51 protein-coding genes and 2 pseudogenes (2 of these 53 cut by a window edge) are annotated in these 57,671 nt (G+C 73.0%); 19 read left to right on the top strand and 34 right to left on the bottom strand.

The annotated features are described in order from the left end of the window. On the top strand, positions 1-886 hold the 3' portion of the coding sequence (locus FF36_RS09880) for a hypothetical protein (protein WP_044884713.1). Its footprint begins 32 nt before the window's first position; 886 of the gene's 918 nt are visible here — the last part of the coding sequence; its start codon lies off the left edge, out of view; it ends in the stop codon at positions 884-886. Between the two features lie 46 nt (positions 887-932). Here the strand turns inward: FF36_RS09880 and glgA are convergent, their stop codons facing one another. The 14 genes from glgA to FF36_RS09950 form a co-directional block, all read right to left on the bottom strand. Continuing rightward, positions 933-2,132, bottom strand: a complete 1,200-nt coding sequence (glgA, locus tag FF36_RS09885) for a glycogen synthase (protein ID WP_044884714.1) — start codon at positions 2,130-2,132, stop codon at positions 933-935. Between the two features lie 107 nt (positions 2,133-2,239). Further along, positions 2,240-3,478, bottom strand: coding sequence for a glucose-1-phosphate adenylyltransferase (glgC, locus tag FF36_RS09890; RefSeq protein WP_044884715.1), 1,239 nt, complete (start codon positions 3,476-3,478; stop codon positions 2,240-2,242). Between the two features lie 321 nt (positions 3,479-3,799). Next, entirely contained in the window at positions 3,800-4,096 is a 297-nt protein-coding gene (locus FF36_RS09895) for a helix-turn-helix domain-containing protein (RefSeq protein ID WP_044884773.1), read from the bottom strand. Then, positions 4,089-4,364: a type II toxin-antitoxin system RelE/ParE family toxin gene (locus FF36_RS09900; protein WP_242422413.1), complete on the bottom strand. Its 276-nt coding sequence runs from the start codon at positions 4,362-4,364 to the stop codon at positions 4,089-4,091. Before FF36_RS09900 ends, FF36_RS09895 begins: the two co-directional genes overlap by 8 nt. A gap of 236 nt (positions 4,365-4,600) precedes the next feature. Then, complete coding sequence (locus FF36_RS09905; protein ID WP_052681034.1) at positions 4,601-4,906, bottom strand: XRE family transcriptional regulator; 306 nt, start codon at positions 4,904-4,906, stop codon at positions 4,601-4,603. Positions 4,907-5,363: 457 nt separating this feature from the next. Further along, complete coding sequence (locus tag FF36_RS09910) at positions 5,364-5,990, bottom strand: uridine kinase family protein (protein ID WP_044884716.1); 627 nt, start codon at positions 5,988-5,990, stop codon at positions 5,364-5,366. A gap of 196 nt (positions 5,991-6,186) precedes the next feature. Beyond that, positions 6,187-6,630, bottom strand: coding sequence for a metal-sulfur cluster assembly factor (locus tag FF36_RS09915; protein WP_044884717.1), 444 nt, complete (start codon positions 6,628-6,630; stop codon positions 6,187-6,189). Then, a complete protein-coding gene (gene sufU / locus FF36_RS09920) occupies positions 6,627-7,169 on the bottom strand; it encodes a Fe-S cluster assembly sulfur transfer protein SufU (protein ID WP_044884718.1) in 543 nt (180 codons plus the stop codon). The genes FF36_RS09915 and sufU overlap by 4 nt, the downstream gene beginning before the upstream one ends. Beyond that, the gene (locus tag FF36_RS09925) at positions 7,166-8,488 is read right to left on the bottom strand and encodes a cysteine desulfurase (protein ID WP_044884719.1); all 1,323 of its coding nucleotides are present in this window, start codon (positions 8,486-8,488) and stop codon (positions 7,166-7,168) included. The genes sufU and FF36_RS09925 overlap by 4 nt, the downstream gene beginning before the upstream one ends. Beyond that, entirely contained in the window at positions 8,485-9,276 is a 792-nt protein-coding gene (gene sufC, locus FF36_RS09930) for a Fe-S cluster assembly ATPase SufC (protein ID WP_173667301.1), read from the bottom strand. The genes FF36_RS09925 and sufC overlap by 4 nt, the downstream gene beginning before the upstream one ends. A gap of 8 nt (positions 9,277-9,284) precedes the next feature. Continuing rightward, entirely contained in the window at positions 9,285-9,656 is a 372-nt protein-coding gene (locus tag FF36_RS09935) for a non-heme iron oxygenase ferredoxin subunit (RefSeq protein ID WP_044884721.1), read from the bottom strand. Further along, on the bottom strand, positions 9,653-10,870 hold the full coding sequence (gene sufD / locus FF36_RS09940; RefSeq protein WP_044884722.1) for a Fe-S cluster assembly protein SufD: 1,218 nt from the start codon (positions 10,868-10,870) through the stop codon (positions 9,653-9,655). Before sufD ends, FF36_RS09935 begins: the two co-directional genes overlap by 4 nt. Further along, a complete protein-coding gene (gene sufB / locus FF36_RS09945; RefSeq protein WP_044884723.1) occupies positions 10,870-12,282 on the bottom strand; it encodes a Fe-S cluster assembly protein SufB in 1,413 nt (470 codons plus the stop codon). The genes sufD and sufB overlap by 1 nt, the downstream gene beginning before the upstream one ends. Next, the gene (locus FF36_RS09950) at positions 12,279-13,127 is read right to left on the bottom strand and encodes a helix-turn-helix transcriptional regulator (protein ID WP_044884724.1); all 849 of its coding nucleotides are present in this window, start codon (positions 13,125-13,127) and stop codon (positions 12,279-12,281) included. The genes sufB and FF36_RS09950 overlap by 4 nt, the downstream gene beginning before the upstream one ends. 294 nt (positions 13,128-13,421) lie before the next feature. Here FF36_RS09950 and FF36_RS09955 point away from each other — a divergent pair, with 294 nt between their 5' ends. The 10 genes and pseudogenes from FF36_RS09955 to FF36_RS40730 all read left to right on the top strand — a co-directional run bounded on the left by FF36_RS09955 (position 13,422) and on the right by FF36_RS40730 (position 22,623). After that, positions 13,422-14,126 carry a hypothetical protein gene (locus FF36_RS09955; RefSeq protein ID WP_044884725.1) on the top strand — a complete coding sequence of 235 codons (705 nt, stop codon included), beginning with the start codon at positions 13,422-13,424 and terminating at the stop codon, positions 14,124-14,126. 183 nt (positions 14,127-14,309) lie between these two features. After that, on the top strand, positions 14,310-15,863 hold the full coding sequence (gene glpK, locus FF36_RS09960; protein ID WP_044884776.1) for a glycerol kinase GlpK: 1,554 nt from the start codon (positions 14,310-14,312) through the stop codon (positions 15,861-15,863). Between the two features lie 278 nt (positions 15,864-16,141). Continuing rightward, positions 16,142-16,681, top strand: a complete 540-nt coding sequence (locus FF36_RS09965) for a transcriptional regulator (RefSeq protein WP_044884777.1) — start codon at positions 16,142-16,144, stop codon at positions 16,679-16,681. Between the two features lie 80 nt (positions 16,682-16,761). Further along, entirely contained in the window at positions 16,762-17,865 is a 1,104-nt protein-coding gene (locus tag FF36_RS09970) for an ABC transporter ATP-binding protein (protein ID WP_044884726.1), read from the top strand. Beyond that, complete coding sequence (locus tag FF36_RS09975) at positions 17,862-18,695, top strand: ABC transporter permease (RefSeq protein WP_044884727.1); 834 nt, start codon at positions 17,862-17,864, stop codon at positions 18,693-18,695. The genes FF36_RS09970 and FF36_RS09975 overlap by 4 nt, the downstream gene beginning before the upstream one ends. A 144-nt stretch (positions 18,696-18,839) precedes the next feature. Beyond that, a complete protein-coding gene (locus tag FF36_RS09980; RefSeq protein ID WP_044884728.1) occupies positions 18,840-19,943 on the top strand; it encodes a COX15/CtaA family protein in 1,104 nt (367 codons plus the stop codon). A gap of 133 nt (positions 19,944-20,076) precedes the next feature. Next, positions 20,077-20,508, top strand: coding sequence for a PPOX class F420-dependent oxidoreductase (locus FF36_RS09985; protein WP_044884729.1), 432 nt, complete (start codon positions 20,077-20,079; stop codon positions 20,506-20,508). A gap of 237 nt (positions 20,509-20,745) precedes the next feature. Continuing rightward, positions 20,746-21,092, top strand: a pseudogene (locus tag FF36_RS37600) (toll/interleukin-1 receptor domain-containing protein); the annotation flags it as partial. A 143-nt stretch (positions 21,093-21,235) separates the two neighbouring features. Beyond that, positions 21,236-22,450 carry an FxSxx-COOH system tetratricopeptide repeat protein gene (gene fxsT, locus FF36_RS37605; RefSeq protein ID WP_052681031.1) on the top strand — a complete coding sequence of 405 codons (1,215 nt, stop codon included), beginning with the start codon at positions 21,236-21,238 and terminating at the stop codon, positions 22,448-22,450. Beyond that, complete coding sequence (locus FF36_RS40730; RefSeq protein WP_422615083.1) at positions 22,447-22,623, top strand: tetratricopeptide repeat protein; 177 nt, start codon at positions 22,447-22,449, stop codon at positions 22,621-22,623. The genes fxsT and FF36_RS40730 overlap by 4 nt, the downstream gene beginning before the upstream one ends. Positions 22,624-22,922: 299 nt before the next feature. Here the strand turns inward: FF36_RS40730 and FF36_RS37610 are convergent. Both FF36_RS37610 and FF36_RS37615 read right to left on the bottom strand, forming a co-directional pair. After that, positions 22,923-23,299: UbiA family prenyltransferase (locus tag FF36_RS37610; protein ID WP_242422415.1), on the bottom strand; the 377-nt coding region annotated here is incomplete at its 5' end. A 1-nt stretch (position 23,300) separates the two neighbouring features. Beyond that, positions 23,301-23,792: pseudogene (locus tag FF36_RS37615) on the bottom strand (heme o synthase); the annotation flags it as partial. A 1,242-nt stretch (positions 23,793-25,034) separates the two neighbouring features. Here FF36_RS37615 and tal point away from each other — a divergent pair. The 4 genes from tal to pgl all read left to right on the top strand — a co-directional run bounded on the left by tal (position 25,035) and on the right by pgl (position 30,003). Beyond that, on the top strand, positions 25,035-26,150 hold the full coding sequence (gene tal, locus FF36_RS10000) for a transaldolase (protein ID WP_044884730.1): 1,116 nt from the start codon (positions 25,035-25,037) through the stop codon (positions 26,148-26,150). 154 nt (positions 26,151-26,304) lie between these two features. Beyond that, positions 26,305-27,837 (top strand): glucose-6-phosphate dehydrogenase, encoded by a 1,533-nt coding sequence (zwf, locus tag FF36_RS10005; protein WP_044884731.1) that lies wholly within the window; start codon positions 26,305-26,307, stop codon positions 27,835-27,837. A 109-nt stretch (positions 27,838-27,946) separates the two neighbouring features. Further along, a complete protein-coding gene (locus FF36_RS10010) occupies positions 27,947-29,206 on the top strand; it encodes a glucose-6-phosphate dehydrogenase assembly protein OpcA (RefSeq protein ID WP_044884732.1) in 1,260 nt (419 codons plus the stop codon). Further along, positions 29,203-30,003: a 6-phosphogluconolactonase gene (gene pgl / locus FF36_RS10015; protein ID WP_044884733.1), complete on the top strand. Its 801-nt coding sequence runs from the start codon at positions 29,203-29,205 to the stop codon at positions 30,001-30,003. Before FF36_RS10010 ends, pgl begins: the two co-directional genes overlap by 4 nt. Before the next feature lie 86 nt (positions 30,004-30,089). Here pgl and FF36_RS10020 read toward each other — a convergent pair whose 3' ends face one another. The 12 genes from FF36_RS10020 to uvrC all read right to left on the bottom strand — a co-directional run bounded on the left by FF36_RS10020 (position 30,090) and on the right by uvrC (position 45,015). Next, a complete protein-coding gene (locus FF36_RS10020) occupies positions 30,090-30,479 on the bottom strand; it encodes an SHOCT domain-containing protein (protein WP_044884734.1) in 390 nt (129 codons plus the stop codon). Between the two features lie 205 nt (positions 30,480-30,684). After that, positions 30,685-32,277, bottom strand: a complete 1,593-nt coding sequence (locus tag FF36_RS10025; RefSeq protein WP_044884735.1) for a serine/threonine-protein kinase — start codon at positions 32,275-32,277, stop codon at positions 30,685-30,687. 140 nt (positions 32,278-32,417) lie between these two features. Continuing rightward, on the bottom strand, positions 32,418-32,753 hold the full coding sequence (locus tag FF36_RS10030; protein WP_009399449.1) for an RNA polymerase-binding protein RbpA: 336 nt from the start codon (positions 32,751-32,753) through the stop codon (positions 32,418-32,420). A gap of 245 nt (positions 32,754-32,998) precedes the next feature. Further along, entirely contained in the window at positions 32,999-34,813 is a 1,815-nt protein-coding gene (locus tag FF36_RS10035) for an ABC transporter substrate-binding protein (RefSeq protein WP_044884736.1), read from the bottom strand. Continuing rightward, positions 34,810-35,040, bottom strand: a complete 231-nt coding sequence (gene secG / locus FF36_RS10040; protein ID WP_044884737.1) for a preprotein translocase subunit SecG — start codon at positions 35,038-35,040, stop codon at positions 34,810-34,812. The genes FF36_RS10035 and secG overlap by 4 nt, the downstream gene beginning before the upstream one ends. A 590-nt stretch (positions 35,041-35,630) precedes the next feature. After that, positions 35,631-36,482 carry a triose-phosphate isomerase gene (gene tpiA, locus FF36_RS10045; protein ID WP_255354306.1) on the bottom strand — a complete coding sequence of 284 codons (852 nt, stop codon included), beginning with the start codon at positions 36,480-36,482 and terminating at the stop codon, positions 35,631-35,633. Positions 36,483-36,497: 15 nt separating this feature from the next. After that, a complete protein-coding gene (locus FF36_RS10050) occupies positions 36,498-37,700 on the bottom strand; it encodes a phosphoglycerate kinase (RefSeq protein ID WP_044884739.1) in 1,203 nt (400 codons plus the stop codon). A gap of 241 nt (positions 37,701-37,941) precedes the next feature. Continuing rightward, positions 37,942-38,949, bottom strand: coding sequence for a type I glyceraldehyde-3-phosphate dehydrogenase (gene gap / locus FF36_RS10055; RefSeq protein ID WP_044884740.1), 1,008 nt, complete (start codon positions 38,947-38,949; stop codon positions 37,942-37,944). A 501-nt stretch (positions 38,950-39,450) separates the two neighbouring features. Beyond that, positions 39,451-40,437 (bottom strand): DNA-binding protein WhiA, encoded by a 987-nt coding sequence (whiA, locus tag FF36_RS10060; protein ID WP_044884780.1) that lies wholly within the window; start codon positions 40,435-40,437, stop codon positions 39,451-39,453. A gap of 5 nt (positions 40,438-40,442) precedes the next feature. Continuing rightward, complete coding sequence (locus FF36_RS10065; RefSeq protein WP_110431432.1) at positions 40,443-41,618, bottom strand: gluconeogenesis factor YvcK family protein; 1,176 nt, start codon at positions 41,616-41,618, stop codon at positions 40,443-40,445. Between the two features lie 98 nt (positions 41,619-41,716). Further along, positions 41,717-42,586 carry an RNase adapter RapZ gene (rapZ, locus tag FF36_RS10070; protein WP_009399441.1) on the bottom strand — a complete coding sequence of 290 codons (870 nt, stop codon included), beginning with the start codon at positions 42,584-42,586 and terminating at the stop codon, positions 41,717-41,719. Beyond that, positions 42,583-45,015: an excinuclease ABC subunit UvrC gene (gene uvrC / locus FF36_RS10075; RefSeq protein ID WP_044884741.1), complete on the bottom strand. Its 2,433-nt coding sequence runs from the start codon at positions 45,013-45,015 to the stop codon at positions 42,583-42,585. Before uvrC ends, rapZ begins: the two co-directional genes overlap by 4 nt. A gap of 250 nt (positions 45,016-45,265) precedes the next feature. On the opposite strand from uvrC, the gene FF36_RS10080 reads away from it, so the two are divergent. Further along, entirely contained in the window at positions 45,266-45,679 is a 414-nt protein-coding gene (locus FF36_RS10080) for an SsgA family sporulation/cell division regulator (protein ID WP_044884742.1), read from the top strand. Between the two features lie 100 nt (positions 45,680-45,779). On the opposite strand, the gene uvrA is transcribed toward FF36_RS10080, so the two are convergent. After that, positions 45,780-48,710: an excinuclease ABC subunit UvrA gene (uvrA, locus tag FF36_RS10085; protein ID WP_044884743.1), complete on the bottom strand. Its 2,931-nt coding sequence runs from the start codon at positions 48,708-48,710 to the stop codon at positions 45,780-45,782. Between the two features lie 319 nt (positions 48,711-49,029). Here uvrA and FF36_RS10090 point away from each other — a divergent pair, with 319 nt between their 5' ends. After that, positions 49,030-49,728, top strand: coding sequence for an MBL fold metallo-hydrolase (locus tag FF36_RS10090; protein ID WP_044884744.1), 699 nt, complete (start codon positions 49,030-49,032; stop codon positions 49,726-49,728). Positions 49,729-49,784: 56 nt separating this feature from the next. On the opposite strand, the gene FF36_RS10095 is transcribed toward FF36_RS10090, so the two are convergent. The 3 genes from FF36_RS10095 to FF36_RS10105 all read right to left on the bottom strand — a co-directional run bounded on the left by FF36_RS10095 (position 49,785) and on the right by FF36_RS10105 (position 52,164). After that, positions 49,785-50,195 carry a dihydrofolate reductase family protein gene (locus tag FF36_RS10095; RefSeq protein ID WP_236706002.1) on the bottom strand — a complete coding sequence of 137 codons (411 nt, stop codon included), beginning with the start codon at positions 50,193-50,195 and terminating at the stop codon, positions 49,785-49,787. 78 nt (positions 50,196-50,273) lie between these two features. After that, the gene (locus FF36_RS10100; RefSeq protein WP_044884745.1) at positions 50,274-50,927 is read right to left on the bottom strand and encodes an alpha/beta hydrolase family protein; all 654 of its coding nucleotides are present in this window, start codon (positions 50,925-50,927) and stop codon (positions 50,274-50,276) included. A 178-nt stretch (positions 50,928-51,105) separates the two neighbouring features. Next, positions 51,106-52,164: a glycosyltransferase family 2 protein gene (locus tag FF36_RS10105; RefSeq protein ID WP_044884783.1), complete on the bottom strand. Its 1,059-nt coding sequence runs from the start codon at positions 52,162-52,164 to the stop codon at positions 51,106-51,108. A gap of 611 nt (positions 52,165-52,775) precedes the next feature. On the opposite strand from FF36_RS10105, the gene FF36_RS10110 reads away from it, so the two are divergent. Next, positions 52,776-53,513, top strand: a complete 738-nt coding sequence (locus FF36_RS10110) for a helix-turn-helix transcriptional regulator (protein ID WP_044884746.1) — start codon at positions 52,776-52,778, stop codon at positions 53,511-53,513. Positions 53,514-53,590: 77 nt separating this feature from the next. Here FF36_RS10110 and FF36_RS10115 read toward each other — a convergent pair whose 3' ends face one another. Continuing rightward, positions 53,591-54,649 (bottom strand): TerC family protein, encoded by a 1,059-nt coding sequence (locus tag FF36_RS10115; protein ID WP_044884747.1) that lies wholly within the window; start codon positions 54,647-54,649, stop codon positions 53,591-53,593. Between the two features lie 304 nt (positions 54,650-54,953). After that, a complete protein-coding gene (locus FF36_RS10120; protein ID WP_044884748.1) occupies positions 54,954-56,324 on the bottom strand; it encodes a zinc metalloprotease in 1,371 nt (456 codons plus the stop codon). A gap of 177 nt (positions 56,325-56,501) precedes the next feature. Between FF36_RS10120 and FF36_RS10125 the strand changes: the two genes are divergently transcribed. Next, on the top strand, positions 56,502-57,671 hold the 5' portion of the coding sequence (locus tag FF36_RS10125; RefSeq protein WP_044884749.1) for a PucR family transcriptional regulator. Its footprint extends 387 nt past the window's final position; only the first 1,170 of its 1,557 coding nucleotides appear in the window; it begins with the start codon at positions 56,502-56,504; its stop codon lies off the right edge, out of view.

The following is a 57,671-nucleotide window of genomic DNA, read 5'->3' on the forward strand; positions in this document are numbered from 1 at the left end:
GCTCCTCCGGCTCGACCCCGCCCTGCCCGACTGGGTCCAGACGGAGCTGCTCGGCGGTGAGGACGCGCCGGCGTTCGATCACGCCCGGTTGCATGACCCCCATGTGCGTCCGCAGACCTTTCTCGCCGACGCGATGGTGCTGTACTGCGACTCGGAGGACACCCCGGTACGGGGCACCGTCTACGAGGTTCAGCGCGGCCGTGACCCGCGCAAGCTGGGGTCGTGGAAGCTGTATGTCGGACATCTGGAGACCGAGTTCCGGGTGACGGCTTCGCTGGTGGTGTTCGTGCCGGATCCGGCGGTCGCCCGCTGGTACCGCGACCAGATCGCCGCGGACACCCACAGCGGGGCGCGGTTGTCTCCGCGGATGTTCACCGCCGACGATGTTCCGCTGCTCCCGGACGTCGAGCAGGCGACGGCGCGGCCGGCGTCCGCGCTGTTCGCGGCGACGTGCCATCTCGACGACGCCGACATCGACGTGATGTTCCCGGCACTGCTCGCGGCGCTGGACGCACTGGAACCCGAGAAGAAGATCTTTTACGATGATGTGACCGTGGGTCGGCTGCCCCAGGCGGCCCGCGACCGATGGGAGGCTTTCCTCATGACGACTGCCGTCGGACGGCGTTACCACTACGAACGCTACAACGAGATCGACGCACGCGGAGAGGCTCGCGGAGAAGCCCGTGGCGAGGCTCGCGGCGAGGCTCGCGGCGAGGCGAAGGCGGTACTGCTCGTGCTGGACAGCCGCGGGGTCCCCGTGCCCGAGGCGATTCGCCAGCGGATCCTGGAGTGCGTCGACATCGACCTGCTGGATCTGTGGCTACGGCGCGCAGCCACGGCGGACACCGTCGACGACGTCATCCGCGGCCACACCGGCCAGGCCTGAGGGATCCCGCCGGGCGGGCCGGTGCCCCGTGGCGTCGTTCGGCCAGCTAGCGGCTGGCCACGGAGTCGTACAGGGCCGCGGTGCGCTCGGCGACGGCCGCCCAGCCGAACTCGCCGACCGCCCGCTCCCGCCCAGCGCGGCCCATCGCCGCGGCCCGCGCCGGGTCGGCGAGCACGGTGTTGACGGCGTCGGCGAGCGCCTTCGGCTCGTCGGGCGGCACGAGCAGCCCGGTGACGCCGTCGTCGACGACCTCCGGGATGCCGCCGACGCGGGAGGCGACGACGGCGGTGCCGCAGGCCATCGCCTCCAGGTTGACGATGCCCAGCGGCTCGTACACCGACGGGCAGACGAACACGGTGGCGTGGCTGAGGAGCTGGATGACCTCGGGCTTGGTCAGCATCCCGTTCAGCCAGACGACGCCGCCGCGCTCGACGCGCAGCCCGTCGACCAGGGCGGTGGTCTCCGCGAGCAGCTCCGGGGTGTCCGGGGCGCCGGCACAGAGCACGAGCTGCGCCCGCGGGTCGATCGCCGACGCGGCGCGCAGCAGCACCGGCAGCCCCTTCTGCCGGGCGATCCGCCCCACGAAGATCACCGTGGGCCGCTCCGGGTCGACCCCGTGCCGTTCCAGCACGTCGGTTGCCGGGTCGGGCCGGTACTCGTCGGTGTCGATGCCGTTGCGGATCACGTGCACCCGCGCCGGGTCGACCGCCGGGTAGGCGTCGAGGATGTCGGCACGCATCCCGGCGCTCACCGCGACCACCGCCGCCGCGGACTCGATGGCGATCCGCTCGGACCACGACGACAGCCGGTAGCCGCCGCCGAGCTGCTCGGCCTTCCACGGCCGGCGCGGCTCCAGCGAGTGCGACGTCATCACGTGCGGGACGCCGCCGAGCAGGGCGGCGAGGTGGCCGCCGAGGTTGGTGTACCAGGTGTGGGAGTGGATCACGTCCGCGCCGACGGCCGCCGCGGCCATCGACAGGTCCATCGACAGGGTGCGCAGCACGTCGTCGGTGCCGGCGAGCGCCGCCCAGCTCGGGTGGGCGCGCACCGCGGCGACGCCCGGCCCGCCGGACGCCTCCACCACGGCCCGGTCGCCGCCGGCGGCCGCCTCCCGATGCCCGCCGGCCTCCCGGTGCACGGTGAGGTCGACCAGCCGGGCGAGCTCGCGGGCCAGGTACTCGACGTGCACACCCGCCCCGCCATAGACGTCCGGGGGAAACTCGCGGGTGAGCAGCGCGACGCGCATGGACTGTCTCTCCATCGACGGGTTGGTGGTGTTGCAGGGGCCGGTGGTGCTGGTGCGGTGGTGCTGGTGCNGTGGTGCGGGGGCGCGCCGGAGCGGGCGGCGGGGAGTCAGTCGGTGACGGTGACGCCCTTGCCGACCACGGTGATGCCGCGTTCGCTGACGGTGTAGCCGCGGGCGCGGTCGCGGTCCTTGTCGACGCCGACCTGAGCGCCCGGCGGGACGTGGACGTTCTTGTCGAGGATCGCGTCGCGGACGACGGCGCCGCGCCCGACGACGGCGTTGTCGAGGACGACCGCGCGGTCGACCTCGGCCCAGGAGTTGACCCGCACGCCTGGCGAGAGCACAGAGGAACGCACGGTGCCCCCGGAGACGATCACGCCGTTGCTGACGATGCTGTTGATCGCCATGCCGGTACGCCGCGGATCGTCGTGGACGAACTTGGCCGGCGGCAGCGACGGCACGCTGGTCAGGATCGGCCACTCGCGGTTGTACAGGTTGAACACCGGGTCGAGCGCGCACAGGTCCATCTGCGCGTCGAAGTAGGAGTCGAGCGTGCCGACGTCACGCCAGTAGCCGCGGTCCCGGTCGGTCGTGCCGGGCACGACGTTGTCGCTGAAGTCGTAGACGGCCGCGGCCCGCTGCGAGACGAGCATCGGGATGATGTCGCCGCCCATGTCGTGCGGGCTGTCCTCGTCGGCGGCGTCCTTCCGCAGCGCCTCGATGAGCACGTCGGTGGAGAAGACGTAGTTGCCCATGGACGCGAACGTCTCCTCGGGGCTGTCCGGCAGGCCGGGCGGGTCGGCGGGCTTCTCCAGGAACGCCTCGATGGTCCGACCGTCCCGGCCGGTCTGGATCACCCCGAACGACCGGCCGTCCGCGCGCGGCACCCGCAGCCCGGCGACGGTCACCCCGGCACCGGACTCGAGATGCTGGGCGACCATCTGCCGGGGATCCATCCGGTAGACGTGATCGGCGCCGAAGACGACGACGATGTCCGGATTGTCGTCGTGGACGAGGTTCAGCGACTGGTGGATCGCGTCGGCGCTGCCGGCGAACCACCGCGGGCCGAGGCGCTGCTGCGCCGGCACCGGGGTGACGTAGTTCCCCACCAGGTTGCTCATCCGCCACGTCGTGGTGATGTGCCGGTCGAGGCTGTGGCTCTTGTACTGAGTAAGCACGGCGATCCGCAGATAGCCGGCGTTCACGAGGTTGGACAACACGAAGTCGATCAGCCGGTACAACCCACCGAAGGGAACGGCGGGCTTGGCCCGGTCAGCCGTCAGCGGCGCCAGCCGCCGTCCGGCCCCCCCGGCCAGCACCAGGCCGAGGACCCGCGGGCTCGGCACAGACTTGCTCCCGTCTCATGGCGTGGTCTGCGGGGCGATCCGCGGGCCGATACGCCCTGTCCCCCAGCGGGTTTCCCACCAGACCCGAGGTCCCGACCGACACGCCGAGCCGCACCGAGCACGAAGGGAGATTCCGCTGAATGAGAGCCACTGCCGGGAAGGACCGATGACGCCGCCGATCGCCTGTTGCGACCCTACAAGCTGGGCCTGGAAGGCTCGGAACCGCCGCCGGACGACTGCCCCGAACGGGGTCGTCCCCGGCCTCGAACCGGCCCGGTCGGGCCACGCCGATCGACCGAGCCACGCGACCGCCCACGTCTCCTAAGCCGCGGGGCGAGGGATGACGCGGACGTCGAGGTCGGCATCGAGAGCCTCGGCGAGCCGTTCCAGCACCGGCAGTGTCGGTACGGTGCCACCGGCCTCGAACCGTGCCACCGCCGACTGCGTCATGCCCGCCGCAGCGGCCAGCTCGGCCTGGCTCCAGGCGCGCCGCTGGCGCAGCTCCCGCACCGACCGGCCCAGCTCGAACGCCAGCCTGGCCGACTGGTAAGCATCCCGCGCACCCAGCTCGCCCATCCGCCGTTCCCGCAGCTGCGCCCAGTCCGACCGTTCAGCCATCGCCGCCATCCCTCGCATCCTCGTCTGCCGTGTGCTCGGCGGCCAGGCACCGCGCCAGCGCACGCCTCGCTCGGGACACCCCGGCGGCCTCTCGCATCCGCGTCTTGGCGAACACCGTCAGCAGCACCATCCGCCTGCCCGACGCTATCCAGTAGGTCACCCGGACAGCCCGACCTTCCAGATGGAACCGCAGCTCCCGCAGCTTGCCGTCGAGCTGCCGTGTGTACGGCTCACCCAGCAACGGCCCCTGCGCAGCGAGCAGGTCCACCTAGAAGGCGGCCGTCGCAAACTGCGCGGTCGGCAACCGCTCCAGCCAGTCCCGGACCTCCGGTTCCAGCTCGACGGTACCCCAGTTCATAGCGTTGACGCTATATTCGATCGACGGCGATCCAGGCGGCAGGACCGAGGCAGGCACCACCCGGACCACGCACGCCATAGTCCGCCAGCGGGAAAGGTGGGATGCCCGCCCGGTTAAAAGCGGCCGGGGCGTCGGCCGCCCGGCCGTCAGCTCAGGACGACCCGGCGATCACCGAAGTCGGCGATGATCTCGACTTTCCCGCCGAGGGCTTCCACGTAGGCCCGGATGGTCGACAGCCCAGCACGATCGAGAGCTCCCCGCTCAAGATCGGACACAGGGGGCTGCCTGACGTGCATCCGCTCCGCGAGCTCGACCTGCGTGAGTCCCTGCTCCTCGCGGATCTCCCGCAGCCGGTAGGCACGCACCTCGGCATCGATCCGGGCCCGGTGCTCGGCAACCCTGTCCTCGCGAGGCGGTCGCCTGGACCGCGTCTCGTTCCAGGTGGACGCCACGGCCCCGCCTCCTGTCGATTCAGTCGCCATGATCATCATGTAGCCAGTCGTCGTACCGGTCGTCGGCAACTTTGATGTTGCGGAACACCTTGATCGCCACGCGGTTCCGCGGAACACCTGGCCGGGGCCAGGGGCCCCGGCCGGGGCCGAGGGGCTGGCTTGGCGAGGTGGGCCAGGTTCACGACCCTCGCCTCGCTCGGCGGCCGCGGAGACGGCATGAGTCGGCTCTTGAGATGGACCCAAGGCTGCGAAGTCGCGTGGCCACGCAGGCGGCGACCGACGTGCGTAATGAAGACGCGTGCGGGCCTACCCGCAGAAACAGCAATTTCCGTCAGGCGTTGACCGACATGTCGTCGGCGCGGCCCGCGGTGTGTACGGCACTGCTAGTGTCGGCCAGAGAGGACTCAACTTCGCTGTTGAGGCGACTTCGCTGTTGAGACGAGACGCCGTGAGCTGTTTAAACCCCGGCGACGCGGAACACCGTTTCTACGTCGTCGACGACCGAGCTGTCGACGACCATCTGGGCGAAGCGATCCGGCCGTTGTAGCGCCATATACTCATTCTCGGCCGGCATCCATTCGTTGACCCATTGATCACGCGACTCCTCCCCGTCGCGTTGTAGACCGCGAGCGAGGCGTAGTGCTGGTTCTGCCTGACAGAACACGGTGAAAGTGTAACAAGCGCGTAGCTTCCGCTCGAGACAGTAGACGCCCTCGACAATGAGGGATGCACCGGCGGGGACCTGAATCCATCCGGCAAGATCGTCCTTGATCCAGTCATAGCGCTGATAGCGCAGTGCGGCGCCGGCCGCACCTGGAATGGCGACCTGGTCGGCGAGCCGAGGCAGATCGAACAGTGGGCCAACGGCGCCCCGCCGTTCAGTCCGCCGACTGGAGGGCAGGTAGAAGTCGTCGACATGCACGACGTGCGCGGAAGGGATGGCAGCCGCCAGCTGACCGGCCAGCGTGCTCTTGCCGGCGGCGCCTGGGCCGTCGATCCCGACGAGGACCCTCGGACGAGCCGCAGCGGCACATATGATGCGCTCGGCCAGAACAGCGATATCCACGGTGTCGGCTGCGGTCATGGTGATTCCAGCCCAGGCTCACATCGAGATGGCGATATTCAGCGAAGCCGGGGGCTGAACGTCAATCCGTTCACCGGCATTTATTCGGCCGCCCAGGGCCGTGCAGGCGCTGCGGCGAAACCCGGATGATCGGGGCGGCGGCCCGGTCTGGCCGGAGGACGATCCCGGCCAGACCGGCGGCGGCTCGCTGGGCGGGTCAGACGTTGAAGCCGAGGGCGCGCAGCTGCTCGCGGCCGTCGTCAGTGATCTTGTCAGGGCCCCACGGGGGCATCCAGACCCAGTTGATCGTCACGCCGGCGACGAGGCCGTCCGGGCCGTCGACGAGCGCGGAGCGGGTCTGGTCCTCGATGACGTCGGTCAGCGGGCAGGCCGCCGAGGTCAGCGTCATGTCGAGGGTGACGGTGTTGTCGTCGGCGACGTGGATGCCGTAGACGAGCCCGAGGTCGACGACGTTGATGCCGAGCTCGGGGTCGACGACGTCGCGCATCGCCTCCTCGATGTCGGCGAACTCGGCGAGTTCCAGGCCCGCGGCCCGCTCCGCGACGGTGGCTGGCGCGGGCGTCTCGGTGCCGCCGGTCGGCTGCGCCGGGGCGTCGCTCGCCGCCGTCTCGTCACGGGTGTCGGTTACCACTTCGCTCATGGCTTCTCCTGCTCGGGTACGTCCAGGGCGGGGCCGGCGCCGGCACCGGCGGCGGGCGTCAGCGACGGGGCCGCGAGGCCGGGGGTGGGCGCGGCGGCGGCGGCCGGGTCGACGGCCTTGGCGGTCGCGTCCTTCCAGGCCATCCAGGACAGCAGGGCGCACTTGACCCGCGCCGGGTACTTGGAGACGCCGGCGAACGCGACGGCGTCCTCCAGCACGTCCTCGTTGCCCTCCGCGGTGCCCCGCGACTGCATCAGCGCGAGGAACTCGCGTTCGAGCTCCAGCGCCTCGTCGACCTTCTTGCCGATGACCAGGTCGCTCATGACGCTCGCCGAGGCCTGGCTGATCGAGCAGCCCTCGCTCTCGTAGGAGACGTCCTCGACGACCCCGTCGGAGACCTTCACCCGCAGGGTGACCTCGTCGCCGCAGGTCGGGTTGACGTGGTGCACCTCGGCGTCGAACGGGTCGCGCAGGCCGCGGTGCAGCGGATTGCGGTAGTGGTCCAGGATGATCTCCTGGTACATGGAATCGAGCTTCACCTCGAGAAGAACCTCCGAACCCCGTGCAGACCTTCCACCAGCGCGTCGACCTCGCCGGTCGTCGTGTACAGGTGGAACGACGCCCGGGTCGTGGCCGGCACGCCGAAACGCAGGCAGACCGGCCGGGCGCAGTGGTGGCCGACGCGCACGGCGATGCCGCGCTCGTCGAGGAGCTGGCCGACGTCGTGCGGGTGAATCGCCCGGCCGGCGTCGTCGTGCAGGACGAAGGAGATCGCCCCGCCGCGGTCGGTGCCGGTCGGCGGGCCGATGATCCGGGTGCCGGGCACGGTGGCGAGCGCGTCGAGGGCGTACGCGGTGACGGCGTGCTCGTGCGCGGCGATCGCCGGCATGCCCAGCGCCGTCAGATAGTCGACGGCGGCGCCGAGCCCGACGACCTGGCTGATCATCGGGGTGCCGGCCTCGAAGCGGTGCGGCGGGGCCGCGTAGGTCGACCCCTCCATCGTGACGATCTCGATCATCTCGCCGCCGCCGAGGAAGGGCGGCATGACCTCCAGGAGCTCGTAGCGCCCCCAGAGCACCCCGACGCCGGTCGGCGCGCACATCTTGTGGCCGGTGAAGGCCAGGAAGTCCACGCCGAGCTCGGCGACGTCGATCGGCATGTGCGGCACCGACTGGGAGCCGTCGAGGACGGTGAGCGCGCCGACCTCGCGGGCCCGGGCGACGATCCGCGCCACCGGGTTGACCGTGCCGAGGATGTTCGACTGGTGGACCATCGAGACGACCTTCGCCCGGTCGGTGATGACCGCGTCGAGGTTGTCGAGGTTCAGCCGGCCGTCGTCGGTCAGGCCGATCCAGCGCAGAGTGGCGCCGGTGCGCCGGGCGAGCATCTGCCAGGGCACCAGGTTGGAGTGGTGCTCCATCTCGGTCACGACGATCTCGTCGCCGGGGCCGAGCCGGAACCGCTCCGCCTCCCCGCCGGTGGTCTCCGCGTTGCTCATCGCGTAGGCGACGAGGTTGAGCGCCTCGGTGGAGTTCTTCGTGAAGACGACCTCGCGCCGGTCGGTCGCGCCGATGAAGGCGGCGACCTTGTCCCGCGTCGCCTCGTACAGGCCGGTGGCCTCCTCGGCGAGCACGTGGATGCCACGGTGCACGTTGGCGTTGTGCAGCTCGTAGTAGGCGCGCTCGGCGTCCAGGACGGCCAGCGGCTTCTGCGAGGTGGCGGCGCTGTCGAGGTAGACCAGCGGCAGGTCGTCGTGCACCGTGCGGGCCAGGATCGGGAAGTCCTTGCGGACCTGCTCGACGTCGAAGCCTGTGGCGCCCGGTGTGCCGCCGGCGATCAGCGACTCGGTGAGCGTCATGACACCGCCCCCGCTCCCGCCGGCGCCGCGGCCCCGCCGCCCTTGACGTAACGGTCGTAGCCGGAGTCCTCCAGCACGGCGGCGAGCTCCGGGCCGCCCTCGTCGACGATCCGCCCGGCCGCCATCACGTGCACGAACTCGGGCTTGATGTAGCGCAGGATGCGGGTGTAGTGGGTGATGAGCAGGATGCCCGTCTCCCCCTTGGCCCGCACGGCCTCGATGCCGCCGGAGACGATGCGCAGCGCGTCGACGTCGAGGCCGGAGTCGGTCTCGTCGAGCACGGCGATCTTCGGCTTGAGCAGCGCCATCTGGAGGATCTCGTGGCGCTTCTTCTCACCACCGGAGAAGCCCTCGTTGACGCCGCGCTCGGCGAACGACGGGTCCATCTCCAGGGCCTCCATGGAGGCCTTGACCTCCTTGACCCAGGTCCGCAGCTTCGGCGCCTCGCCGCGCACGGCCGTGGCCGAGGAGCGCAGGAAGTTCGACACCGACACCCCGGGGATCTCCACCGGGTACTGCATCGCCAGGAAGATCCCGGCGCGGGCGCGGGCGTCGACGCCCAGCGCGAGGACGTCCTCACCGTCGAGCGTGATGCTGCCGTCGGTCACGGTGTACTTGGGGTGGCCCGCGATCGAGTACGACAGCGTCGACTTGCCCGAGCCGTTCGGACCCATGATCGCGTGCGTCTCGCCCGTGCGGACGGTCAGGTCGACGCCGCGCAGGATCTCGCGCGGGCCCTCCTCCGTCTCGACCGAGACGTGCAGGTTACGAATCTCCAAGGTCGACACCGCTGCCGTCACCCTCGTTCCAGGTTCGAATGTGCGACGTCGACGAGCACGTCGTCGCCGTCGATGGTCACTGCGTAGGTGGGCACCGGGTCGATCGCCGGCAGGGTCAGCGCCTTGCCGCTGGCCAGGTCGAACTGGGACCCGTGCAGCCAGCACTCGATCTTGCCGTCCTCGACCTCGCCCTGCGAGAGCTGTACGTCGGCGTGCGAGCACTCGTCGCGCACCGCGTAGACGCGCTCCCCGGCGCGCACGACGCACACCGGCACGCCCTCGATCTCGGTGCCGAGCGCCGTGTCGTCCTTCAGGTCGGCCAGCGCGCAGACCCGGTGCCAGCGAGGCACGGCCGCGGAGTCGGCGGCGGAGTCTGCGGCGGCGCTCATGCGCCCACCGTCTCGGCCCCGGCCGGCGTCGCGGGCTCGTCCTCGGCCGGCGTCTCGCCCAGCCGGGCCGCGACCGACGCCATGATCCGGTCACGCAGGTCGGCGACCTCGATGCGGTCGATGACCTCGGCGAAGAAGCCGTGCACGACGAGCCGGCGGGCCTCGGCCGGCGGGATGCCGCGGGACTGCAGGTAGAACAGGGCCTCGTCGTCGAAGCGGCCGGTGGCGCTGGCGTGGCCGGCCCCGACGACCTCCCCGGTGAGGATCTCCAGGTTGGGCACCGAGTCGGCGCGGGCGCCGTCGGTGAGCACCAGGTTGCGGTTGAGCTCGTAGGTGTCGGTGTCGACCGCGTCGGCGTTGATGACGACGTCGCCGATCCACACCGAGTGCGCCCCGTCGCCGCGCAGAGCGCCCTTGTAGGTCACCCGGCTGCGGCACGACCGCGGGGTGTGCGTGACGAGCAACCGGTGCTCCTGGTGCTGGCCGGCGTCGGTGAAGAACACGCCGTTGAGCTCGGCGTCGCCACCCGGGCCGCGGTAGTCGACGGTCGGGCTGAGCCGGACCAGGTCGCCGCCGAGGGTGACGGTGAACGAGCGCAGCTTCGCGTCGCGGCCGATCGAGTAGGCGTGCGCACCGACGTGCACCGCGCCCGCGTCCCAGTCCTGCAGGGACACGAAGGTCAGCGAGGCGCCGTGGCCGACGTGGACCTCGACGTTGCCGGCGTAGGTGGCGCTGCCGGTGTGGTCGAGCACGACGGTGGCCGACGCGAACGGGCCGATCTCGACGAGCAGGTGACCGTAGGCGACCCCGGCGGCGGTGCCGGCCGCGGCCCGGGGGCTCTCGCCGTGCAGGTGCACGACCACGGGCTCGGCCGTGGCGGCCTCGGCCGGGATGGTGATGGCCGTGGCACCGCCCGCCCGGGCCAGCGCGAACGCGGCGACCCGGTCGGCGGGCGTGTACGACCGGCCGATCCGCGGGTCGGCGGCGTCGAGCTGCTCCACGGCGATCCCGGCCGGCGCGGAGACGGTCACGGAGACCTTCCCGTCGGCGTCCGGGCCGGTGAGCAGGCCGCGCAGCCGGCGCAGCGGAGTGAACCGCCACGCCTCCTCGCGGCCGGTGGGCACGTCGTGGTCGAGCGGGTTGCGCGATCGCACCGGGCGGGGCACGGCTCCGGAGGCCATCGGGGGGCGCCCGGTGGCATCGATGACGACCATCAGCCGACCGCACCTTCCATCTGCAGCTCGATGAGCCGGTTCAGTTCGAGGGCGTACTCCATCGGCAGTTCGCGGGCGATGGGCTCGACGAAGCCGCGCACGATCATCGCCATCGCCTCCTCCTCCGACAGGCCGCGGCTCATCAGGTAGAAGAGCTGGTCCGCGCCGACCTTGGAGACGCTGGCCTCGTGGCCGATGGAGGCGTCGTCCTCGCGCACGTCGACGTAGGGGTAGGTGTCCGAGCGGCTGACGGTGTCGACGAGCAGCGCGTCGCACTTGACCGTCGACCTCGACGCCGCGGAGCCCTCGTTGATCTGCACGAGGCCGCGGTAGGAGGTGCGGCCGCCGCCGCGGGCCACCGACTTCGAGATGATCGTCGACGACGTGCGGGGCGCGGCGTGCACCATCTTGGCGCCGGCGTCCTGGTGCTGGCCGGCACCGGCGAAGGCGATCGAGAGGACCTCGCCCTTGGCGTGCTCGCCGAGCAGCCACACGGCCGGGTACTTCATCGTCACCTTGGAGCCGATGTTGCCGTCGACCCACTCCATGGTGGCGCCCTCGTGGCAGGCGGCCCGCTTGGTGACCAGGTTGTAGACGTTGTTCGACCAGTTCTGGATGGTCGTGTACCGGCAGCGCGCGTTCTTCTTCACGATGATCTCGACGACCGCCGAGTGCAGCGAGTCCGAGGAGTAGACCGGCGCGGTGCAGCCCTCGACGTAGTGCACGTAGGCACCCTCGTCGACGATGATCAAGGTCCGCTCGAACTGGCCCATGTTCTCGGTGTTGATCCGGAAGTAGGCCTGCAGCGGGATCTCCACCTGCACGCCCGGCGGCACGTAGATGAACGACCCACCCGACCACACGGACGTGTTCAGCGCGGCGAACTTGTTGTCGCCGACCGGGATCACCGAGCCGAAGTACTCCTGGAACAGCTCCGGGTGCTCACGCAGGCCGGAGTCGGTGTCCAGGAAGATGACGCCCTGCTCCTCGAGGTCCTCACGGATCTTGTGGTAGACGACCTCGGACTCGTACTGCGCGGCGACACCCGAGACGAGGCGCTGCTTCTCCGCCTCCGGGATACCGAGCTTGTCGTAGGTCGCCTTGATGTCCTCGGGCAGGTCCTCCCACTCGGCGGCCTGCTTCTCCGTCGAGCGGACAAAGTACTTGATGTTGTCGAAGTCGATGCCGGAGAGGTCTGCGCCCCAGGTCGGCATCGGCTTGCGCTCGAACAGCCGCAGCCCCTTCAGGCGTAGGTCGGTCATCCACGACGGCTCGGACTTCTTCGCCGAGATGCCGCGGACGACCGCCTCGGAAAGGCCGCGCTGGACGTCGTCGGCGTAGGCGTCGGTGTCAGCCCAGCCGAACTTGTAGGAACCAAGGCCTTCGAGGGCGGTCTCGGCAGAGGTTGTCATAGGGCGGAACCCTCCGAAGACGGGGACGGTGGACAGGTCGGGGGCGCGGGTGCGGGGTCCCGGTCGGACACGGGCGGCTGCGACCCGCCTACGCGGAACCCGCCTTCGCGGGACCCGCCAGCACGGAACCCGCCAGCACGGGACACGTCCTGGTCGGACGGACCATGCGGATCGGGTCCCGGCGCCGCGCCCACGGGAATGTGCGTCGTGCAGACGCCGTCGCCGTGGGCGATCGTCGCCAGGCGCTGCACGTGGGTGTCGAGGACCCGGGCGAGCGCCGCGGTCTCGGCGTCGCACAGCGCGGGGAAGCGCTCCGCGACGAACTGGACCGGGCAGTGGTGCTGGCAGATCTGCAGGCCGGTCGGCAGCTCCGAGACGCTGGCCGTGTAGCCGGCGGCCGTCATCGCCTCGGCCAGCGCCGCCGGCCGATCGGCCGGCTCCGCCGCGACGACCGCGGAGCGCACCCGACGCTCCAGGTCGGAGGCCCGGCCCTCGGCGAACTGGCTCACGGCCGAGGGCCCGACGACCTCCGCGAGGAACCTCAGCGCGCCGGCCGCGAGATCGGAGTACGCCGTCGGGCCGGCGCGGTGGCCGGCCTCGGTGAGGGCGTAGCGCTTGGCCGGACGGCCGCGGCCCCGCGGCTCGCGGGACCGGCTCTCGGTCGGGGTGATGATGCCGTCCCCGACCATGGCGTCCAGGTGCCGGCGGATGCCCGCCGGGGACACGCCGAGCTGCCGGGACAGCTCGGCCGCGGTGGCCGACCCGCCCTCCAGCAGCAGACGCACGACCCGGTCGCGGGTGCGGCCGTCGGCCGTCCCGCCCGAGGCATCGTGGTCGTTTTTCACAACGCTAGTGTGCCCTATTTACGGGACGAGGTCGAACCGAGGGCCCCCGATCAGGTCCACCCCGAGGCGATCTCCGTCACAGGACCTTCCGTCGCAGGGCCTTCCGTCACGAGCTGTGCCGTCCCGAGCCGTGCCGGTGCCGGTCGCACTCCGGCTCCGCACAACATCTACCCACGGCTGATAGGCGGTCGGCCACCGCTGGCGGCGTGATGCCAGACTTGCGGCACCACCGGGCGGGTCGTCCCTGCGGACGCCCATCCCCCGGCGGACCTCGGACGGGGAGGCGGCGGACGGATGCGGGCTCGACCACGGTGCGGCGCGATCGGGCGGACCCTGCTCGGGCTCGGCCTGCTGCTCGCGCTCGGCGCGGCCGCGGCCTGCGGCGGCGGGGGCGAGAAGACCAACGGCCTGGAGAAGCTGCCGGCCGCCGAGGTCGGCTCCCGCGCGCTCACGGCGCTGCGCTCCGCCCCCGGAGTGCACGTGGTGGGCAGCGAGGAGGATCCCAGCTCCGACTCCCCCGGCCGCTACGACCTGGTGATGTCCGCCACGACGACCCGGGGCACCATCGAGGAGTACGGCCAGCGGACCCAGCTCGTCAAAATCAACAACGACACCTACGTCCGCCGCGGCCGCTCCTTCTACACGGCGACGGGCGACGGCGACGCCGCGGACCTGCTCGCCGACCGGTGGGTCCGGCTCGCGCCCGCCGACGCCGCCAAGTACAGCTACTTCACCCTCGGCAAGCTCAGCGACTCCCTGGGCAGCTACCTCGTCGGGCTCACCGGCGACGTGCGGCGGGAGAAGGTCGGCGACGCCCGGACGGTGCGGGCCGCGGCCCCCGACGGCACGGCCTTCGTCGTCGCGAACACCGGCCCCACCTACCCCCTGCGGATCACCGTCGCGGGCAGCTCCACCAACCAGATGACCTTCGACGACTTCGGGCCGACCGCCGCCGTCACCCCGCCCGGCTCCGCCGTCGACCTGTCCAGCCTCGGCTGACCGCCGCCCCGGCAGACCACCCGCCTGCACTGACCGCCGTCTGCGCTGACCACCCGCCTCGGCTGACCACCCGCCTCGGCTGACCGTCGTCCGCGCCGCCCGGCGTCCGGGCATGGCGCCATGCCCGATCCCGCGGATTGCGGCAAGATCGGCGGGACGGCGCACACAGGGCGGGAGGCGACGATGGGCACACCGGCGCGGGGCAGCGTGGTCGCCGCGGTCGACCAGGGCACCACCGGGACCACCGTCTGCCTGCTCGACCGGGACGGGACGGTCGTCGGGCGCGGCTACACCGAGATCCACCCCCGGTTCCCCCGGCCCGGCTGGGTCGAGCAGGACCCCGACGAGCTGTGGCGCAGCGTCGTCGACACCGTCGCCGCGGCGCTGGTCGACGCCGGTCGCCGCCCCGCGGACCTGGCCGCGCTGGGCATCACCAACCAGCGGGAGACCACCGTGCTGTGGGAGCGGTCCTCCTCCGCCCCGGTCGGTCCGGCGATCGTCTGGCAGGACCGGCGCACGGCCGCGCGCTGCGAGCGCCTGGCCGCCGACGGGCACGCGGGCGTGGTCGGCGCCCGCACCGGCCTGGTCCTCGACCCGTACTTCTCCGCCACGAAGATCGGCTGGATCCTGGACCGGGACCCGGTGCTGCGCCGGCGGGCCGGCCGCGGCGAGATCGCCTTCGGCACCGTCGACTCCTGGCTGGTGTGGAAGCTGACCGCCGGCGCCGTCCACGTCACCGACGTCACCAACGCGTCCCGGACGCTGCTGCTCGACCTCGCCGCCGCGGCCTGGGCTCCCGACATGCTGGACCTGTTCGGCGTGCCCGCCGAGGTGCTGCCCGAGGTGGTGCCGAGCTCCCGGGTCTACGCCGAGACCGACCCGGACGCCTTCCTCGGCGTGCGGATCCCGGTCGCCGCCGCCGTCGGCGACCAGCAGGCCGCCCTGTTCGCCCAGGGCTGCGTCGAGGCGGGGCAGGCCAAGAACACCTACGGCACCGGCTCGTTCGTCCTGGTCAACACCGGGACGGCGGTGCCGCCGCCGCAGTCGTCGCTGCTGCGGACCATCGCCTACCAGCTCGACGGCGAGCCCGTGCGCTACGCCCTGGAGGGCGCGATCCTGTCCACCGGCGCGGCCGTCGGCTGGCTGCGCGACTCCCTCGGGGTCATCCGGGACGCCGCCGAGACGGCGCACCTCGCCGCGTCGCTGTCCGGCAACGACGGCGTCTACTTCGTCCCGGCGCTGACCGGCCTCGGCGCGCCGCACTGGGATCCACGCGCCCGCGGCACCCTGCTGGGGATCACCCGCGGCACCGGCCGGGCGCACCTGGCCCGCGCGGTGCTGGAGGGGATCGCCTACCGGACCCGCGACGTCGTCGAGGCGATGGCCACCGCCGGCTTCGCCGTGCGGGAGCTGCGCGCGGACGGCGGGGCCGCGCGCAACCCGTGGCTCATGCAGTTCCAGGCCGACATGCTCGGCGTCGACGTCGACGTGCCCGACAACATCGAGACCACGGCGCTTGGCTCGGCGTACCTGGCGGGCCTGGCCACCGGCTTCTTCACCGACCCCGCCGCGCTGGCCACGCACCGGCGCAGCGAGCGGCGCTACCACCCGGCGATGCCGGCCGCCCGGCGCGACCGTGCCTACCGCCGGTGGCGCTCCGCCGTCGACCGCGCCCGCGGCTGGGCCGACGACCTCGACGACACCGACGACCTCGACGACCCCGACGCACCTCGCTGACCTGCTTCAGCGATCGACAAACGGGCGCAGGGCCGGCCGCCGCGCCGCCGGTTTCACCCCCGACTGCCATCACGACAAGGGGCGCAAGTCGGTCACCTAGCGCCACTTCTACGGCGGTGCGGCCCCGAGATCTGCTGCACCCCGCATTCACGGGAGCACGCCAGGGCCACATTCCCTCGCGCCTTCTTGGTCGAACCGGCTGTCAGGCGCACCGATGCCTGACAGGCTGTCACTGGGGGCGGTTGGCGTCTCCTGTCGACCTGACCCGGACGGAGACCGTGACCGAGGCGGACTACGCCCTGGAGCTCGGGCGCCGGCTTCGCGCGGCGCGCAACCGGCGTGGCATGTCGCTGCTGGATGTCCAGGAGCGCACCCACGGCCGGTGGACCGCGGGAACTCTGGGGGCCTACGAACGAGGCTCCCGCACCCTGCGGGTGCACCGGCTCGTCGAGCTCGCCGAGTTGTACGACGTTCCCGCGACCCTGCTGGTCCCGCCGGCAGCCGACCGCCGTGACGTCGACCACCTTCCCCCACTCGTCATCGATCTGCGCCGACTGCGCAAACTGCCGCCGACCCGGACCGGCCCGCTGCGACGCTGGATCGCGATCGTGCAGGTCCTGCGCTCGGACAGCTCCCGCGACATCCTGCGGCTACGCCGCTCCGACCTGCAGTCCCTGTCGCGCCTGTACAGCACGACGCCGTCGATGCTCTATGAACGGCTCGGCGCCTGGGGCGCGTTGGTGGAGCCGGGCGAGCCGGTGGCGGTCGGCGCACGGCGCCGCGTCCTGCCCATCCGGCCGCCGCAGCAGCGAAGTTGAGGGTGTCCGACCGGCGGGTCGGCTCCGAGGNGGCAGGNACCGACCCCCCTTCCCCCCGGTCGGATCCGTAGGATCGCCAGGTGGCCGAGATCCTGGCAGTCAGCGTCAATGGCCTCGTGAAGACCTACTCCGCGCGATCCATTCCCTCCCGGTCCGGGACCGCGCGCGGCGAGGGCTCCCGGGGCCCCGGTCGACGTGGCCGCCGCAGCTCCGCCGCGCCGGCTCTGCGGCCCGCGCCGTTCGCCGAGGTCTCGACGACGCCCGCCACGCTCGCGGCGTCGGCGGGGCGGGCAGCCTCCCCCGATGGCCGGATCCGCGCGGTCGACGGCTTGTCGCTGGGCGTCCCGGTCGGCTCGGTGACGGCGCTGCTGGGCCCCAACGGCGCCGGCAAGACGACGACGGTGGAGATCTGCGAGGGCTTCCGCCGGGCCGACGCGGGCGAGGTCCGCATCCTGGGCCGTGACCCGATCGTGGACGCGGTCGCCCTGCGGCCCCGGGTCGGCGTGATGCTCCAGGCCGGCGGGATGTACCCGGGCGCCCGGGCCGGGGAGATGCTGCGGCTGGTCGCCGCGCACCATCGCCACCCGCTCGATCCCGCGGCGCTGCTGGACCGGCTCGGTCTGACCGACTCCGCCGGCACCCCGTTCCGCCGGCTGTCCGGCGGCCAGCAGCAGCGGCTGTCGCTGGCGATGGCCGTGGTCGGCCGCCCCGAGCTGGTGTTCCTCGACGAGCCGACGGCCGGGCTGGACGTCGCGGGTCGGCGCACCACCTGGGAGCTCATCGAGGAGCTGCGCACGGCCGGCGTCACCGTCGTGCTCACCACCCACGCGATGGACGAGGCCGAGCGCCTCGCCGACCAGGTGATCATCATCAACCGCGGTCGGGTCGTGGCCGTCGGCTCGCCCGCGGAGCTCACCCGCGGCGGCGCCGAGGGCCAGTTGCGCTTCCGTGCCCCCACCGGCCTGGAGCTCGGCAAGCTGCTGCTCGCGCTGCCGGACGGCACCACCGCCCACGAGGGACCGACCGGGCACTACCTGGTTCAGGGCACGGTCGACCCGCAGCTGCTCGCCGCGGTGACCGCCTGGTGCGCCGGCAACGGCGTGCTCGCGGAGGATCTCCGGGTGGAGCAACGAACGCTGGAGGACGTCTTCGTGGAGCTGACCGGTTCGGAGCTGGGCTCATGACCGCCACCGACGCCGCCGGGCCCGGCACCCGGGGACCCGCTGGCCGGGGCCGCGCCGGCCTGCTCGACCTGCGCCCGGCGCCGGCGGCGGCCACCCGCGCCCGGATGTTCGCCGCGCAGACCCGACTCGAACTGATCCTCACCCTGCGCCGCGGCGAGTCCGTGCTGCTGACCATGATCATACCGGTCGGCCTGCTCGCCTTCTTCACCGCCGTGGACGTGCTCCCGAGCGACACCGAGAAGTCGGTGGACTTCCTCGTCCCCGGGGTGCTGGCGCTCGCGGTGATGTCGACCGCGTTCACCGGCCAGGCGATCGCCACCGGCTTCGAACGCTCCTACGGGGTGCTCAAGCGCCTCGGCGCGACGCCCCTGCCCCGCTCGATCCTGCTCGCCGGCAAGACCGCGGCGGTGCTCGCCGTCGAGGTCATCCAGCTCGTCCTGCTGGTCGCGGTCGGCTTCGCGCTCGGCTGGGATCCCAGCGGCGGGGCGGGCGCCGTGCCGTCCGTGCTGGCGCTGCTCGTGCTCGGCACGGCCGCCTTCTCCGGGCTCGGTCTGCTCATGGCCGGCACCCTGCGCGCCGAGGCGACGCTTGCCGCTGCCAACGGCGTCTACCTGCTGTTGCTGCTGATCGGCGGGGTGGTCTTCCCGCTGTCGAAGCTGCCCGGCTGGCTGCGGGCGATCGCCGAGGTGCTGCCCACCGCCGCACTGTCGGACGGGCTGCGCGACGTCCTCGCCGACGGTTCCGGCCCCGGGGTCCGCAACCTGGTCGTGCTCGCGGTGTGGGCCGTGGTGACCCTGGGCCTGGCCGCCCGCACCTTCCGCTGGGAATAACCGACCGCCGCGCATGACCCGGCCGCCGCGCATGACCCGGCCGCCGCGCATAACCGACTGCCGGGAATGACCCGATCCCCGCGTATGACCCGACCGGGCGGCCCGGCGTCCGACCGGCGAGTCGTGGGCGCACCGGGCGTTACTATGGCACCCGTGCCAGCTTCTACAACGCGTCGGAGATTGCCGCTCGTCAGCCGGCGCGCGTTCCAGGTCGTCACCGCGCTCAACGTCTTCGCGCTGTCCCTGATCGTGGTCAGCGGCGGAGTCGTCCGGCTCAGCGGCTCCGGCCTGGGCTGCCCGACGTGGCCGCAGTGCGGCGACGGCTCGTTCACGCCGCACTCCGAGTACGCCCTGCACGGCGCGATCGAGTTCGGCAACCGGGTCGTCGGGCTGGTCGTCGGGCTGGTGGTGCTCATCACCCCGATCATGGCGCTGCGCCTGCGCGACGGCCGCCGCCGGGACCTGACCCTGCTGTCGTTCGGCCTGTGGCTGGGCTACCTCGGCCAGGCGGTGCTGGGCGGCATCACGGTCCTGACGAAGCTGAACCCGACGACCGTCGCCGGCCACTTCCTGCTGTCCATGGTGCTGCTGTGGAACGCCGTCGTCCTCGACCGCCGCGCCCGCCAGGGCGCCGGCGCGGTGACCCCGGCGGTCGCCCCCGCGCTGCTGTGGCTGGCCCGGCTGCTCGTCGTCGTCTCGGCCGGCGTCCTCGTCCTCGGCACGGTGGTGACCGGGACCGGCCCGCACAGCGGCGACAGCGAGCACCCCGCCCGCTTCGGCTTCGACATCGTCAACGTCTCCCAGCTCCACGCCGACGGCGCGATGCTGCTGACCGGCCTGGTCGCGGCGATGGCGTTCGCGGTGCGGGTCACCGCCGCCCCCGTGGCCGCCCGACGCGACTCGCTCGTCCTGATCGCCGTGGTCGTCGCGCAGGCCGGCATCGGCTTCGCCCAGTACTTCCTCGGCGTCCCCTCCGGCCTCGTCGCCCTGCACATGACCGGCGCCACCATCATGTGGGTCGTCGCGCTGCGCCTGTGGCTCTCCATGGTCACCCGCCCGGCCCTGGCGACCGCCGGCGCGGCGACACCGACCGACATGGCGACACCGACCGACGCGGCCCCGGCATTCGTGGCGCCGGCCTCGCCGGCCCAGGTCGCCGCGCCCGTGCCCGGAGCAGGGGCCCAGCCCGCTCCGGCAGAGGCCCCAGGGACGCCGGGCCGCCAGCCCGTCGGCGCGCCCCGCCCCTGACCGAGGACCGCACCGGGTACTGACCGGCCGACCGAACGCGCCTGGTACTGACCGGCCGACGGAGCGCGCCCCGACCGTGTGGGGCCCGCGCCGTCAGGAATAGGGGGCGGACGGGCGGAGGTTGGGCACGCACATGACCATCACGCCCTTCGACCCGCGGGTGCTGCTCGCGGAGAGTCGACTCGGTGTCCTTGCCACGATCAAGGCCGACGGCCGTCCTCAGCTTTCTCCCGTCCAGCCCTACTTCGACCGTGAGGCGGAGGTCCTCTACGTCTCGATGACCGAAGGGCGAGCCAAGACGGCAAACCTGCGTCGGGATCCGCGCGCCACCCTGGAGGTCACCAGCCCGGACGGCCGCGCCTGGGCCACCGCCGAGGGCACGGCGACGCTCACCGGACCGGGGACGGACCCCCGCGGCCCCGAGGTCGAGGCGCTGGTGCACTACTACCGCAGCGCCGCCGGGGAGCACCCGGACTGGGACGAGTACCGGTCGGTGATGGTGTCCGACCGCCGGGTGCTCATGAGAATGGCGGTCGACCACGTGTACGGCGAGAAGCTGGGCTGAAACCCAGGTCCGTCGACCGAAGGCCGGACGCCTCGGGCAGGGCGGTGCGGCCGGGCCGGACCGCTGAACCGTCCAACCCACGTCACGCCGGCATGCCCCGACTCCGATCGTGGGAGAGGTCGTCGCCCTCTCTCGTGCCTCGTCGAGCCAACCCAGGTACATCCTCCTGTCGAGCACTGTAGGTGTCGGTTCCCGTACTGGAATGGTCCGGTGTGGGTGCGATGGGACACTGAACAGATGATCGGCGGGGGCGGGTCGGCTGACGGGGATGGCGGTTGGGACTTCTTCGTCTCCTACACCGCGGCGGACCGGGGCTGGGCCGAGTGGATCGCCTGGACCTTGGAAGAAGCCACCTACCGGGTCCTGGTCCAGGCGGGGGACTTCGCCCCGGGTCGAACTGGGTCGGCGGGATGCACGACGGGGCCCAGCGCGCGACGCGGACCATCGCGGTGCTCTCCGACGCCTACACCCGCTCGGTCTACGGCCAGGCCGAATGGCAGGCGGCGTGGGCCGCGGACCCGTCCGGGGCGGCCCGCAAGCTTCTCGTGACGCGGGTAGCCGACTGCGACCGGCCGGGACTACTCGCCCAGGTGGTCTCCACAGACCTGTTCGCGCTCCCGGAGGGACAGGCGCGGGCGGAACTGCTCCGCGCGGCGGCACTGGCCCGGTCCCCGGTGGCCGGGCGAAACCACGCGACGCACCACCGTTCCCGCCTGACGGGCGGGCGGTGCAGGTCCGCCCGTCGTTCCCCGGCGGCCGGCCGGACGTGTGGAACGTCCCCCCACGGCTGGCCCACTTCACCGGCCGAGCCGACCTGCTCGACCAGCAACTCACCGACGAGGGCACGGTCGCGGTCTGCGCCCTGCACGGCCTCGGTGGGATCGGGAAAACCGCCCTCGCCGTCGAATACGCCCACCGCCACTCACACAGCTACGACCTGGTCTGGTGGATACCCACCGAAGATCCACAGCTCATCCCCGGGCACGTGTCCACCCTCGGCGTGCACCTCGGCGTGCACCTCGGCCTGCCCGACGGCGCGGACTGGTCCGCCGTCCTCGACGTGCTCCGGCGCGAACGGCTGCGCTGGCTGCTCATCCTCGACAACATCGGGGACCGGGCCCTGGTCGGCCCGTTCCGCCCGACCGATCATTTCGGCCGGCTGCTCGTCACCTCGCGGCGCGCCGGCCTCGACGGCTTCGGAACCCAGATCGCCGTGCCCGAGCTCCCCCGACGCGACGCGGTCGACCTGCTCACCCGGCGGATCCCCGCGCTCGCCCCCGGGACGGCCGGGCGGATCGCGCAACTCCTCGGGGACCTGCCCTTGGCCGTGGAGCAGGCCGCCGGCTACCTGGGCGAGACCGGCATGCCGCCCGACGACTACGCCCAGCTCCTGCGCGGGCGGCTCGGGGACATGCTGCACCGCGGGTGGGTGCCCGACCGGCCCGGCATCACGATCGCCAACCTGTGGGACCTCTCCCTGGCACGGCTGCGCGCCGACCAGCCCGCCGCGGTCGGTCTGCTGGAACTGTGCGCGGCGTGCGCCGCGGAGGCCATCCCCCTCGACCTCTTCAGCGACAACATCGACGAACTACCCGCCGGCCCCCTCCACGACGCGGCGGCCGATCCCCTGGCCTGGGCGGACACGGTTGGCGCGCTCGTCGACTACGGGCTCACCCGCCGCGACGGGCCCACTCTCACCGTGCACCGGCTCACCTCCGCCGCCGTCCGCACCACGATGACCCCCGACCAGCACACCACCACCGACGCCACCCTCATCCACCTCCTGCGCGCGACCCTGCCGGCAGGCATTGCCGGGCACCCGGAGAACTGGCCCCGCTGGCGCACTGTGCTTCCCCACCTCCGCACCGCCCTCGACCGCCACTCCGACCAGGACGGATCAGACGAGAACCTCACCCGGGACCCGACCACCCTGACACCCTGACCAGCCGCCACAACCTCGCCGGCGCCTACCGGTCGGTGGGACGCCTCGATGAGGCCATCGCCCTGCACGAACAGACCCTCACCGAAAGCGTGCGTGTCCTGGGTCAGGACCATCCAGTCACGGCAACGATCCGGGAGAATCTGGCGGCCGCCCGAACCGCACGCACCGGCTGACTGCTGACTGCTGACAGCTCGCAGACGGCGCCGTCCGTCCGGTAAGAACGGCCGAGCCGTGGCCTCGTGCCGTTGTGCTTTCTGGCGCCTCGTCCGGAGAGGTCGCAACCCGAGCGAACAGTTCGCCGCGGCCTGGTCTGCGGCGAGACGGCTGATCATTTCTGCGGGAAACGCTGCCGGTGGGACCGCGAAGTGTTCCGCGGAACCCGAGCGCCCCCGAAGGCCAGACGCGCCGGCCGCGGGTGTGCGGTCGGCGCGTCTGGGGAGTCGGATCGGTGGGATCCGAGGCGGAGCGGGGGTCAGACGACGGCGGTGACCGCGATCGCGACGAACAGCAGCGTCAGGTAGGTGATCGACATGTGGAACAGACGCATGGGGCGGGGATCGTCGCCGCGGCGGGTCCGGCGGTCGATGCGGTGCGCCTCGGCGAGGAACCAGGCGCCGACGACCACGGCGGACACCAGGTACACCGGGCCGGTGTGGGCCACCGGGACCAGCGCGAGCGAGGCGGCCACCATCGCGTACGAGTAGCCGAGGATGCGCCGGGTCACCACCTCGACGGGGGCGACGACGGGCAGCATCGGGATGCCGGCCGCGGCGTAGTCGTCGCGGAACTTCATCGCCAGCGCCCAGAAGTGCGGCGGGGTCCAGAAGAACACCACGGCGAACAGCAGCANCGCCGACCAGCCCACGGTGCCGGTGACCGCGGACCAGCCGATGAGGACCGGGAAGCAGCCGGCCGCGCCGCCGATGACGATGTTCGACGGGGTACGGCGCTTGAGCCCGAGGGTGTAGACGAAGACGTAGAAGGCGATCGCGCCGTCCGCGAGCAGCGCCGACGGCCAGTTCACCAGCAGGCCGAACATCAGCGTCGAGACGATGCCGATGGCGATGCCGAAGACGAGCGCCTCGGTCGGGGTGACGGTGGCACGGACCAGGGGGCGCCGCTTGGTGCGGGCCATGACCTGGTCGATGTCCCGGTCGACGTAACAGTTGATCGTGTTGGCGCTGCCGGCCGCCAGGGTGCCGGCGACGAGGGTGACGGCGATCAACCAGAGCGAGGGCATCCCCCGGTCCGCGAGCATCATCACCGGCACGGTGGTGATGAGCAGCAACTCGACCACGCGCAGCTTCATGAGCGCGACGTAGGCGCGGATCTTCGCGTTCACCGCGGCGAACCCACTCGCGACGGGCGGCACCGCGGCGGCGGGCGCCGCGTGGGCGGCCGCCGTGCCGTTCGACGCCGCCGTGGGGGAACCGGAGCGATGGGTCGCCGTGGGAGAACCGGAGCGGTGGGTCGCTGTGGGGGAAGCGGTTCCGTTCGAGCCGGACGTGCCGTTCGAGCCGGACGTGCCGTTCGAGCCGGATCCGACGCGTGACGCGGCGGTCGAACCGTGGGGAATCACCGTCACGTTCGACATGACGGCGCCGACCGGGGAGGCCGCCGTGCCGTTGGACTTCGCGGTGCCGTTCGACTTCGCGGTGCCGTTCGAGACCGCGACCCCGTTCGAGACCGCCGTGCCATTCGAGACCGCGATGCCATTCGAGACCGCGACCCCGTTCGAGACCGCCGTGCCATTCGAGACCGCGACCCCGTTCGAGCGGCCGGTTCCGGCGGGCTTCGCGACACCGTTCGAGAGTCCGACCCCACCGGAGATCGCGCTACCGGTGGGTGTCGCGTTCGCGGGGGACGGCATGGCTGCCTCGGTCGGTGCGGTCTCGGGGCGCGGGGCGTCCGCGGGGTCGGGGGCACCCTGGGCCGGGACATGGTCCGGGGCAGGCGGGAGCGTGGTTGCGGCGATCACCGACGGAGAGGTGCCCGACCGCACCGGTCCGCGTGTGGTGACGTGCCGGCGACGAAGGGCGGCCTCGGTAGACAGAGCGACCTCGCGATCGGCGGGATCGGCGGACGACCCGCACTGTACGGAGCCCCGGGGACGGAGCGGACGGTGTTCTACGACGTGTCGGAGTCTAGCCGCCGGATTGGGGCGCACGCGCGGCGGCCGCACCCGCACCGGGCAGCGGACGGTGCGGTCTGGATCACGTCGCCGGTCGCGCGTCCAGCCGGCCGGGCCACCGGACGGGGTCGTCCCGCCCGCGGCCCAGGCCCGGCGTGGTGTGTCTCACGAGTGCCGTCCTGCCAGTTCACGCCGGGTGTTCTTCCAACCGCTACCCGCGCGTCACAGAGCCGAACAGATGGGGATCAGACTGGAACCAGACTGGGATGGAGCCGGCGCGACGGGGTAGTGCCCACAGGGGTGCACCCGGCGGGCGTCAGGTCGGAGCCGGCCTGCGCCGCGCGCCGGTCGGCGGCGCACCGGAACCGATTCCCGGCGACGGGCATCACCGGCACCGAGAACGGCTTGACCTGTTGTGGACGTTCACCGCCCGCGGAGAGGAACCAAAGCCTGATGAGCAACCCCCTGTCCGAGCTCTCGGCCGCCGGAGTGGCGGTCTGGTTGGACGACATCAGCCGGGACCGGCTGCGCACCGGCAACCTCGCCGATCTGGTCGCCAACCGCAGCGTCGTCGGTGTCACCAGCAATCCGACGATCTTCCAGAAGGCGATTGCGTCCAGCGACCTGTACAACGAGCAGCTACGCGACCTGAAGGTCCGCGGTGTCGACGTCGGCGAGGCGGTGCGCGCGATCACCGCCGCGGACGTCCGTGACGCCTGCGACGTGCTGCGCGGCGTCTACGACGCCTCCGGCGGGGTCGACGGGCGGGTGTCCCTCGAGGTCGACCCCCGCCTGGCCCACGAGGCCGAGCGCACCGTCGCCGAGGCCCGCGCGCTGTGGTGGCTGGTGGACCGGCCCAACCTGTTCATCAAGATCCCGGCCACCCAGGACGGGCTGCCGGCGATCACCGAGACCCTCGCTCAGGGCATCAGCGTGAACGTCACGCTGATCTTCGGCCTGGACCGCTACGACGCCGTCATCGAGGCGTTCATCGCAGGTGTCGAGCAGGCGATCGAGGCCGGCCGGGACGTCAGCGACCTGGCCTCGGTCGCGTCGTTCTTCGTCAGCCGGGTCGACTCCGAGGTCGACGCCCGGCTGGAGAAGATCGGCACGCCGGAGGCGAAGGCGCTGCACGCGAAGACGGCGATCGCGAATGCCCGGTTGGCCTACGAACGGTACGAGAAGGCGTTCGCCACCCCTCGGTGGCAGGCGCTGGCCGCGCAGGGCGCGAAGCCACAGCGGCCGCTGTGGGCGTCCACCTCGACGAAGGACCCGTCCCTGCCGGACACGATCTACGTCTCCGAGCTGATCGCGCCCGGCACCGTCAACACCATGCCCGAGGCGACCCTGCAGGCGTTCGCCGACCACGGGACGGTCCGCGGGGAGACCATCCGCCCGTACTACGACGACGCCCGTGGCGTGTTCGCCGCGCTGGCCGCCGTCGGCGTGGACCTCGACGACGTGATCGAGACTCTGGAGACCCAGGGGGTACAGAAGTTCGAGGACTCGTGGAACCAGCTGCTCGGCACCATCGCGCAGCAGCTCGGCAGGTCCGGTTCGGACGGCTAGCCGGCACGTCCCGCGTCGTGAGCATGACCCCGATCGGCCGGGTGACCGGGCCGGTCCGCGGCCGTGGTGATCGTCTCAGCGTCCGTCGTGGACAGGCGACGGTCGCAGGTGAAACAACCTCGGGTAGACCGAAGCGAGAACGAAGGGGGAACGGGTGGCGCCCACGGTGAGATCCAACCCGCTGCGGGATCCACGTGACCGCAGACTGCCCCGGCTGCCGGACGCGAGCGCCCTCGTGGTGTTCGGTGCGACCGGTGACCTGGCCCGCAAGAAGCTGATTCCCGCCGTCTACGACCTGTTCAGCCGCGGGCTGCTGCCGCCTGGTTTCGTGCTGCTCGGTTTCGCGCGCAGGGACTGGTCGGACGGCGATTTCGTCGATTTCGCCCGCGAGTCCGCCGAGAAGGGCGCGCGCACCCCGTTCCGGGACGAGGTCTGGGACCGGCTGGCCGGCTCCGTCCGCTTCCTGCAGGGCTCCTTCGACGACGACGCGGCCTTCGACCGGCTCGCCTCGACGCTGGAGGACCTGGAGCGCTCGCACGGCATCGGGGGCAACGCCGCGTTCTACCTGTCCATCCCGCCCTCGGCGTTCCCGGTCGTGCTCAAGCAGATGCAGCGCACGGGCCTGTCCTCGGCGCAGGACTCGGGCGGCTGGCGCCGCGTCGTCATCGAGAAGCCGTTCGGGCACGATCTGGCCTCGGCTCGCGACCTCAACGCCCTGGTCGACGACGTGTTCACCCCGTCGGGGGTGTACCGGATCGACCATTACCTGGGCAAGGAGACGGTGCAGAACCTGTTCGCGCTGCGGTTCGCGAACAGCCTGTACGAGCCGATCTGGAACTCGCAGTTCGTCGACTCGGTGCAGATCACCATGGCCGAGGACGTCGGCATCGGCACCCGCGCCGGCTTCTACGACGAGACCGGCGCCGCCCGCGACGTGCTCCAGAACCACCTGCTCCAGTTGCTCGCCCTCACCGCGATGGAGGAGCCGGTCAGCTTCGGCCCGGAGACGATCCGCACCGAGAAGCTCAAGGTGCTGCGCGCCGTCTCGCTGCCCGACGACCTTGCCCGCTTTGCCGTGCGCGGCCAGTACGAGCAGGGCTGGCTCGCCGGGGAGCGGGTTCCCGGCTATCTCGACGAGAAGGACATCCCGCCGGGCTCCCGAACGGAGACGTTCGCCGCGGTACGGCTCGGCATCGAGACCCGCCGCTGGGCCGGGGTGCCGTTCTACCTGCGGACCGGCAAGCGGCTACCCCGACGGGTCACCGAGATCGCGATCGTGTTCAAGAAGGCGCCGCACCTGCCCTTCGACCACACCGACACCGCCGAGCTCGGCAACAACCAGCTCGTCATCCGGGTGCAGCCCGACGAGGGCGTCACCCTGAAGTTCGGTTCCAAGGTGCCGGGCTCGGCGATGGAGGTCCGCGACGTCGCGATGGACTTCCTGTTCGGCGAGGCGTTCACCGAGGCGCTGCCCGAGGCCTACGAGCGGCTCATCCTCGACGTGCTGCTCGGCGACGCGACGCTGTTCCCGAACAACGCCGAGGTCGAGGAGTCCTGGCGGATCGTCGACCCGCTGGAGGAGTACTGGGCGAACACGACCCCGCACCGCTACCGCGCGGGAAGCTGGGGGCCGGCGGCGGCCGACGAGATGCTCGCCGCGGACGGCCGCCGGTGGCGGCGGCCGTGAGCGCGCCCGCCCACCGGCGCCCGGCCGGCCATCACGGCGTGCACCCTCCCGTCGACCGAGGCTTCCCGTCGGCCGGCGGCCCACTCCCGCGGACGGATAGGAGCCCCTCGTGACCACGCTGTGGGACACCACCGGTTCTGAGGTGGTCAAGGCCCTCTCCGCCGAGCGGCGGGCGGCCGGGGCGCTGGCCTTCGGGCTGGCGCTCACCCTCGTCGCCGTCGTCGACGAGAGGCACGTCAGCGAGGCCGAGGGCGCGGCGACGCTCGCCGCCTCCGCCCACCCGTGCCGGCTGCTCATCGTGGTGCGCCGTCAGATCGAGTCGCCGCACCCCCGGCTGGACGCCGAGGTCTCGATCGGCGGCCGGCTCGGCCCGGGTGAGGCGGTCGTCATGCGGATGTCGGGGCGCCTGGCGCTGCACGCCGAGTCGGTCGTGCTGCCGCTGCTCGCCCCGGACGCCCCGGTGGTCACCTGGTGGCACGACGAGCCGCCGGTCCGGATCGCCTACGATCCGCTCGGCGTCTTCGCCGACCGCCGCGTCACCGACGTCACCGCCGCCCCCGACCCGCTGGCCGCGCTGTCCCAGCGGGCGACGGACTTCGCGCCCGGCGACACGGACCTGTCGTGGACCCGCCTGACGCCGTGGCGGACCCTGCTCGCCGCGGCGTTCGACACCGTCAGCGACCGGCCCGACGCGGCGGTGATCACCTCCGGGCGGGCCAACCCGAGCGCCCAGCTCTTCGCCGGCTGGTTGCAGAACAAGCTCGGCATCCCGGTGTCCGTCGAGGAGGTCGGGAGCCGGCCCGACATCACGAAGGTGACCGTGTCCTTCGGCGGGTCCGAGCTCGCGATCTCCCGGACCGACTCCCGCACGGCGAGGATCTCCCGGTCCGGCTACCCGGACCGCGTCCTGCCGCTGCCGGGCCGCGGCGTCGGCGAGCTGCTCGCCGAGGAGCTGCGCCGGCTCGACGACGACGAGGTCTTCGCTGAGGCGCTGGGTACCTGGAGCGGCCTGGCGCACCTCGCCGACCGCTCGCCGCACCGCGAGCACATCTGGCGCGACCCGATGGACAAGTCCGTGACGGTCACCAGCACGGTTCCGCCGACCGCCGGCGCCGCCCAGGCCGGGGCGACCTCCCAGGCGGGAACGACATCCCCTGCCAGGAGCGCACCCCAGACCGGGAGCGCATCCCAGACCGGGAGCGCACCCCAGGCGGGAACGGCGTCCTCCGCCGGGAGCTCCCCGCCCGCCGGCCTGTCGGGCTCCGCCGCCCAGGCGAAGCGGCCGGCGCGCGGCCCGGCCGCCGGGTCCACATCCGGGTCCACATCCGGATCTGCGACGGCGGACCAGCCGAAGGCGGGCGGCGCATGACAGCCGAGCCGCAGCTCGTCCCGCACCGCGACGCCGGCGTCCTCGCCCGCGCCGCCGCCGCCCGGCTGATCACCCGGCTGATCGACGGGCAGGCCGCCCGCGGCGAGGCGTCGGTGGTGCTCACCGGCGGTGGCATCGGCATCGCACTGCTGCGAGCGGTCCGGACGAACCCCGCGGTCGACGCGGTCGACTGGTCCAGGGTCGACGTCTGGTGGGGCGACGAGCGGTTCGTCCCCGCGGACTCCCCCGACCGCAACGACCGGCAGGCCCGCGAGGCGCTGCTCGACCACATCCCGGTCGACCCGAAGCGGGTGTTCCCGATGGGCCATCACGCGGCCCAGACGGCCGGCGGGGACGTCGAGGGCAGCACCGCGGCATCCGGCTACGCCGACCCGGAGTCGGCGGGGGCGGAGTACGCGGCCCTGCTCGCCGGCCGCGCGGCGCCGGGCGCCGCGGTCCCCGTGTTCGACGTCGTCCTGCTCGGTCTCGGCCCGGAGGGGCACGTCGCGTCCCTGTTCCCGAACTCGCCGGCGGTCGTGGCCACGGAGCCGGTGGTGGCCGTGCACGACTGCCCGAAGCCGCCGCCGGAACGCATTTCCCTGACCCTGCCGACGATCCAGTCGGCCCGCGAGGTGTGGGTGATCGTCGCGGGTGAGGAGAAGGCCGGGGCCGTGGCCGCGTCGTTCTCCGGAGCGGGGCCGATCGACGTCCCGGCAACCGGAGCCGTGGGCCGCGAACGCACCCTCTGGCTGGTCGACCGGGCGGCCGCCTCCCGCCTGACACCGACCCACGGCTGACACCGACCCCGGCTGAGGCGCCGGTGGGTTGGTGCGGTGGGTTGGTGCGGTCGGCGGGCCGGGTTTTCCGGGACCGCCGCCTGTGCTCAGGCGAGGATCCGCGTCTTGCCGCGTTCGAACTCGACGTCGCTGATGATGCCCTGATCGCGCAGGTCCGCGAGCTTGCCGAGCTCGTCGGCGCTGCTCGCCGGGGCGGCGGCCCGCTCGAGATACGCCCGCCACGCCCGCTCGTCCCGGTCCGCGGCGGCGCGGCTGCGCTCGTGCATGCTGCCGCCGCGGACGACGAGGTAGGCGAGCACACCGAGACAGGGCAGCACGACGATGGCGGCGGTCCAGGCCGCCTTCGCCCAGCCAGACAGGTCCGGGCTGCGGAAGACATCGGTGATCACCGCGAAGAGCAGGAACAGCCACAGGACGAAGGCGAAGAACCAGACCATGTAGAGGAACACGCTCAGCAACGGGAAGTCGGGATCCACCGCGGCACCTCCAGTCAGTACCGTCGCCCCGGACCCGGGGGACGGTCGCCGGTCCGCGCGGAGCCTGCGGGCCGAGACCCGGGTCATACCCGCCCGCGGCCGCCCCGCCGTCGCCCCCGGTCACCCGTCCGGGGTGGAAACCCGAGTCCCGCCACGCCTCCCCTGCCTCCCCTGGATGCTCGTGGTATTCGCCGGCGGGGTCGGCTCACCCGGGCACCCGACGCAGCACCGCATGCCCGCCCGGAACAATCAAGGACGCTGGATAGTCGTAGTCCAGGGTGCCGTCGGTGCGCAGCACGAGGACGTCGACCGCGTTCGCGACGCACGCCACGCCGCCCGCGGTGAGACGCTCGGCGAACCGGGCCTCGGCGCCGCGGACGCTCAGGAGCTCCAGGTCGGCCGCGCAGCCGTCGCGCGTGTTCCGGTTACTGCCCAGGGTCTCGCCCACCCGGCCGCCGGCCAGGATGAGCTCGGCCGGATACGAGGCCTCGTCCTGCGCGACCGTCCCCCGCCACCGCCCGATCATGCCGGCGGGCAGGTCGCCGCCGTTCCCCGGCCGCGCCGCGCCGTCCCCGTCGACCGCGGCGACGGGCCCGGCCGACCGGGACGGGCCGATCTCGCCGCCACCACCGCCACCGCCGGAGGTGAGCAGAAGGATCCCGCCAGCCACGGCCACGACCGCCACCAGCGCGGCGAGCAGCAGGCCGACCGGCCGCCAGTCCCACCGCCCCCCGCTCGGCCCCGTCGGCGGCGACCCGCCCGCCACCGGGCGCCGCCCCGGCACCGCGCCGGGCATGGCCCGCAGGGACACCGGCGTCGCGCTCCCCGGGGCTACTCCGGTCACGCCATCCGGGACCGCTCCGGACACGCCACCCGGGACCACCCCGGACACGCCACCCGGAGCCGCTCCGGTCGCGCCACCCGGCACTCGACCGCGCGCTGCAGGGGCCGGGCGCAGCGGCGCGGAGCCGGATGACGCCCGGGTGAGCAGGGCCTGCGCGCCGTCGGGGCGCAGCCGGCTCGCCGGGCTCTTGGCCAGCAGGCCGGCGATCGCGGGGGCCAGCGGGCCGGCGCGGGCGAACGGGGGCGGGTCGGCGTGCAGCACCGCGCCGACCGTCAGCGGCAGGGTCTCCCGGTGAAACGGGGGGACCCCCTCGACGGCGAGGTAGAGGGTGGCGCCGAGCGCGAACAGGTCGCCGGCGAGGGTCGCCGCACCGCCGAGCAGCCGCTCGGGGGCCATGTAGGCGGGGGTCCCGCCGCTACCGAGACCCCCGGTCAGCGTCGGGTCGGAGACGTGCGTGGCGATGCCGAAGTCGGTGAGCAGCACCCGGCCGTCGTGCGCCAGCAGGATGTTGGACGGCTTGACGTCGCGGTGCAACACCCCGAGCCGCTTGCCGGCGACGAGGGCGTCAAGGACGGCGAGGCCCACCCGGGCCGCGCGTTCCACCGGCAGCGGGCCCCCGCGCTCGACGGTGGCGACCAGGGTGGCGGCGGGCACGTAGTCCATCACGATCCACGGCAGCCCGTCCTGCTCGACGGCGTCGTGGACGGTCACGACGTGCGGGTTGCCCCGTAGCCGGGCGGCGTTGCGAGCCTCCCGCATCGCCGTGTCGACCTGGCCGGCCCGCTCGGCGTCCTCGAGGTCGGCCGGGAACCGGATCTCCTTGACTGCGACGTCGACCCGCAGCACCTCGTCGTACGCCCGCCAGACGGTGCCCATCCCGCCGGCGCCCAGCCACTCGACCAGCCGGTAGCGCCCCGCGACGAGCCGACCGGCGCCGACGTCATCAACGGTCACGGCGCATCATCCTCGGCGGTGGGCCTGGCGGGGCCGGGCGGGAGCGTCCCGCGCACCCGCGCCGGGCACCAACCGACGGCCCGCCTGTCCGGCCGCGGGCGCGAGCGCGGCGCGGGCCGGATGTCAGGCCTCGAATCAGCCTAGGGGGCGCCCCGCAGCTTGGCGAGGGCTTCCGCGAGGATCGCCTCGCCGTCCTTCTCGTTACGCCGCTCCCGGACGTAGGCGAGATGGGTCTTGTACGGCTCGGTCCGCGGCGGGGCCGGGGTGTTGTCCCGGTCCCGCCCCGCCGGAAAGCCACAGCTCGGACAGTCCCACGTGTCGGGAATGGCCGCGTCCGCGGCGAACGACGGTCTCGTCTCGTGCGCGTTGGCACACCAGAAGGAGATGCGCTGGCGGGGCGCGGTCTCGCCGCGCTCCGCCTCTCCCATCGGTCCTGCCCCGACCCGGCTCCCCCGGATGGCGTTGCCACCTGCCACGGCCCGCGTGCTCCTTCGTCTCGTCCCATGGGTGGTAGCCCGGAACCCGCTGCGGCGGCCCCGCGGTGTGCACCACCGCGGGAACCGACAGCCGGTTCCGCAAGCATGACGTTCCCGGCCACTCCCCCGGGTTGTCCCTCCGGGTACGTCCTGGGGGGAGTGTAGGCCGCCAGGGCCCAACGTGGATGCACCGACCACCCCAACCCGGCCATGCACAGCCGGGACGATCAAGGACGGGTCGGGCGTCATCCGGATCCGAGCGACACGGCGGACGGATCGGCCGTGCCGATGGACGGCACGATCGCGAACGTCGTGACCCCCGCGCTGTGGAACTCCGGGGTGTGCACGACCGCCAGCGGGATCACCGCGGCGCTGCCGACGACGGTCTGCTCCAGCGCGCCCCACGAGGCGGCCGCGGTGGTCTCCGAGGTGGCCCGCAGGGCGGCGTCGAGCTGGCGGGAGGCGTTCGGATCGCGGTAGCCGCCGTCGGCGGGCCGCGGGCCGAGCCACTGCTCGTCCAGCAGCGGCTGGAAGACCGTGCGCCCGGCGTCGCCGAACCACGCCGGGGTGATCGTGGACAGCGCCAGGTCCCAGAACTGGCCGGTGGGCTGGACCGCCGCGGCGGTCCAGCGCGCACCGGTGCGGATCCGCACGTCAAGGCGGACGCCAGCGCGGGCGAACGCCGTACGCAGCGCCTCGGCGACCGCCGCGTCGGTGGCGCTGTCGGTGGTGAGCAGCGACAGCGCCGTGACGGGTCCGCCGGGGGTCTGGCTGAGCGCCTCCCGACAGCGGGCCGGGTCGCCGAGGCCGGCGGGGCTCGGGAACGGGTCGGCGTCGTTGTAGCCGGTCATCGGCTCCTGCAGCAGCCCGCCCGTGGTGGCGGCGAACTCGGGGCCGCCGAGAGCCGCGGCCAGGCTCACCCGGTCGATGCAGTAGGGCAGCGCCTGGCGGATGGCCGGTTCGCGCAGGGCTGCCGCGGACGGCCCGTCGAGGCCTACCGTGAGCGCCAGGGTGGAACCCACCGGGGCGACGACGAGGCGCGGGTCCTTGGCCTTCGCCAGTTCCGCGGCCCGGCCGGCCGGGAGTTCACCGTCGAGCGCCATGTCCGCGTCGCCGCGTTCGAGCTGCTGCTGCATCTGTTCGGGGGACAGCCCGTCGATGATCGTGATGTGGTCGGGTAGCGCCCGGCGGATGCCGTCCGAGGAGGCGCTCCACGACGGGTTTCGGGCCAGCCGGTAGCCCGGCGTGGCGTCGTCGTCCGGGGCGATGGTGAACCGGTAGGGCCCGTCGGAGACCAGGTTGTGCAGGTACTCCGGCGAGTCGGGCGGATAGGCGAGCGCCTCCAGCGGCACCGGCGACGCCGCCGGCAGGGCCAGTACGTCGACGAAGTCGTTCACCGGGGCGAGCAGGTGGAACGCGACGGTGTCATCGCCGACGATCTCCACCCCCTCGATGGTGTTGCTCTCGACGAAGGCGGCGGCGTCCCCGGCCGGGGTCGCCGCGAGCTCGGTACAGAATTCGCGGAAGCCGACGACCGTCGCGGCGAAGTAGCCGCGCAGCGGGGAGGGATCCGGCGGCACGCACAGCCGCTTGATGCCACGGGCGACGTCGTTGGCCGTGATCCGCCGCTGGTTCGGGGTGTCCCAGCGGGCCGCCGACCGCAGCCGGACGGTGTAGACCAGCCCGTCCTCGGTGACAATCGGCGCCCCGGCGGCCAGGTCGGGCCGCGGGACTGTCGACTTCGCCGCATCGGCGTCGGCGGGATAGCTGTAGAGCTGGCGGGCGACGAGGCGGACGACGGCCTGCTCGCCGGGCTGGTCGGCCCAGCCCGGGTCTCCGCTGGGCATCTGCTGGGTGACGATGCGCAGGGTGCCCCCGGGCTTGGCCGCCGGCGGGGTCGTGGCGATGGCCGTCGGGGTGGGGCTGGGGGCGGCGAGGCGGCCGGAGCCGCCGGAACCGCCGCTGCAGGCCGCGACGGTGACGGCGAGCACGGCGGCGAGCGCCGCAAGTCGAGACGCCGCCGCCCTCCGGGGGCGGCGGCGCGCACGCGGGGCGTTCAATTCTTCAGCAGCAGACCGAGACCGATGATGCAGACGAACCACACGGTCCCGACCAGGATGGTCAGCCGGTCGAGGTTCTTCTCCACGACGGAGGAACCGCCGAGCGACGAGGACACGCCCCCACCGAACAGGGTGGACAGACCGCCGCCCTTGGCCCGGTGCAACAAGACGAGCAGGATCATCAGAATACTCGCGATGATCAAGGCGATCGACAGACCGACCGTCATTCAGACCAGCTCCTGCTCCTCGGGGAGGTGGCAGGAGACCCGCGCCCGGCTCGCCTCCGCGACAGTGGAGGCTCCACGGCCCTGCACACCTCCTGCGCCTTCCAGCAACCTGCGCCTACCAAGCGACCCACGCCTGCCAAGCACCCTGCACCTGCCAAGCACCCTGCACCCGGCAGGCAACCCACGCCTGCCAAGCAACCCACGCCTGGCAGCAACCTCGGTGGATCCGGCAACCGTCAGGGGGCAAGCGGTATCGGCACACGTCGCCAGGCAACAGTATCCGCTTGCACCGGCGAGCCCCCGCCGGAACCGGCACCGCGAGGGCCGGGTGCGTGACCGGGTACACGGCGGGCAGCCGCATACAGACCGGCCCGGCCGGCCGTTTCTCTACGGTTCCGCCAAGGTACCGCACCCTGTCGCCCGGACCGCGGTGACGCACCCCGCTCCGGGCGCGCGATGCGCAGCCGGGTCCGGCCGGCGGGCGAGCGTTGCGTGCGTCGAGATCTGGCACCGCACCCACAACGGCACTGCGCCCACAACGGCGAGAGCCCGGCGGGGTTCACCCCCACCGGGCTCTCGGTTCGGCCGCCTCAGGCGGGCGGGCCGCTGCGCACGATGCCGACGAACTCCTCGGCGACGAGGCTGGCCCCGCCGACGAGCCCGCCGTCGACGTCGGGCATGGTGAACAGCTCGCCGGCGTTCGCCGCCTTCACCGAGCCGCCGTACAGCACGCGGATGCCCGCGGCCACCGCGTCGCCGTAGAGCCGGGCGAGCTGCCCGCGCACGGCGGCGCACATGTCCTGGGCGTCCTGGGCGGACGCCGTGCGGCCGGTGCCGATCGCCCACACCGGCTCGTAGGCGATGACGATCGTCGCGGCCTGCTCGGCGGTGATCCCGGCAAGCGACCCGGTGAGCTGGCCCAGCACGTGCTCGACGTGGGTGCCGGCCGCGCGGATCTCCTCCACTTCGCCGACGCACAGGATCGGCGTGATCCCGGCGGCGTAGGCCGCCTTCGCCTTCGCGGCGACCAGGGCGTCGTCCTCGTGGTGGTCGGCGCGGCGCTCGGAATGGCCGACGACGACGTAGGAGCAGCCGAGCTTGGCCAGCATCGACCCGCTGATGTCGCCGGTGTGCGCGCCCGAGCCGTGCGGAGAGAGGTCCTGCCCGCCGTAGCCCAGGGCGAGCTTGTCGCCGTCGATCAGCGTCTGGACGCTGCGCAGGTCGGTGAACGGCGGGATGACGACGACCTCGACGGTCTCGAGCTCCGCGGGCTTGAGATCGAAGGCGATCTTCTGCACCAGCGCGATGGCCTCGAGGTGGTTGAGGTTCATCTTCCAGTTGCCGGCCACCAGTGTCCGCCGCCCGGTGCCCTTGTCCTTGCTCACGCGGTTCTTACCTTTCTCGGTACCCCGTTCGGATCGTCCCCGGCCCAGCGGTGCCATCACCGGCTCCCGGTCTCAGACATCGAGCGCCGCGAGGCCGGGCAGCGTCTTGCCCTCGAGGTACTCCAGGCTCGCCCCGCCGCCGGTGGAGATGTGGCTGAAGGCGTCGTCGGGGATGCCGAGCGTGCGCACGGCGGCGGCGGAGTCCCCGCCACCCACCACGGAGAAGCCGTCCCCGGCGGCGATCGCCTCGGCGACCCCGCGGGTGCCGGCGGCGAACGGCGCGAGCTCGAACACGCCCATCGGGCCGTTCCAGAACACGGTCGCGGCGCCGGCGAGCCGCTCGGCGAACTGCGCCGTGGACTCCGGGCCGATGTCCAGGCCGAGCCAGCCCGCCTCGATCCCGTCGGCGGCGACGACCGCCGTCTGGGCGTCGGCGGCGAAGCGGTCGGCGACGACGACGTCGGTCGGCAGCACGATCCGGTCGCCGCCCTCGGCGAGCAGGGCCTTGCAGGTGTCGATCATCTCGGACTCGAGCAGCGAGCCCCCGACGCCGTGGCCGAGGGCCGCCAGGAAGGTGAAGCACATGCCACCGCCGACGAGCAGCGCGTCGACCTTGGGCAGCAGGGCGCGGATGACCCCGAGCTTGTCCGACACCTTCGAGCCACCGAGGACCACCGCGTAGGGGCGGGCCGGGTCGGCGCTGAGCCGGCGCAGCACGTCGAGCTCGGTGAGCACCAGCCGGCCGGCCGCGTGCGGCAGGCGCTTGGGCACGTCGACGACGCTGGCGTGGGCCCGGTGGACCGCGCCGAAGGCGTCGCCGACGTAGAACTCGGCCAGGGCCGCCAGGGCGTCCGCGAACGACGCCCGGGTCACGGCGTCCTTGCTGGTCTCGCCGGGCGAGAAGCGCAGGTTCTCCAGCAGCGCCACCTCGCCGTCGCCGAGACCGGCGACGACCTCACGCGCGCGGGCGCCGGAGATGTCGCCGGTGCCGTCGCCGGCGAAGGCCACCGGCCGGCCGAGCAGCTCGCCGAGGCGGACCGCGACCGGCTCCAGCGAGTACTTGGGGTCGGGCTCGCCCTTGGGACGGCCGAGATGGGAGGTCACGATCACCCGCGCGCCACGGTCCAGCAGCGCGGCGATCGTCGGGACACTGGCGCGGACCCGGCCGTCGTCGGTGATGCGCGGGGTGTCGCCCGAACGGTCCAGCGGCACGTTCAGGTCGCTGCGGACCAGGACGCGGTGCCCGGCGACCTGTAGGTCGTCGATCGTCCTCACTCTTGGTTACTCCATTGGGTTCGAGACCGGGGAAGGGAGACGGGCGATGCTGCGAACCGCCTCCGGCGATCCCCACCGGGAACCTGGCCGGACACGCTCCGCGGCGTTGCGGTTGCGATGCGAGAGGAAGAGTGCGGGACGCAACCACGACGGCCGGGACCGCGGACGGCGGCCCCGGCCGGAACGGCGCCTTGCACCACAGCGAAACCAGTACTACAGCGAGACCAGTACTACGGCGAACCTAGAGGCGGGCGCCGACCAGGGCGGTCAGGTCGACCAGCCGGTTGGAGTAGCCCCACTCGTTGTCGTACCAGCCGACGATCTTGACCTGGTTGCCGGCGGACATCGTCAGCAGCGAGTCGAAGGTGCAGGATGCCGGGGTGTTCACGATGTCGGAGGAGACGATCGGGTCCTCGGTGTAGACCAGGTAGCCCTTGAGCGGGCCGTCGGCCGCCGCCCTGAACGCCGCGTTGACCTCGTCCTTGGTCGCCGGCGTGTTCAGCGTGGCGACCAGGTCGGTGACCGAGCCGTCGAGCACCGGCACCCGCATGGCGATGCCGTCGAGCTTGCCCTTGAGGTGCGGCAGGACCAGCGCGGTGGCCTTGGCGGCACCGGTGGTGGTCGGGATGATGTTCTGCGCCGCCGCCCGGGCCCGGCGCAGGTCCTCGTGCGGGAAGTCCAGGATGACCTGGTCGTTGGTGTAGGCGTGGATGGTGGTCATGAGGCCCTGGCTGATGCCGAACGCCTCGTCGAGGACCTTGGCCATCGGCGCCACACAGTTCGTGGTGCAGGAGGCGTTGGACAGGATGTGGTGCTTCGCCGGGTCGTAGGCGTCGTCGTTCACGCCCACGACGACGGTGATGTCCTCGTCCTTGGCCGGGGCCGAGATGATGACCTTCTTGGCACCCGCCGTGAGGTGCTTGCCCGCGTCGGCGGCCTTGGTGAACCGGCCGGTGGACTCGATGACGATGTCCACGCCCAGCTCGCCCCAGGGCAGCGCGGCCGGGTCGCGCTCGGCGAGCACCTTGATCAGGGTGTCGCCGACCCGGATGCCCTCGTCGACGACGCTGACCGGCGCGGCCAGCGTGCCCAGGGTGGTGTCGTACTTGAGAAGGTGCGCGAGGGTCTTGTTGTTGGTCAGGTCGTTGACGGCGACGATCTCAAGGTCGTCCCGCTTGCTCGCCGCGAGCGCCCGCCAGAAGTTACGGCCGATCCGCCCGAAGCCGTTGACACCCACCCGCGTAGCCACGTTCAGGACTCCCTACCGTCTTGTCTCGTCGTTTCGACGGCCACGACGCCGCTTGCGTCATGACCGGAGTTCGGTATCTCGTTGTCGAGGCAGGAGCCTAACGAGTTCGCACATCATCGGCGGTAATCCGAACCGTGCGGTGTTGGTCTCCTCACACGGGACCGCGCGTCCGTCGGGCTACCTGCTCCCACCCGGTCACGACGATGCTCCGCCTCCGGAGGTTCCCGCCGCTCCCCCACCCGGACCCCCGGGCCAGGCACGTCCCGCGCTTGCCTGTCACACCGTCCGAGCCGCTCCACCGTTCGGGCACCCCCGCGGCGCGAGGCCTGCACCGTCCCCTGCGTGCGATCCCGATGGTGCTACTCCGCGATTATTCCACGGACGTTCGGGCATCGTTGGTCCGACCTCGGCACGTTCCGCCACCAACGGGCCCTTATCAGGAATAGCGCTGATCCAGCTAGCGAAATGCCCGGAATCAACCAGATGACGCATTGTCAACACTCAGGCGTTCTCCAGCAGGTCCGGCGAGACGCTTGCCTCGGTGTTGGGGATGCCGAGTGCGTTCGCCCGCTTGTCCGCGAGCGCCAGCAGCCGCCGGATCCGCCCGGCGACGGCGTCCTTGGTCAGCGGCGGGTCGGCGAGCGCGCCGAGTTCCTCCAGGGACGCCTGGGCGTGTTCCAGGCGCAGCCGGCCCGCGGCGAGCAGGTGCTCGGGCGCGTCGTCACCGAGGATGCGCATCGCCGCCTGCACCCGCGCCCCGGCCGCGACCGCGGCGCGGGCCGAGCGGCGCAGGTTGGCGTCGTCGAAGTTCGCCAGCCGGTTCGCCGTCGCCCGGACCTCGCGGCGCATCCGCCGCTCCTCCCAGGCCATCAGGCTGTCATGGGCACCGATCTTGGTCAGCAACGCGCTGATGGCGTCCCCGTCCCGGATGACCACCCGGTCGACCCCACGCACGTCGCGGCTCTTGGCCTGCACACCGAGCCGCCGCGCCGCCCCGACCAGCGCGAGCGCCGCCTCCGGACCGGGCGAGGTCACCTCGAGCGAGCAGGACCGGCCAGGTTCCGTCAGCGACCCATGGGCGAGGAACGCACCCCGCCATGCCGCCGCCGCGTCGCAGGCCGAGCCGGTGACGACCTGCGGCGGCAGCCCGCGGACGGGCCGGCCACGCTGGTCGAGCAGCCCCGTCGAGCGGGCGAGTTGTTCACCGTCGCGTTCGACCCGCACGATGTAGCGCACCGAGCGGCGCAGCCCCCCGGCGGCGAGCACCGCCACCGTGGACGGGAAGCCGAAGACCTCGGCGACCTCCCGACGCAGCCGACGCGCGGTCGCACCCGTATCCAGCTCCGCCTCCACCACGATGCGGCCCCCGACGATGTGCAGCCCCCCACCGAAACGCAGCAGGGCTGCCATCTCGGCCCGCCGGCAACAGGGCTTCGCGACCCGTAGCCGGCTCAGTTCGTCCTTGACGGTGGCCGTCATCGCCGCCACACCGATCACTCCTTGGCTTCACCGAATGGGGTCCGGCGAACGGCGCCGCCGGACGATGGGTACTTCGTGACCGGCCGCCGGCTGACCCCCGCGGACGGCGCCCGCGGCACCGACGGGGCCGGCGGCCCGGACGGCCCGGTGCGGACGGCCGGCGACGCCGCCGCGGACTGTGCGCCCGCTTCGGACCGTGCGCCCGCTCCGGACCGTGCGAACACTGCACGGAAGGCCTCGGCAAGGCGGGCCGGGTCGTGCACGGGTGCGCCGGGCACCCGCACCGGCGCGAGATGCAGCCGGGCGCCGAGATCCGCCGCAGCCCGCGCCAGCGGGTCGGGCTCGGGCACGGCACTCGGATCGGCGATCACGACGTCCAGGCGCAGCCCGGGCACGTGCCGGCGCAGGGCGTCGAGGTGGGCCTGCGGGGTGTACCCGGCGGTCTCCCCCGGCTGGGCGGCCAGGTTGAGGACCATCAGCGTGCGCGCCCGCGAGGTGGTGATCGCCTGCCGCATCCCAGGCACCAGCAGGTGCGGCAGCATGCTCGTGTAAAGCGAGCCCGGGCCGAGCACGAGCCAGTCGGCCGCGTGGGCCGCCGCCACCGCCTCCGCGCAGGCCGCCGGTTCCGCCGGTGCGAGCCGGACACCGGCCACCCGTCCCGCCGTGGTGGCAACTGCGGCCTGCCCGCGTACCTCGGTCACCGCCCCCGGTACGGCCGGGTCCAACCCGAGGACGTCGGCGACGATGTCGATGCCCGCGGTGGACAGCGGCAGTACCCGACCCCGCGCCCCGAGCAGGCCGGCGGCGAGATCGAGGGCGGCAACCGGGGAGCCGGTGTGCTCGGCCAGCCCGGTCAGCACCAGGTTCCCCACGGCGTGCCCGGCCAGCGAGCCGGAGCCGGCGAACCGGTGTTGGAAGAGCTCCGCCCAGGTCGCCGGCGGGCCGTCCGGGCCGGCGAGCGCGGCCAGCGCCATCCGCAGGTCCCCCATGGGCAGCGCGCCGAGCTCCGCTCGCAACCGCCCCGATGATCCGCCGTCGTCGCCGACGGTAACCACCGCCGTCAGCGCCGAGGTGAGCTGGCGCAGCGCGGCCAGCGAGGCGGCGAGCCCGTGGCCGCCGCCGAAGGCGACGACCGCCGGCTCCAGCCCGGCGCCCGCGTCCTCGACGGCCTGGACGGCCTCAGGGGCCACGGCGACCCCAGTGACCCCGGCGCCCTCAGCGCCCCCGGTGGCCCCAGCGCCCTCAGCGGCCCGGGGGTCACGGCCGGGGCCGGTGGGCTTCGGCACGCTCACTCCCGTCCCAGATCGCGGTGCACGACCCGGACCCCGACGCCGTCGGCGGCCAGTCGCGCGCCGAGCTGCTCGGCCATCGCCACGCTGCGGTGCTTGCCGCCGGTACACCCGACCGCGAGGGTCAGGTACCGCTTGCCCTCCCGCGCATAGCCCTCCCCGACCAGGCGCAGCAGGGCCGCGTACTGGTCAAGGAACTCCTGCGCCCCGGGTTGGGCGAGGACATAACTACGCACCTGCGGATCCCGCCCGGTGTAGGGGCGCAGCTCCTCCACCCAGTGCGGATTGGGCAGGAATCGGCAGTCGGCGACGAGGTCGGCGTCCAGCGGCAGCCCGTACTTGTACCCGAACGACACCACGGTGGCGTTGAGCCGGTTCGCGCCCGGCTGCCCGAACGCCGCATCGATCTTCGACCGCAGCTCGTGGACGTTCAGGTCCGTGGTGTCGAGGACGAGATCGGCCTCGCCACGCAGCTCGGCGAGCAGCGCCCGTTCCCGGCCGATGCCGTCGACCACGCGCTCGTCGCCCTGCAGCGGATGCGGCCGGCGGACGTGGTCGAACCGCCGGATGAGCGCGTCGTCGCTGGCTTCGAGGAAGAGCATCCGGGGATGCATGCCGCGGGCGTCCAGCGCCGCGACCGCTGCCCGCAGGTCGGAGAAGAACGCCCGGCCGCGGACGTCCACGACCACGGCGATCCGGCTGACCGCGCCCCCGGAGCGGTGGCCGAGCTCCGCCATGGTGGACAGCAGGGCCGGCGGCAGGTTGTCGACGACGAACCAGCCGAGGTCCTCCAGGCACTTGGCCGCGGTGCTGCGCCCCGCGCCGGACAGGCCGGTGATGATGGCGAGGTCGAGGGTCGGGGTGGTCATGACGGCCTTCCCGAGTCGGCGTGGTGCAGGGCGCGTGCCGCCGCGGCGGGATCGTCCGCCGCGGGCGCCGGTGCGGTCCGCACCGGGTCGGGTTCCGGCGCGGGCGCCGGTGGCGCCTCGTCGAGGATCTCACCGGTGCGAGGGTCGACGGCGGGGGTGGGGGCGGCGGCGGTGCCCGGCGCGGACCGGCCGAGCGCCGTGAGGATCGCCGCGGCGGTGCGCGGCCCGATCCCGGGCACCTGGGCGATCTCCTCGGCGCTCGCCGCCCGCACCTTCGCCACCGAGCCGAACTGCCGCAACAGCGCCTTGCGCCGGGTCTCCCCGAGGCCGGGCACGTCGTCGAGAGCGGAGGTCACCATCGCGGCGGACCGCTTCTGCCGGTGGTAGGTGATGGCGAAACGATGCGCCTCGTCCCGGACCCGCTGCAACAGGTACAGCGCCTCGGAGGCGCGCGGCAGGATCACCGGCTCCGCGGAGTCGGGCAGCCAGACCTCCTCCAGCCGCTTCGCGAGCCCGCACAGCGCCACCCCGCCGGGCCCCGTGTCGATGCCGAGCTCGTCGAGGGCTCGGGCGGCCGCGGCGACCTGCGGGGGGCCACCGTCGACGACGACGAGGTTCGGCGGGTAGGCGAACTTGCGGGGTCGGCCGGTGTCCGGGTCGATCGACTGCGCCGCGCCCGTCGGGACGGCCCGGCCCCGCCCGTCCCGCACGCCCGCCTCGGCACCGGCAGGGACGTCGCCCGCGAGGTCGCCAGTCTGATCGGCGGTGGAAGCGGCGGTGGGGCCGACGGCGAGATCCTCCACGGGGTCGACGATGTCGACGAGTTCCCCCGTGCGGGACCGCTCGGCGAGGTACCGGGAGAACCGGCGGTGGATGGTCTCGTACATGCTGGCGACGTCGTCCTGCCCGGCGTCCGGCCGCCCGTGCTCGCGGCCGGCGCCCGCGCCGCCGCGGATGGAGAACCGGCGGTACTCCGACTTGCGCGCCAACCCGTCCTCGAAGACGACCATGCTCGCGACGACGTTGGTGCCCTGGATGTTCGACACGTCGTAGCACTCGATGCGCAGCGGCGCGTCCGGCAGCTCCAGGGCCTCCTGGAGCTCGGCGAGCGCCCGGCTGCGCGCGGTCAGGTCGCTGGCCCGCTTCGTGCGGTGCAGCGTCAGCGCCTGGCGGGCGTTGCGCTCCACGGTCTCCAGCAGGGTGCGCTTGTCGCCGCGGCGCGGCACCCGGACCTCGACCCGGCCGCCGCGGGCGACGCTGAGCAGCTCGGCCACGGCGTCCGCGTCCGGGGGCAGGGCGGGCACGAGAATCTCGCGCGGGATGCCCGCGCCCTGCGGGTCCGTGCGCGGCGACCGGGCCGGCGGCGTGGGCCCGGCGGCCCGAGCGGCAGCCACGACGGCGGCATCCGATGCGCCGGCCTGCCCGGCCTGCCCGGCCTGCCCGGGGGGAACGGGGGGAACGGGGGGAACGGCGCCGGCGGTGGTGAGCGAGGTGCCCTCCAGGTACTCCTGGGTGAGGAACTGCTCCACGAGGTCGGCCGTGGTCACCTCGTCGAGCTTGTCGACCACCCAGCCGCGTTGCCCGCGCACGCGACCACCGCGAACATAGAAGATCGCGACCGCGGCCTCCAGCTCGTCCTCGGCGAAGGCGATCACGTCGGCGTCGGTGCCGTCGGGCAGCACGACGGCCTGCTTCTCGATGGCGCGCCGCAGGGCGCCGGCGTCGTCGCGCAGCCGCGCGGCCCGCTCGTACTCCTGGGCCGAGGCGGCCTGCTGCATCTCCTGCTCGAGCCGGCGCAGGTAGCGGCCGGTCTGACCGGACATGAAGTCGCAGAAGTCGTCGACGATCTCCCGGTGGGTCTCGGCATCCACCCGGCCGACGCAGGGCGCCGAGCAGCGGTCGATGTAGCCGAGCAGGCACGGCCGGCCGACCTGCCCGGCCCGCTTGAACACCCCCGCCGAGCAGGTGCGCGCGGGGAAGACGCGCAGCAGCAGGTCGAGGGTCTCCCGGATCGCCCAGGCGTGGGCGTACGGACCGAAGTACCGCACACCCTTGCGCTTCGGTCCCCGCATGACCTGCAGACGCGGGAACTCCTCGTGGAGGGTCACCGCGAGGCTCGGGTAGCTCTTGTCGTCGCGGTACCGGACGTTGAAGCGCGGATCGAACTCCTTGATCCACGTGTACTCGAGCTGGAGGGCCTCGACCTCCGTGGAGACCACGGTCCAGTCGACCGCGCTGGCGGCCTGGACCATGTGCTGGGTACGCGGGTGGAGCGTGTGCAGATCGGCGAAGTAGTTGGCCAGCCGGGCCCGCAGGTTCTTGGCCTTGCCCACGTAGAGCACACGGCCGTGCTCGTCGCGGAAGCGGTAGACGCCGGGGGTCTCGGGAATCGAGCCCGGCGCGGGTCGGTAGGACGCCGGATCAGCCATGAACCGAGCCTACGGCGACCATCATCCCGCATGAGCAGCGCCTGCACGTAACCATTTCATCACGCATAGCGCGCAACCTCATCGGCGGGCCCTCTCGAAGCGTGGCAGAAGGATGACAGCAGGCGACAGATCCTGAAGCTGGTCGTGATTAATCCCGGACTTTCCGTTGTTTCTGGTGCCCCCACTGGCGTCCGGCGCGGGGGGCTGCGACCCTCGACACATCGGGCAAGCGAACCGAGGGAGCCAGCTCGTGCTTGGTGAGGACGTCACGGCGGAGTTCGTCGTGGACGACGCGGCCAGCCGTGGGCGGGTGACGGTGTTCCAGATCTGCTGGCGTGCGTGCGATCCGCTGGCCGTGTCCATGACCCTGGTGTCCAGGCCGGAGCACCCCGCGCTGCCGCAGGGGAGCTGGGTCGCCCCCCGCGACGCCCTGCGTGCCGGGCTGGAGGCGGCGGTCGGCGACGGCGATGTGCGGATCGGCCCCGACCCCGGGGAGGGCGGCGTCCGGCTGGACCTGGTCGACGGGGATCGCCACTCCGTCGTGGTCCTCGCGACGGCGTCGCTGCGCAGCTTCCTGGACCGCACCGAACGGCTGGTGCCGACCGGCCAGGAGCACACCGAGCAGGAGCTGGACACCGTCCTGGCGAACCTGCTCCAGACCTGATCTCCCCGGCCCCGGGCGGCCGCACCGCGGACCCGCGCGGTCGACGGATCCCCGCCCGGCGCCGGCCACCCTGTGGCCCGCCGGGCGGCCGGCGCGCCTCTCAGCGGGCCGCCGCTTCGGCGAGCCTGCGCCGCCGAGCGCCTCCCCCACCACCGGCCTCGGCCGCCGCCCCGCCGGCGGCCGGGACCCGGTCGCCGAGGATCTCCCGAAGGAAGACCCCGGTGTGGCTCTCCTCGACTGCGGCAACGGTCTCGGGCGAGCCCTGGGCGACGACCCGACCGCCGCCGGTGCCGCCCTCCGGCCCCATGTCGATGATCCAGTCCGCCGTCTTGATGACGTCGAGGTTGTGCTCGATCACGATCACCGTGTTGCCGGCGTCGACGAGCCGGCCGAGCACCCCGAGCAGCTTGCGGATGTCCTCGAAGTGCAGCCCGGTCGTCGGCTCGTCGAGGACGTAGACGGTCCGGCCGGTGGAGCGCCGCTGCAGCTCGGAGGCGAGCTTGACCCGCTGCGCCTCGCCGCCGGACAGCGTCGGCGCCGACTGGCCGAGGCGGACGTAGCCGAGTCCGACGTCGTTGAGCGTGCGCAGGTGACGGGCGATCGCCGGCACCGCGGCGAAGAACTCGGCCGCCTCCTCGATCGGCATGTCGAGGACCTCGGCGATGTTGCGCCCCTTGTAGTGGACCTCGAGGGTCTCCCGGTTGTAGCGGGCACCGTGACAGACCTCACACGGCACGTACACGTCCGGCAGGAAGTTCATCTCGATCTTGATGGTGCCGTCGCCGGAGCACGCCTCGCAGCGGCCGCCCTTGACGTTGAACGAGAACCGGCCCGGCAGGTACCCGCGGACCTTGGCCTCGGTCGTCTCGGCGAACAGGCGGCGGATGTGGTCGAACACGCCGGTGTAGGTGGCCGGGTTGGACCGCGGGGTCCGCCCGATCGGCGACTGGTCGACCCTGACTGCCTTGTCGAGGTGGTCGAGGCCGCTGACGGTCCGGTGCCGGCCGGGCACCTCGCGGGCGCCGTTGAGCTTGTTGGCCAGCACGGCGGCGAGGATGTCGTTGACGAGGGTGGACTTGCCCGACCCGGACACCCCGGTGACGGCCACGAAGCAGCCCAGCGGGAACGAGACCGTGACGTCGCGCAGGTTGTGCTCGCGGGCGGCGTGCACCGTCAGCGCCCGCCCCTTCGTCGGCACCCGGCGGATGTCGGGCACCGGGATCTGGCGCCGGCCGGAGAGGTAGGCGCCGGTCATCGACTCCTCGCTGGCGAGCAGCTCCGCCACCGGCCCGGAGACGACGACCCGCCCGCCGTGCTCACCCGCGCCGGGGCCGATGTCGACCACCCAGTCGGAGGCCCGGATGGTGTCCTCGTCGTGTTCGACGACGATGAGCGTGTTGCCCAGGTCACGCAGCCGCAGCAGGGTCTGGATGAGCCGACGGTTGTCCCGCTGGTGCAGCCCGATCGACGGCTCGTCGAGCACGTAGAGCACCCCGACGAGGCCGGAGCCGATCTGGGTGGCCAGCCGGATGCGCTGCGCCTCCCCGCCGGCGAGGGTGCCGGCGGCCCGGTCGAGGGAGAGGTAGTCGAGCCCGACGTCGAGCAGGAACGTCAGCCGCGCGTCGACCTCCTTGAGCACCCGCCCGGCGATCGTCCGCTCCCGCTCGCTGAGCTCCAGCCCGCGCAGGAACTCGGCGCACTCGCCGATCGCCATCCCGGCGACCTCCGCGATGGACCGGCCGCCGACCGTGACGGCCAGCGACTCGGGCTTGAGCCGGGCCCCGCGGCAGGCCGGGCAGGGCACGTCGCGCATGTAGCCCTCGTACCGCTCGCGGCTGCTGTCCGACTCGGCCTCCCGGTGGCGGCGGCCGATGAAGCCGATGACCCCCTCGAACGACGTGTAGTAGGACCGCTTACGGCCGTAGCGGTTGGTGTAGCCGACGTGGATCTCGGTCTCGCCGCTGCCGTGCAGCACCGCCGTGCGGGCCCGCTCGGGCAGCCCCTCCCAGGGGGTGTCCATCCGGAAGCTGAGGTCCTCGGCGAGGGCGGTGAGCAGCCGCTCGAAGTACTCCTTGTTGTGCCCGCCGGCCCACGGCGCCACGGCACCCTGGGCCAGGGAGAGGGTCGGGTCGGGCACGACGAGCTCCGGGTCGACCTCCTTGCGGGTACCGATGCCGGTGCAGTCGGGGCAGGCGCCGTAGGGCGAGTTGAACGAGAACGACCGCGGCTCGAGCTCCTCGAAGGACAGGTCGTCATAGAGGCAGGCGAGGTGCTCGGAGTACATCCGCTCGCGCTCGGGGTCGTCGGCGGCCCGGTCGACGAAGTCGACGAGGACCAGGCCGCCACCCAGGCGCAGCGCCGTCTCCACCGAGTCGGTCAGGCGCCGCTTGGCCGACTCCTTGGCCGCCAGCCGGTCGACCACGACCTCGATCGTGTGCTTGCGCTGCTTCTCCAGCTTCGGCACGTCGGTGAGCGCCACGACGGTGCCGTCGACGCGGGCCCGGGCGAACCCGGAGCTCTGCAGCTCGGCGAACAGGTCGAGGTACTCGCCCTTGCGCCCGCGGACCACCGGCGCGAGCACCTGGAAGCGGGTGCCCTCGGGCAGCTCCAGCAGCCGGTCCACGATCTGCTGCGGGGTCTGCCGGGAGATCGGCCGCCCGCACTTCGGACAGTGCGGCCGGCCGGCGCGGGCGAACAGCAGACGCAGGTAGTCGTACACCTCGGTGATCGTGCCGACGGTGGAACGGGGGTTGCGCGAGGTGGACTTCTGGTCGATGGAGACCGCCGGGGACAACCCCTCGATGAAGTCCACGTCGGGCTTGTCCATCTGGCCGAGGAACTGGCGGGCGTAGGCCGACAACGACTCCACGTAGCGCCGCTGCCCCTCGGCGAAGATGGTGTCGAAGGCAAGGCTGGACTTGCCGGACCCCGACATGCCGGTGAAGACGATCAGCCCGTCGCGGGGCAGGTCGAGATCGACATCGCGGAGGTTGTGCTCACGCGCGCCACGCACGACAAGACGGTCGGCCATCGTCGATCCCTCATGATCTTCCGGAAAATCGGACCTGGGCGAGTGTGGCCATGCTACGGATGGGGACTGACAGTTTTTCCACGGCCGGTCGCCGGCGCCGCCCGCCGGGCACCCGCCCGCGCGCCGGCGGTACGGCCGTCACCCGACGGAAAGTAACGACCTGCCCGAAGTGGGTGTTCCGCGCCCGGCGTGGTCCCACGCCGGTCCGCGGTGTCGGCGAGCCACCGGGCGCCGACAATCACTTCAGGCGGGCGCGACCATCGCGGGCGGACGTGATGCCCGAGCAGACCCGGCCGTTCGCCCGGAGAGGGGAACACCCATGAGCGACGCCCACGGCGACGAGGCCGGCGCGACCACCACCGGCGGCTACACCGGGAAGGTCACCGTCGGTGGCCCGGCGGACACCCGGCCCCTGCCCGGCCTGACGGTGACCAAGGTCGCCGTCGGCCCGGCGGACAACAACGCCTACCTGCTGCGCTGCCCCGTCACCGGGGAGCAGCTCCTCATCGACGCCGCGAACGAGGCCGACACGCTGCTGCGGCTGATCGGCGACGCGGGCCTCGCCACGGTGGTCACCAGTCACCGGCACGCCGACCACGTCCAGGCGCTCGCCGAGGTCGTGGCCGCCACCGGCGCGACCACGGTCGCCCACGCCGACGACGCCCCTCGGATCCCCGTGCCCACCGCCCGGGTCGTGCACGACGGAGACGAGATCACCGTGGGCCGGGCGACCCTGCGGGCGATCCACCTGGTCGGCCACACCCCCGGCTCGATCGCCCTGCTCTACGACGCCGACCCCGCCGCCCCGCACCTCTTCACCGGCGACTGCCTGTTCCCCGGCGGCCCGGGCAACACGTTCGGTGACGCCGACGCCTTCGTCACGCTGATGGACGACCTGGAGCGCAAGGTGTTCGGCCCCCTGCCGGACACCACCTGGATCTACCCGGGCCACGGCTTCGACTCCACCCTCGGCGCCGAACGCCCCCACCTCGCCGAATGGCGCGCCCGCGGCTGGTGACCGTCCCAGGGGGTGCCGGACGCGGCGGCCCGCCGATCGTGCCGCCGACGACCGGCTCAGAGGGTGTTGCCCACGGGGCGCCACGGCTCGGCGTCGGGAGTCTCGGCTCCGCCCGTGCTGCGGGTGAAGGTGAGATGCTCGGTGCCGCTCTCGGCGGTCTCCACTCTCACCGCGTAGTTCTGTTCGAGGCCGCGCAGCTCGTCCCAGAGGCGAACGCCGCCACCAAGAAGGATCGGGGCGATGGCAACGTGGAGGGCGTCGATCAGGCCGGCCTTGAGGAAGTCGCGGACCACGGTCGGTCCGCCGCCGATCCGGACGTCGAGCCCGCGGGCGGCCTCCACCGCCAGCCGGAGCGCCTCCTCGGGCGTGGCCGCCAGGAAGTCGACCCGAAGCCGTCGAGCGAGATGTTCAGGTCGGCGCGCACCTTCATCAGCAGTCCCATCCTCGTGATCGCGTGAACGACTCACCGCCGCGCGGAGGACCATGGCCGACCGGCACCGGCACCGGCACCGCGATCAACGGCTCGTGGCCGGGCATCGCCCGGCTCAGGACGCCAGGGCGAACTCCAGGGTTGCCTGGGCGAGGTCGCGCAGGAACCGGTCACGGTCGAAGGCGTCGCCGTCGTCGGCCAGATCTGGCGGCGGCGAGTTCATGAAGCTGAAGTGACCCGCGTTCGGCACGATGCGCAGCTCGACGTCGGCCGGCGCGCTCTTCAGCAGGATAGCTTGGTCGACGGGTGTGACGGTATCCAGCTCGGCGGCGTAGACCAGCATGGGAACCGTCACCGCGGCCAGGGCACCGGGAGCGGCGAACCAGCCGGTGGCGGGCGCCCACAGGGCGAGCCGGCTGACCCGAGGTTCCCGCGGCACGTCCAACGGCGTGCCGTCCCGCTCCCAGGGCGTCGCTCCGGCCAGGCAGAGGGCGGCCCAGCCGCCGATGGAGTGGCCTATCGCCACGACGGTCGCGTCCGCGGGTGCCTCTCGGCGCAGCGCTTCGACCAGCCCGGCCGGACGGGCGAGCAACTCGGCCGTAGCCGCCTCCCGCCCGGCCATGCGCTCGAAGCGGGGCGCGACGACCCGGCAGCCATGGGCGGCGAGGTGGTCCAGGAGCGGTCGGTAACGCTGCGGGTCGCCGCCCGCGCCGGTGGCGAAGAGCACGACGCGCTCGGGCTCGGCCGGACCGAGCGTCAGGATGTCCATGTCGTTCCTCCACCACGCGCGGTCCGCCGGCGAGACCCGTCACCCCGCCCAGCAGGTCCTGATGCCGCATCAGGCTACTGAGCGGCGGTGGATCCCGTTCCGCCCCATCGAGCCCGGACGCCGCTCGCCTGCTCCTCGCGCAAGCCGGGCGTCGGTGTCCGCCGGGTCGCGGCGAGGCCTACCCGGTGGCGAGGGGATAGACGACCGAGGGGTCGGGTTCCAGCTCCAGCTCAACGGGTCGAGGTCTCTGCGCCGGGACGGCGGGCGTTGCGATCCGGGCCGCATCGGCCGGGGAGAGGTGGCCGAGGCGACGGCGGGTCGCGGCGGGGGCGGCGTGCCAGCGGGAGTGCACGGCGGGCTCCCAGGTCGGCCGGGCCAGGCCGGCCGCGAGGCCGGCGAGGATCCCGGCAGCGCGCCGGGCATCATGGATGCGACCGGTGGCGAGTTTGCGGGCGGTGAGGACGACGAGCTGGCCGGCGTGCACCGCGGGCCAGCTCCAGCCCAGGGTGGCGCGATGGCGGCGGGCGTAGACGGCGGCCGAGCGGCCGAGCTCGGCGTGCAGCAGGCCGGAGCGGCCGACGGTCTCGCCGCCGACGTGTACCACGGGCCATTCGTCGTCGGCCCAGGCGAGCCGCCCGCCGGCCGCGTACAGCCGGGCGAACAGATCGGTCTCCTCGTAGTACATCCAGTAGGCGGGGTCGAAGCCGCCCAGGCGCAGGAAGGTCGGGACGCGGATGGCGAAGAAGGCGCCGACCGGGTGGCGCAGCTCCGGCCACCGGGCGACGGCCGCCGCCTCGCCGCGCAGCGTGATGAAGGCGTTCGTGCGGGAGGTCGGCAGCACTCCGCGGGACCGTCCGGGGCTGCCGTCGCCGGCGAGGAACGGGAACCCGACGGCGTCGACGGACGGCGGGTACCAGGCGAGGAGCTTGGGCAGGACCTCCGCGGTGTCGCGGGGGATCATCACATCACTGTTGATCACCAGCAGCCAGTCCGGCGCCGGGCCGTCCGTGACGGCGCCTCGGACGGCGAGGTTGACGGCGAGGTTGACGGCGGTGCCGTAGCCGACGTTGCCGTGGCCCTCGACGACGCGTACCCCGGCGGGCACCGAGCGCCCGGCGAGCGTGCCGTTCTCGACCAGCACCGCCTCGCAGCCGTTCATGGCGACCAGGGCCGAGAGCAACTGGTGCAGATGGGTTGCGCCTCCGTGGGACACGACGACCGCCAACAAGCTGTGCATCATCCGCCTTCACTAAAACATAAAACGATGACGAGAAGATCGTGGACAACCCTGCCGTACGTCCACGGAGCAAACCGGCGAACACATCAGGCCAGGTCGATCGATCAGGATTTCGCCGGTGCCGCCGCACTCATGGCCGTACTCCCGTCCACGACCACAGTCGTGACCCACCTCACCCCTGCTGACCAGCCCGGACACCGGTCTCGACCAGGGTAACTAGCGCATCGCGGTGCTCCACTTCTCCCTTCCCGGCGAGTCGCGCACCGTCGCCGGTCCACCCGTTATCCGAAACCGCCAAACGTGCACCGGAAATGCTGCAGATGCGGATTACGGTAACACTCGAGCGGAATTTCGACCCCGATCACGGTCGCCGCCGCAGCCACCGGGAGACACCGAATCCGGTACCGAGCCAGCCTGTCGCGCCGGTCACCGCTGCCGGTCACCGGGCCGCGCCGCCCGGGCCGCGCCGCCCGGGCCGCCCGGGTCCGCTGCCCGGGTCCGCCGCCGTTCGGCACTCCAGTCATCGCACATCACGGGCATGGGGCAGCGAGATTGCCCAAGTCGCGCCGTTTCGGCACCAGTCGTGACAGGGCCCTGTCAACGTGGAACGCATGCCGCACCCAGATCGACTGACCGCGATCGTCGAGGAGCTGCGCCGGGCCGGACCCGCCGGGCGCACAGCCGCAAGCCTGGCGGCCCGGCTGGACGTCAGTGTGCGAACGATCCGCCGGGACCTGCTGGCCCTCCAGGACGCCGGGGTTCCCGTCGGCGGGATCTCCGGGCCCGGGGGCGGGTACGTGCTCGCCCAGCACGCGATGCTGCCACCCGTCGCGTTCACCCAGGGTCAGGCGAGCTCGGCCGCCGTGGCGCTGGCCGCCGCCGCGACGGGCCCGCTGACCCGTGACGGCGCGGCGGCGCTCGAGAAGCTGCTCGACATCATGCCCCCGCCACAGCAGCGGCAGGTCGCCGAACTGGCCTCACCCGGCTGGGCGGGGCCACCCGTGGTCGCCCGCACGGCGCTGGCCACCACGATCGAGGAGGGCCTGCGGGCCGGCCGGGTGCTCGCGATCGACTACCAGGACGCCGCCGGCAGCCGGACCGTGGGCCGCCGGGTGGAGCCACAGTTGCTGGCCTTCACCGGCGGCCACTGGTACCTGCTGGCCTGGTGCCTGGATCGGGGCGGCCCGCACTGGTTCCGCTGGGACCGGATCTCCCGCGCCGTCAACACCGGCCAGCCGGCGGACGACCACGACCCGTTCTCGATCTTCACCGCGCCTCCGCCCGGCCTGCGGCGCATCCGCCGGGCCCCGGCGTCCGGCCCGCGCGGCGAGCCGGCGAGGCCGAGCTGACCGTGCCCGGCGGCCGGCCCGTCGGGCGTGGTCGCCGTCACCACGATCGACGGGCCGCCCGCGCCGGGCGGGGCGGCCTAGCGCGAGCGTCCGCCCGGCAGCCCGCCGCCCGGCGCGGCGACCTCCCGCGGTTCGGCCCGGTCGGCCGCCGGGGTCGGTGAGGAACCCGCCTCCGGGGCCGGTTTCTCGGCGACCTCCCCCGCTTCCCCCGCCTCCTGCGCCTCCTGCGCGGGCGGTTCGGTCAGCAGCGACCAGATCACCGAGACGGCCAGCGCGACGGCGATCACGCCGAGCGACAGCGTGATCGGCATGTGCCACACGTCGGTGAGCAGCATCTTCACGCCGATGAAGGCCAGGATGAACGCCAGCCCCGTCGCCAGCCGGTGGAACCGTTCCATCAGGCCCGAGAGCAGGAAGAACAGCGACCGCAGCCCCAGGATGGCGAGTGCGTTGCTGGTGTAGATGAGGAACGTCCGGTCGGTGACGCCCAGGGCGGCGGGCACCGAGTCGAAGGCGAACAGCACGTCGGCGGTCTCGATCGCGACGAGGACGGCGAGCAGCGGCGTGGCGACGAGTTTGCCCGCGCGGCGCAGGACGAAGTGCTGCCCCTGGTACTGATCGGTGACCGGCATGACCCGCCGCAGCAGTGACACCGCCCGGCTCTGCCCCGGGTCCATCTCCACCCCGCTGTCGCGCAGCATCTTCACGGCCGTGTAGATCAGGAAGGCGCCGAAGATGTAGATGATGAAGCTGAACTGCTCGAGCAGGGCGACCCCGGCGGCGATGAAGATGAACCGCAGTACCAGGGCGCCGAGCACGCCGTAGAACAGCACCCGGTGCTGGTACTCCCGGGGGACCTTGAAGTACGAGAAGATCAGCGCGAAGACGAACAGGTTGTCGACGGACAGGCTCTTCTCGAGCAGCCACGCCGCCGTGTATTCGCCGGCGGCGCCGGGGCCCTGCCAGGCCCAGATGACCCCGGCGAAACCGATGCCCAGCGACACCCACAGCAGGCTCCACCAGGCGGCCTCGCGGAAGCCGATGACGTGGGCCCTGCGGTGGGCGAGCAGATCGATGGTGAGGAGCCCGAGCACAGCGCCGACGAAGGCGGCCCAGGCCCAGAGGGGAACGTGCACGGAGATCTCCAGAGGTGTCGCCGGTCGCGGCCCGGATGCGCCACCCCGGCTCCACCGGGGCGGAAGGTGTCGCTCTGACCGGCCGGGCGCCGTTGCCAGCGGCCGGTCAGAGCACGTTTACGCGCGCCACACCATCAGCGAGATGAGCGTGAAGCGACGAATCGTTAACTCTCAGTAACTATCGGAAGGTACGGCGGTCCCNGTGTCCCCCNGCCGGATCCCACGTGGAGATCCGGCCGGGGCGTGGCCGGGGGCGAACCGGCCGGGCGGGCTGCCCGCCGGCGGGATCAGCGCCGGAGGGGGATCAGCGCCAGAGGTTGCCGGGCCGCACCGGCCGGGCGCCCCGCCCGCGCAGCGGCGCCGTCTCGATCGCCTGGCTGAGCTCGACCGGGCCGACGGTGCCGATCATCCGGGGGTTGCCGTCCGCCGCCGGCTCGATCACGACGACGCAGCCGGCGGCCGGCCGTTCGAGCAGCCTCGCGGGCAGGTCTGCCACCGCGTCGTCCGGCGCGGCGGTCGCGACCATGGACAGTGGGATGCAGACCCGGTTGACCCGGGCGAGGTCGCGGTCGTCCATCGGGACGGCGGCGAGGTCGCGCAGCAGCGCCACTCCGGCGAGCGAACCGTCGAAATCCTCGACCCCGAAGACGGCGCGGTGGGCGGGCAGCACCACGTCGTGGAGCGCGTCGTCCACGGTCGACCAGGACGACAGCGCCGGCGGCGCCGGGCTCATGACGTCCCGCGCCACCAGGCCCTCCAGTGCGGCGTGGGTGCGCTGCTGGGACTGCGCCAGCCGGGACGCACCCAGTGCCAGCCAGCCGAGCAGCACCGCCCACAGCCCCACGAAGCCGACGAGGAACACGCCCGCGGCACCCACGGCGATCAACGACCAGCCGCTGATGACGCCGGCCCGGGCGACGGCCTGCTCGGCGCGCTCCCGGCTGCCGGTGCGGCGCAGCACCCGGGCGGCAATCAGCCGCCCACCGGAGCTGCGCGGGCTGGGCAGCACGTCGATGAAGGTCACCAGCAGCGCGAACGTACCGACCCAGAGGGCCACCTGGCCGGCCAGGGCCAGCGTCCCCGCCGGCGCCAGCGCGCCGAGGGTGACCAGCAGCGCGCCGGCCAGGGCGGTCACGGTGAGCCCCGCGCGGGCGACCTGCGCCTCGGCGCGGACGTCGGCACCCGACTCGACGAACCTCGGGCCGGTGGCCGCCTTCCCGGGGCCGGTGGCCGGCGGCAGAACGACGTCGACTCCGCCGCCCGCGCCGAACGTGCCCGGGGAACCGGCTGCTCCGGAACGCCCGGTGGGCGCGGCCGACCCGGCTGCCGGACGGCCCGCGGGGGTCGCGCCGGCGTCGGCGCTGCCCCGGTCACGGCCGCCGAGGGCGACCGTCAGGCGGCTGCCAAAGGCGCCGAGGGTGATGCCGACGACGGTCAGCCCGGCCCGGCGGGCGGCCCGGGCCCGCCTCAGGTCCGCGCCCAGCATGATGCCGATGAGCAGGCCGGCGCCGATCAGCCCGCCGCAGAGGTAGGCGAAGTCGGGCCGGTCCGGCACGGTGGCCGGCAGCGTGATCGCGGCGAGCAGGACGGTGACGACCGCCACCGAGACGGCGAGTCCCGGACGCACCGTGATCGGCGGAAACCCTCCCCGCCTGGTGGCGTCGTGGGTGGTCATGTCCGCTCAGACTCCTCTCCCGTTTCCCAGTTCCCCGGCCGGCGTTGACGACCGGGTGCTACACATGCACAACGTCTAGCGTGCCCTTCAACGTCCCGGCAGACACCGCACGGACTCTGCGACTTCGCCTATGATTTCGCTGCCGAGGCTCGGCAATCAGGGGCGGGAGGCGGGTGGATGGACCAAGCGGACGAACCGGCCGGGACGGCCGCGGTCGACGACGACGCACCGGCCGGTCTGCCCGAGACGAGCCTGACCCGGCTCCCCCGCGCCGCCGTGCTCGCGGCTGCCGACTCCCGGCTGCATGCCGGCCTGCTCGGCGACTACCTCGACGTCCTCGCCTCGGCGGCGGACAGCGGGCGGCGGCTGACCCGGGCGGAGCTGGAGGCGTTTCGCGGCCTCGGCCAGGCGGCGGCGGAGTCCGGGGCGTCGCTGCGCGCCCTGGTCGACCTCTACCTCTCGGCGACCTGGCGGGTGTGGCCGTCGCTGCCCGCGGTGCGGGCCGCCGACCGCGCCGCCCGCGGGCTGACCAGGGCGTCGAGCGAGCCGGTGGCGTCGGGGCAGCTCGCCCACCCGCTGCGCTCGGCCGGCGATTCGGTCGGGGCGGTCTCGCGCACCCGCGCCGCCGCCTCCGCGGTACTGCGGGCCAGCGACGACGCCGTCGCCGCCGTCTGCGAGGGCTACGAGGCGGCCCGCACCGCCCGGGCGCGCTCCGAGGAGGCGCTGCGCCGCGAACTCGTCGATGATCTGCTCACCGGCACGTCGGCGGTGGGCCAGTTGCTGGAGCGGGCCGGGGCGTTCGGCCTGCGGCTGGAGGCGCCGCACACCGTCCTGGTCGTCGCCGGTAACCGGCGCTTCCTCGACGGACGGGCACTGACCCGCGCGGCCGAGTCCCTCCTGCGCGAGCACAGCCTCACCGATCCGCTGGTCGCGACCCGCGACGGCCTGCTCGTCTGCGTGGTGCCCGAGCAGGGCGACCTGGCCCGCGGCCGGCAGCCGCCCGTTCGCGGCCGTACCCCGGCCAGCCATCCGGCGGCCGGGGCGGACGCCGCCGGCGGCGCTGCAGCCGGGCAGGCGCGGGGCGCTGCCGCCGGGCCGCCGAGACCACCGGGGTCGCGGGCCCGGGCCGCGGCGGCTGCGGGGAGCCGCCCGCCCGGCCGGCGGCGGGCGGACGAGTCGGGTGCCGTGGGCGCGGGCTTCTCCCCGCTGCCCGCGTTCGCGCCCACGCCGGAGGCCCCGGCCGCGATGGCCGCACTGACCCGCCGGCTGCGGGCCGAGCCCGGCCTGCTGTGGCGGGTGGGGGTCGGCCGCGCGCGCAGCGGCGTCGCCGGGGTCCGCATCGGCTTC

The organism is Frankia torreyi (assembly GCF_000948395.1).
Lineage (GTDB): Bacteria > Actinomycetota > Actinomycetes > Frankiales > Frankiaceae > Frankia > Frankia torreyi.

Coding starts and splice junctions, on each gene's coding strand:
- FF36_RS09895 (WP_044884773.1), bottom strand. CDS start 4,096: ATGGCTGAACGGTCGGACTGGGCGCAGCTGCGGGAACGGCGGATGGGC.
- rapZ (WP_009399441.1), bottom strand. CDS start 42,586: ATGACCACCCCGACCCTCGACCTCGCCATCATCACCGGCCTGTCCGGC.
- FF36_RS10110 (WP_044884746.1), top strand. CDS start 52,776: ATGCCGCACCCAGATCGACTGACCGCGATCGTCGAGGAGCTGCGCCGG.
- tal (WP_044884730.1), top strand. CDS start 25,035: ATGAGCAACCCCCTGTCCGAGCTCTCGGCCGCCGGAGTGGCGGTCTGG.
- FF36_RS09915 (WP_044884717.1), bottom strand. CDS start 6,630: ATGAGCGAAGTGGTAACCGACACCCGTGACGAGACGGCGGCGAGCGAC.
- sufD (WP_044884722.1), bottom strand. CDS start 10,870: ATGGTCGTCATCGATGCCACCGGGCGCCCCCCGATGGCCTCCGGAGCC.
- FF36_RS10120 (WP_044884748.1), bottom strand. CDS start 56,324: ATGACCACCCACGACGCCACCAGGCGGGGAGGGTTTCCGCCGATCACG.
- FF36_RS10100 (WP_044884745.1), bottom strand. CDS start 50,927: ATGGACATCCTGACGCTCGGTCCGGCCGAGCCCGAGCGCGTCGTGCTC.
- FF36_RS10090 (WP_044884744.1), top strand. CDS start 49,030: ATGAGCGACGCCCACGGCGACGAGGCCGGCGCGACCACCACCGGCGGC.
- FF36_RS09955 (WP_044884725.1), top strand. CDS start 13,422: ATGCGGGCTCGACCACGGTGCGGCGCGATCGGGCGGACCCTGCTCGGG.
- uvrC (WP_044884741.1), bottom strand. CDS start 45,015: ATGGCTGATCCGGCGTCCTACCGACCCGCGCCGGGCTCGATTCCCGAG.
- glpK (WP_044884776.1), top strand. CDS start 14,310: ATGGGCACACCGGCGCGGGGCAGCGTGGTCGCCGCGGTCGACCAGGGC.
- FF36_RS09910 (WP_044884716.1), bottom strand. CDS start 5,990: ATGACCGCAGCCGACACCGTGGATATCGCTGTTCTGGCCGAGCGCATC.
- FF36_RS10105 (WP_044884783.1), bottom strand. CDS start 52,164: ATGCACAGCTTGTTGGCGGTCGTCGTGTCCCACGGAGGCGCAACCCAT.
- FF36_RS09975 (WP_044884727.1), top strand. CDS start 17,862: ATGACCGCCACCGACGCCGCCGGGCCCGGCACCCGGGGACCCGCTGGC.
- pgl (WP_044884733.1), top strand. CDS start 29,203: ATGACAGCCGAGCCGCAGCTCGTCCCGCACCGCGACGCCGGCGTCCTC.
- FF36_RS09985 (WP_044884729.1), top strand. CDS start 20,077: ATGACCATCACGCCCTTCGACCCGCGGGTGCTGCTCGCGGAGAGTCGA.
- FF36_RS09925 (WP_044884719.1), bottom strand. CDS start 8,488: ATGACGCTCACCGAGTCGCTGATCGCCGGCGGCACACCGGGCGCCACA.
- glgA (WP_044884714.1), bottom strand. CDS start 2,132: ATGCGCGTCGCGCTGCTCACCCGCGAGTTTCCCCCGGACGTCTATGGC.
- uvrA (WP_044884743.1), bottom strand. CDS start 48,710: ATGGCCGACCGTCTTGTCGTGCGTGGCGCGCGTGAGCACAACCTCCGC.
- secG (WP_044884737.1), bottom strand. CDS start 35,040: ATGACGGTCGGTCTGTCGATCGCCTTGATCATCGCGAGTATTCTGATG.
- FF36_RS09980 (WP_044884728.1), top strand. CDS start 18,840: ATGGCACCCGTGCCAGCTTCTACAACGCGTCGGAGATTGCCGCTCGTC.
- tpiA (WP_255354306.1), bottom strand. CDS start 36,482: ATGGCACCGCTGGGCCGGGGACGATCCGAACGGGGTACCGAGAAAGGT.
- FF36_RS09935 (WP_044884721.1), bottom strand. CDS start 9,656: ATGAGCGCCGCCGCAGACTCCGCCGCCGACTCCGCGGCCGTGCCTCGC.
- sufB (WP_044884723.1), bottom strand. CDS start 12,282: ATGACAACCTCTGCCGAGACCGCCCTCGAAGGCCTTGGTTCCTACAAG.